The sequence below is a fragment of the Streptomyces sp. NPDC051578 genome (assembly GCF_044454045.1).
GTDB lineage: Bacteria > Actinomycetota > Actinomycetes > Streptomycetales > Streptomycetaceae > Streptomyces.
Genome location: NZ_JBITDH010000001.1, coordinates 1,535,841 through 1,592,589, shown reverse-complemented (window position 1 = coordinate 1,592,589; position 56,749 = coordinate 1,535,841). Strand labels below are relative to the sequence as shown.

At 72.2% G+C, this 56,749-nt stretch carries 48 protein-coding genes, 1 pseudogene and 1 riboswitch (2 of these 50 only partly in view); of the genes and pseudogenes, 27 read left to right on the top strand and 22 right to left on the bottom strand.

Annotated elements, in window-relative coordinates:
* The 8 genes from ACIA6C_RS07065 to ACIA6C_RS07030 form a co-directional block, all read right to left on the bottom strand.
* Window positions 1–356, bottom strand: the 5' portion of a protein-coding gene (locus tag ACIA6C_RS07065) for a DUF3703 domain-containing protein (protein ID WP_399273461.1). It extends 73 nt beyond the left edge of the window; the window shows 356 of its 429 coding nt (coding positions 1–356); the start codon lies at window positions 354–356; the stop codon falls past the left edge of the window.
* A gap of 67 nt (window positions 357–423) precedes the next feature.
* Window positions 424–1,140, bottom strand: coding sequence for a helix-turn-helix domain-containing protein (locus tag ACIA6C_RS07060; RefSeq protein ID WP_399273459.1), 717 nt, complete (start codon window positions 1,138–1,140; stop codon window positions 424–426).
* Window positions 1,141–1,246: 106 nt separating this feature from the next.
* A complete protein-coding gene (locus tag ACIA6C_RS07055) occupies window positions 1,247–2,278 on the bottom strand; it encodes a ribonucleotide-diphosphate reductase subunit beta (protein WP_361128868.1) in 1,032 nt (343 codons plus the stop codon).
* Entirely contained in the window at window positions 2,278–4,677 is a 2,400-nt protein-coding gene (locus ACIA6C_RS07050) for a ribonucleoside-diphosphate reductase subunit alpha (protein ID WP_399273457.1), read from the bottom strand. Before ACIA6C_RS07050 ends, ACIA6C_RS07055 begins: the two co-directional genes overlap by 1 nt.
* A 151-nt stretch (window positions 4,678–4,828) precedes the next feature.
* Window positions 4,829–4,969: riboswitch (cobalamin riboswitch) on the bottom strand.
* A gap of 36 nt (window positions 4,970–5,005) precedes the next feature.
* Window positions 5,006–5,506 (bottom strand): GNAT family N-acetyltransferase, encoded by a 501-nt coding sequence (locus ACIA6C_RS07045; protein ID WP_399273455.1) that lies wholly within the window; start codon window positions 5,504–5,506, stop codon window positions 5,006–5,008.
* A gap of 75 nt (window positions 5,507–5,581) precedes the next feature.
* Entirely contained in the window at window positions 5,582–5,779 is a 198-nt protein-coding gene (locus tag ACIA6C_RS07040) for a YbdD/YjiX family protein (RefSeq protein WP_399273453.1), read from the bottom strand.
* Window positions 5,776–7,989, bottom strand: coding sequence for a carbon starvation CstA family protein (locus ACIA6C_RS07035; RefSeq protein WP_399273451.1), 2,214 nt, complete (start codon window positions 7,987–7,989; stop codon window positions 5,776–5,778). Before ACIA6C_RS07035 ends, ACIA6C_RS07040 begins: the two co-directional genes overlap by 4 nt.
* Before the next feature lie 128 nt (window positions 7,990–8,117).
* Window positions 8,118–8,882, bottom strand: coding sequence for a GntR family transcriptional regulator (locus ACIA6C_RS07030; protein ID WP_399274513.1), 765 nt, complete (start codon window positions 8,880–8,882; stop codon window positions 8,118–8,120).
* Window positions 8,883–9,173: 291 nt separating this feature from the next.
* Between ACIA6C_RS07030 and ACIA6C_RS07025 the strand changes: the two genes are divergently transcribed.
* The 4 genes from ACIA6C_RS07025 (at window position 9,174) to ACIA6C_RS07010 (ending at window position 13,903) form a co-directional block, all read left to right on the top strand.
* The gene (locus ACIA6C_RS07025; RefSeq protein ID WP_399273449.1) at window positions 9,174–10,463 is read left to right on the top strand and encodes an extracellular solute-binding protein; all 1,290 of its coding nucleotides are present in this window, start codon (window positions 9,174–9,176) and stop codon (window positions 10,461–10,463) included.
* Between the two features lie 72 nt (window positions 10,464–10,535).
* Window positions 10,536–11,531 carry a carbohydrate ABC transporter permease gene (locus ACIA6C_RS07020; protein WP_399273447.1) on the top strand — a complete coding sequence of 332 codons (996 nt, stop codon included), beginning with the start codon at window positions 10,536–10,538 and terminating at the stop codon, window positions 11,529–11,531.
* A gap of 95 nt (window positions 11,532–11,626) precedes the next feature.
* Entirely contained in the window at window positions 11,627–12,409 is a 783-nt protein-coding gene (locus ACIA6C_RS07015; RefSeq protein ID WP_399274511.1) for a carbohydrate ABC transporter permease, read from the top strand.
* Window positions 12,410–12,415: 6 nt separating this feature from the next.
* Window positions 12,416–13,903, top strand: a complete 1,488-nt coding sequence (locus tag ACIA6C_RS07010; RefSeq protein ID WP_399273445.1) for a glycoside hydrolase family 3 protein — start codon at window positions 12,416–12,418, stop codon at window positions 13,901–13,903.
* 83 nt (window positions 13,904–13,986) lie between these two features.
* On the opposite strand, the gene nagB is transcribed toward ACIA6C_RS07010, so the two are convergent.
* Window positions 13,987–14,772, bottom strand: a complete 786-nt coding sequence (nagB, locus tag ACIA6C_RS07005) for a glucosamine-6-phosphate deaminase (protein ID WP_399273443.1) — start codon at window positions 14,770–14,772, stop codon at window positions 13,987–13,989.
* Window positions 14,773–15,397: 625 nt separating this feature from the next.
* On the opposite strand from nagB, the gene ACIA6C_RS07000 reads away from it, so the two are divergent.
* On the top strand, window positions 15,398–16,867 hold the full coding sequence (locus ACIA6C_RS07000; protein ID WP_366080720.1) for a PAS domain-containing sensor histidine kinase: 1,470 nt from the start codon (window positions 15,398–15,400) through the stop codon (window positions 16,865–16,867).
* 170 nt (window positions 16,868–17,037) lie between these two features.
* Here the strand turns inward: ACIA6C_RS07000 and ACIA6C_RS06995 are convergent, their stop codons facing one another.
* Window positions 17,038–17,295: a WhiB family transcriptional regulator gene (locus tag ACIA6C_RS06995; protein WP_003953983.1), complete on the bottom strand. Its 258-nt coding sequence runs from the start codon at window positions 17,293–17,295 to the stop codon at window positions 17,038–17,040.
* A gap of 322 nt (window positions 17,296–17,617) precedes the next feature.
* Window positions 17,618–18,583, bottom strand: a complete 966-nt coding sequence (locus ACIA6C_RS06990) for a diacylglycerol/lipid kinase family protein (protein ID WP_399273441.1) — start codon at window positions 18,581–18,583, stop codon at window positions 17,618–17,620.
* A 97-nt stretch (window positions 18,584–18,680) separates the two neighbouring features.
* Between ACIA6C_RS06990 and ACIA6C_RS06985 the strand changes: the two genes are divergently transcribed.
* Window positions 18,681–19,118 carry a hypothetical protein gene (locus ACIA6C_RS06985; protein WP_399273439.1) on the top strand — a complete coding sequence of 146 codons (438 nt, stop codon included), beginning with the start codon at window positions 18,681–18,683 and terminating at the stop codon, window positions 19,116–19,118.
* 19 nt (window positions 19,119–19,137) lie between these two features.
* Here the strand turns inward: ACIA6C_RS06985 and ACIA6C_RS06980 are convergent, their stop codons facing one another.
* From ACIA6C_RS06980 to ACIA6C_RS06970, 3 genes are all read right to left on the bottom strand, one after another.
* On the bottom strand, window positions 19,138–20,118 hold the full coding sequence (locus tag ACIA6C_RS06980; protein WP_399274509.1) for an RNA polymerase sigma factor SigF: 981 nt from the start codon (window positions 20,116–20,118) through the stop codon (window positions 19,138–19,140).
* An 11-nt stretch (window positions 20,119–20,129) separates the two neighbouring features.
* Complete coding sequence (locus tag ACIA6C_RS06975) at window positions 20,130–20,543, bottom strand: anti-sigma regulatory factor (protein ID WP_329198175.1); 414 nt, start codon at window positions 20,541–20,543, stop codon at window positions 20,130–20,132.
* Window positions 20,544–20,759: 216 nt separating this feature from the next.
* Window positions 20,760–21,020, bottom strand: coding sequence for a UBP-type zinc finger domain-containing protein (locus ACIA6C_RS06970; RefSeq protein ID WP_399273437.1), 261 nt, complete (start codon window positions 21,018–21,020; stop codon window positions 20,760–20,762).
* A 63-nt stretch (window positions 21,021–21,083) separates the two neighbouring features.
* Between ACIA6C_RS06970 and ACIA6C_RS06965 the strand changes: the two genes are divergently transcribed.
* The gene (locus ACIA6C_RS06965) at window positions 21,084–22,664 is read left to right on the top strand and encodes a Na+/H+ antiporter (protein WP_366080708.1); all 1,581 of its coding nucleotides are present in this window, start codon (window positions 21,084–21,086) and stop codon (window positions 22,662–22,664) included.
* A 111-nt stretch (window positions 22,665–22,775) separates the two neighbouring features.
* Here the strand turns inward: ACIA6C_RS06965 and ACIA6C_RS06960 are convergent, their stop codons facing one another.
* Complete coding sequence (locus tag ACIA6C_RS06960) at window positions 22,776–23,735, bottom strand: 1-aminocyclopropane-1-carboxylate deaminase/D-cysteine desulfhydrase (RefSeq protein WP_399273435.1); 960 nt, start codon at window positions 23,733–23,735, stop codon at window positions 22,776–22,778.
* A 192-nt stretch (window positions 23,736–23,927) separates the two neighbouring features.
* On the opposite strand from ACIA6C_RS06960, the pseudogene ACIA6C_RS06955 reads away from it, so the two are divergent.
* Window positions 23,928–24,345, top strand: a pseudogene (locus ACIA6C_RS06955) (NUDIX hydrolase).
* Between the two features lie 142 nt (window positions 24,346–24,487).
* On the opposite strand, the gene ACIA6C_RS06950 reads toward ACIA6C_RS06955, so the two are convergent.
* Window positions 24,488–25,078, bottom strand: a complete 591-nt coding sequence (locus ACIA6C_RS06950) for an N-acetylmuramoyl-L-alanine amidase (protein WP_399273433.1) — start codon at window positions 25,076–25,078, stop codon at window positions 24,488–24,490.
* A gap of 302 nt (window positions 25,079–25,380) precedes the next feature.
* Here ACIA6C_RS06950 and ACIA6C_RS06945 point away from each other — a divergent pair, with 302 nt between their 5' ends.
* The 4 genes from ACIA6C_RS06945 (at window position 25,381) to ACIA6C_RS06930 (ending at window position 28,910) form a co-directional block, all read left to right on the top strand.
* Window positions 25,381–26,793, top strand: coding sequence for a family 2B encapsulin nanocompartment shell protein (locus tag ACIA6C_RS06945; RefSeq protein ID WP_399273431.1), 1,413 nt, complete (start codon window positions 25,381–25,383; stop codon window positions 26,791–26,793).
* A 32-nt stretch (window positions 26,794–26,825) separates the two neighbouring features.
* A complete protein-coding gene (locus ACIA6C_RS06940) occupies window positions 26,826–27,875 on the top strand; it encodes a family 2 encapsulin nanocompartment cargo protein polyprenyl transferase (RefSeq protein ID WP_399273429.1) in 1,050 nt (349 codons plus the stop codon).
* A 164-nt stretch (window positions 27,876–28,039) separates the two neighbouring features.
* Window positions 28,040–28,639, top strand: a complete 600-nt coding sequence (locus ACIA6C_RS06935) for a GNAT family N-acetyltransferase (protein WP_399273426.1) — start codon at window positions 28,040–28,042, stop codon at window positions 28,637–28,639.
* A gap of 67 nt (window positions 28,640–28,706) precedes the next feature.
* Entirely contained in the window at window positions 28,707–28,910 is a 204-nt protein-coding gene (locus ACIA6C_RS06930) for a hypothetical protein (protein ID WP_366080701.1), read from the top strand.
* 74 nt (window positions 28,911–28,984) lie between these two features.
* Here ACIA6C_RS06930 and snpA read toward each other — a convergent pair whose 3' ends face one another.
* Window positions 28,985–29,644 (bottom strand): snapalysin, encoded by a 660-nt coding sequence (gene snpA / locus ACIA6C_RS06925; protein WP_399273424.1) that lies wholly within the window; start codon window positions 29,642–29,644, stop codon window positions 28,985–28,987.
* A gap of 208 nt (window positions 29,645–29,852) precedes the next feature.
* On the opposite strand from snpA, the gene ACIA6C_RS06920 reads away from it, so the two are divergent.
* The 3 genes from ACIA6C_RS06920 to ACIA6C_RS06910 all read left to right on the top strand — a co-directional run bounded on the left by ACIA6C_RS06920 (window position 29,853) and on the right by ACIA6C_RS06910 (window position 32,900).
* Window positions 29,853–30,785 (top strand): LysR family transcriptional regulator, encoded by a 933-nt coding sequence (locus ACIA6C_RS06920; protein ID WP_361128799.1) that lies wholly within the window; start codon window positions 29,853–29,855, stop codon window positions 30,783–30,785.
* Window positions 30,786–31,057: 272 nt separating this feature from the next.
* A complete protein-coding gene (locus ACIA6C_RS06915) occupies window positions 31,058–31,984 on the top strand; it encodes a DUF4097 family beta strand repeat-containing protein (protein ID WP_361128796.1) in 927 nt (308 codons plus the stop codon).
* 1 nt (window position 31,985) lies between these two features.
* Window positions 31,986–32,900 (top strand): helix-turn-helix transcriptional regulator, encoded by a 915-nt coding sequence (locus ACIA6C_RS06910; RefSeq protein ID WP_399273421.1) that lies wholly within the window; start codon window positions 31,986–31,988, stop codon window positions 32,898–32,900.
* A gap of 464 nt (window positions 32,901–33,364) precedes the next feature.
* Here ACIA6C_RS06910 and ACIA6C_RS06905 read toward each other — a convergent pair whose 3' ends face one another.
* The gene (locus ACIA6C_RS06905; RefSeq protein WP_399273419.1) at window positions 33,365–34,327 is read right to left on the bottom strand and encodes a zinc-binding dehydrogenase; all 963 of its coding nucleotides are present in this window, start codon (window positions 34,325–34,327) and stop codon (window positions 33,365–33,367) included.
* 523 nt (window positions 34,328–34,850) lie between these two features.
* Window positions 34,851–36,053: an NADP-dependent malic enzyme gene (locus tag ACIA6C_RS06900; RefSeq protein WP_399273417.1), complete on the bottom strand. Its 1,203-nt coding sequence runs from the start codon at window positions 36,051–36,053 to the stop codon at window positions 34,851–34,853.
* A 526-nt stretch (window positions 36,054–36,579) separates the two neighbouring features.
* Here ACIA6C_RS06900 and ACIA6C_RS06895 point away from each other — a divergent pair.
* The 4 genes from ACIA6C_RS06895 to ACIA6C_RS06880 all read left to right on the top strand — a co-directional run bounded on the left by ACIA6C_RS06895 (window position 36,580) and on the right by ACIA6C_RS06880 (window position 40,095).
* Entirely contained in the window at window positions 36,580–37,536 is a 957-nt protein-coding gene (locus ACIA6C_RS06895; protein ID WP_361128787.1) for an ABC transporter substrate-binding protein, read from the top strand.
* A 36-nt stretch (window positions 37,537–37,572) separates the two neighbouring features.
* On the top strand, window positions 37,573–38,523 hold the full coding sequence (locus tag ACIA6C_RS06890) for an amino acid ABC transporter permease (protein WP_361128784.1): 951 nt from the start codon (window positions 37,573–37,575) through the stop codon (window positions 38,521–38,523).
* Window positions 38,520–39,287: an amino acid ABC transporter ATP-binding protein gene (locus tag ACIA6C_RS06885; protein ID WP_136215062.1), complete on the top strand. Its 768-nt coding sequence runs from the start codon at window positions 38,520–38,522 to the stop codon at window positions 39,285–39,287. Before ACIA6C_RS06890 ends, ACIA6C_RS06885 begins: the two co-directional genes overlap by 4 nt.
* A 178-nt stretch (window positions 39,288–39,465) precedes the next feature.
* The gene (locus ACIA6C_RS06880) at window positions 39,466–40,095 is read left to right on the top strand and encodes a CGNR zinc finger domain-containing protein (RefSeq protein WP_399273414.1); all 630 of its coding nucleotides are present in this window, start codon (window positions 39,466–39,468) and stop codon (window positions 40,093–40,095) included.
* On the opposite strand, the gene sodX is transcribed toward ACIA6C_RS06880, so the two are convergent.
* Window positions 39,999–40,418, bottom strand: a complete 420-nt coding sequence (gene sodX / locus ACIA6C_RS06875) for a nickel-type superoxide dismutase maturation protease (RefSeq protein ID WP_399273412.1) — start codon at window positions 40,416–40,418, stop codon at window positions 39,999–40,001. The genes ACIA6C_RS06880 and sodX overlap by 97 nt on opposite strands.
* A 171-nt stretch (window positions 40,419–40,589) precedes the next feature.
* Here sodX and sodN point away from each other — a divergent pair, with 171 nt between their 5' ends.
* Window positions 40,590–40,985, top strand: a complete 396-nt coding sequence (gene sodN / locus ACIA6C_RS06870; protein ID WP_190183382.1) for a superoxide dismutase, Ni — start codon at window positions 40,590–40,592, stop codon at window positions 40,983–40,985.
* A gap of 85 nt (window positions 40,986–41,070) precedes the next feature.
* Here the strand turns inward: sodN and ACIA6C_RS06865 are convergent, their stop codons facing one another.
* Window positions 41,071–41,253, bottom strand: a complete 183-nt coding sequence (locus ACIA6C_RS06865; RefSeq protein WP_136215066.1) for a DUF6104 family protein — start codon at window positions 41,251–41,253, stop codon at window positions 41,071–41,073.
* A 122-nt stretch (window positions 41,254–41,375) separates the two neighbouring features.
* Between ACIA6C_RS06865 and ACIA6C_RS06860 the strand changes: the two genes are divergently transcribed.
* The 7 genes from ACIA6C_RS06860 (at window position 41,376) to fxsT (ending at window position 53,989) form a co-directional block, all read left to right on the top strand.
* On the top strand, window positions 41,376–43,478 hold the full coding sequence (locus tag ACIA6C_RS06860; RefSeq protein WP_399273410.1) for a trypsin-like peptidase domain-containing protein: 2,103 nt from the start codon (window positions 41,376–41,378) through the stop codon (window positions 43,476–43,478).
* Window positions 43,479–43,674: 196 nt separating this feature from the next.
* Window positions 43,675–44,688, top strand: a complete 1,014-nt coding sequence (locus tag ACIA6C_RS06855; protein WP_399273408.1) for an AAA family ATPase — start codon at window positions 43,675–43,677, stop codon at window positions 44,686–44,688.
* Window positions 44,689–44,693: 5 nt separating this feature from the next.
* The gene (locus ACIA6C_RS06850) at window positions 44,694–47,867 is read left to right on the top strand and encodes an SAV_2336 N-terminal domain-related protein (protein WP_399273406.1); all 3,174 of its coding nucleotides are present in this window, start codon (window positions 44,694–44,696) and stop codon (window positions 47,865–47,867) included.
* A gap of 95 nt (window positions 47,868–47,962) precedes the next feature.
* Window positions 47,963–48,157, top strand: a complete 195-nt coding sequence (gene fxsA, locus ACIA6C_RS06845; protein WP_366082671.1) for an FxSxx-COOH cyclophane-containing RiPP peptide — start codon at window positions 47,963–47,965, stop codon at window positions 48,155–48,157.
* A 111-nt stretch (window positions 48,158–48,268) separates the two neighbouring features.
* On the top strand, window positions 48,269–49,663 hold the full coding sequence (locus tag ACIA6C_RS06840) for an FxsB family cyclophane-forming radical SAM/SPASM peptide maturase (protein WP_399273403.1): 1,395 nt from the start codon (window positions 48,269–48,271) through the stop codon (window positions 49,661–49,663).
* Window positions 49,660–50,913: an aKG-HExxH-type peptide beta-hydroxylase gene (locus ACIA6C_RS06835; protein WP_399273401.1), complete on the top strand. Its 1,254-nt coding sequence runs from the start codon at window positions 49,660–49,662 to the stop codon at window positions 50,911–50,913. The genes ACIA6C_RS06840 and ACIA6C_RS06835 overlap by 4 nt, the downstream gene beginning before the upstream one ends.
* A 73-nt stretch (window positions 50,914–50,986) precedes the next feature.
* Window positions 50,987–53,989, top strand: coding sequence for an FxSxx-COOH system tetratricopeptide repeat protein (fxsT, locus tag ACIA6C_RS06830; RefSeq protein ID WP_399273399.1), 3,003 nt, complete (start codon window positions 50,987–50,989; stop codon window positions 53,987–53,989).
* Between the two features lie 83 nt (window positions 53,990–54,072).
* On the opposite strand, the gene ACIA6C_RS06825 is transcribed toward fxsT, so the two are convergent.
* Window positions 54,073–56,749: the 3' portion of a multifunctional oxoglutarate decarboxylase/oxoglutarate dehydrogenase thiamine pyrophosphate-binding subunit/dihydrolipoyllysine-residue succinyltransferase subunit gene (locus ACIA6C_RS06825; RefSeq protein ID WP_399273397.1), read on the bottom strand. The gene runs 1,223 nt beyond the window's last position; only the last 2,677 of its 3,900 coding nucleotides appear in the window; the start codon falls outside the window, past its right edge; its stop codon occupies window positions 54,073–54,075.

Below are 56,749 nucleotides of genomic sequence, written 5' to 3'. Positions count from 1 at the left end.
TCCGGCAGGGGCATCGGCGTGAGCAGTCCCGCCGCCGTACGCCCCGTGTTGCCGTACGGCACGCGCCCGGTCACCGACCCCGCCCCCGCCACCAGGATCCGCACCACCTGCCCCACCGTCTCCGCCCGGTCCCGGCAGCGCACCGCGAGCCGGAACATGTGCCAGTGGGCACGGGTGTGGGGCCAGGCCCAGGCCTGGGAGATGATGTGCGCCCGCTCCAGGGCGTCCCACATGGCGTCGGTGTCGGGCGCGGCGTCGCGGGCGTGGCGCAGCTCGGCCTCGAAGGCCGCGCGCACGGCGGCCGGCATGGACGTGGGCGTGCACGCGGCGACGCAGGTCCTCAGCAAGTTCGTCATGCGTCAACGGTGCGGCCACAAGGCCCGCCGGCGCTTGAACGAACCTGCTACATCCGGAACGAACCTGCTACATCCACTGGATGGTGCGGGTGAAGTCCGACGGCGGGATCCCGAACATGCGCCGCCACACCCGGCTGAGGTGGGCCCCGTCGGCGAAGCCCGCGCCGTGCGCCGCGTCCGTCAGGGAGTGCCCCCGGGAGGCGAGTTCGGCGGCCCGCATCAGCCGCAGCCACAGGACGTACGGGCGGAACGGCAGCCCCAGTTCGGCCCGGAACAGGTGCGCGAGGCGGCTCTCCGACAGGCAGGCCACCTCGGCCGCCTGGGACAGCCGTACGCGGTCCCGCCCGGGCAACCACGCCAGCACCCGCGCCAGCCCCGGATGCGCGGCGGCGTCCGCCGCCGGGCCGCCGGGGAGTACGCGGTCCAGCGCGCACGCCGCCTCGAAGGGATCGGCGGGCAGGTCCGCGGCGGCCGGTACGAGGCCCGCCGCGTCCCCGGCCAGGGCCGTGAGCGCGCGACCGGCCGAGGAGAGCGGGTCGTAGTGCAGCACCACCCCGCGCGGGGTGCCGGCCAGCACGCGATGACGCACCCCGGCCGCAATCACGTACGCCCGGCACCGGAAGGGCTCCCCGCCGGGACCGGCCATCAGCAGCCCGTCCCCGTCCAGCGCGGCGATGACCTGCACGGAGTGGTGCGCGTGCGCGGTCGCGGCCCCGACGGCGCCCCCGTACAGCAGGCCGCCGGGCCGCAGCCGGACCCGCCCCGCCCACCCGGAGGCGCTCATGCCGCCGGACCCGGGCACGACGAAGCGCCCCCGCCCGGGAACCCGGTCACCCGAGTCGTCGTTCTCCCCATGGGCGGGGACGCTATCAAGCCGCTGGGGCAGGGACTCAGAAGTCCTCGTCCAGGTCGACCGTGCCCTCGACCGCGACCTGGTAGGCCGACGGGCGGCGCTCGAAGAAGTTCGTCAGCTCCTGGACGCCCTGGAGCTCCATGAACGAGAACGGGTTCTGCGAGCCGTACACCGGCGGGAAGCCGAGACGGACCAGGCGCTGGTCCGCGACGCACTCCAGGTACTCGCGCATCGACTCCGTGTTCATGCCCGGCAGGCCGTCACCGCACAGGTCGCGGCCGAACTGCAGCTCCGCCTCCACGGCCTCCTTGAGCATGTCGGTGACCTGCTGCTGGAGCGCGTCGTCGAAGAGCTCCGGCTCTTCCTTGCGGACCGTGTCCACGACCTCGAACGCGAAGTTCATGTGCATGGTCTCGTCGCGGAACACCCAGTTGGTGCCGGTCGCCAGACCGTGCAGCAGGCCGCGCGAACGGAACCAGTACACGTACGCGAACGCGCCGTAGAAGAACAGGCCCTCGATGCACGCCGCGAAGCAGATCAGGTTCAGCAGGAAGCGGCGCCGGTCGGCCTGCGTCTCCAGCCGCTCGATCTTCTCGACCGAGTCCATCCACTTGAAGCAGAACTGCGCCTTCTCGCGGATCGACGGGATCTCCTCGACCGCGTCGAAGGCGGCCGCACGGTCGTCCGGGTCGGGCAGGTAGGTGTCGAGCAGCGTCAGGTAGAACTGGACGTGCACGGCCTCCTCGAACAGCTGGCGCGACAGGTACAGGCGCGCCTCCGGGGAGTTGATGTGCTTGTACAGGGTCAGCACGAGGTTGTTCGAGACGATCGAGTCACCCGTCGCGAAGAACGCGACCAGACGGCCGATCATGTGCTGCTCGCCCGGCGTCAGCTTGGCGAGGTCGGCGACGTCCGAGTGGAGGTCGACCTCCTCGACCGTCCAGGTGTTCTTGATCGCGTCCCGGTAGCGCTCGTAGAAGTCCGGGTAGCGCATGGGGCGCAGGGTCAGCTCGAAGCCCGGGTCGAGCAGGTTCTTCTTCGGTGCGGACGTCGCGTCGGTGGAGCTCATCACTGGCAGGCCTCGCAGGACTCGGGGTTCTCAAGGGAGCAGGCCAGGGCATCGGCGTCGACGGCCTGCGGGAGGGGGGTGGCGGCCGGCACGGCGCTGGCGGAGGCCGCGCGCGCGATCCTCGTCGCCGGGCGCGAGCGCAGGTAGTACGTGGTCTTGAGGCCCTGCTTCCAGGCGTACGCGTACATCGAGGACAGCTTCCCGATGGTCGGCGTCTCCAGGAACAGGTTCAGCGACTGCGACTGGTCCAGGAACGGCGTACGGGCCGCCGCCATGTCGATCAGGCCGCGCTGCGGGATCTCCCACGCCGTGCGGTACAGCTCGCGCACCTCGGCGGGGATCCAGCCGAAGCCCTGCACGGAGCCGCTGGCCTCGCGCAGCGCCTCGCGGGTCTGCGCGTCCCACACGCCGAGCTTCTTGAGCTCGTCCACCAGGTAGGCGTTGACCTGGAGGAACTCCCCGCTCAGCGTCTCGCGCTTGAAGAGGTTCGACACCTGCGGCTCGATGCACTCGTACACGCCCGCGATCGAGGCGATCGTCGCCGTCGGGGCAATGGCCAGCAGCAGCGAGTTGCGCATGCCGGTCTCGGCGACGCGGGCGCGCAGCGCGGTCCAGCGCTCCGGCCAGTTCAGCTCGACGTCGTAGTGGTCGGGGTGCAGGACGCCGCGGGCGGTACGGGTCTGCTCCCAGGCGGGGAGCGGGCCGCTCCGCTCGGCGAGGTCGCAGGAGGCCTCGTACGCGGCCAGCATGATCCGCTCGGAGAGCTTCGTGGACAGGGCCTTCGCCTCGGGGGAGTCGAAGGGAAGCTTCAACTGGAAGAAGACGTCCTGGAGGCCCATCGCGCCCAGACCGACCGGGCGCCAGCGGGCGTTGGAGCGGCCGGCCTGCTCGGTCGGGTAGAAGTTGATGTCCACGACGCGGTCGAGGAAGGTGACGGCGGTGCGGACGGTCTCGTCCAGCCGCTCCCAGTCGATCTCACCCGACTCGGCGAGGACGAAGGCGCCCAGGTTGACCGAGCCCAGGTTGCAGACGGCCGTCTCGCCGTCGTTGGTGACCTCGATGATCTCGGTGCAGAGGTTCGAGGAGTGGACGACCGTGCCGGGCTCGGCGGTCTGGTTCGCCGTCCGGTTGGAGGCGTCCTTGAAGGTCATCCAGCCCTGGCCGGTCTGCGCGAGGGTGCGCATCATCCGGCCGTACAGGTCGCGGGCGGGCATGGTCTTGCGGGCCAGGCCGGCCGCCTCGGCCTTGCGGTACGCGGCGTCGAAGTCGTCGCCCCACAGGTCGACCAGCTCGGGCACGTCGGCCGGGGAGAACAGCGACCAGTCGGCGTCGGCGTTGACGCGGCGCATGAACTCGTCCGGCACCCAGTGCGCCAGGTTCAGGTTGTGCGTACGGCGCTGGTCCTCACCGGTGTTGTCGCGCAGCTCCAGGAACTCCTCGATGTCCGCGTGCCAGGTCTCCAGGTAGACGGCGGCCGCACCCTTGCGGCGGCCGCCCTGGTTGACCGCGGCGACGGAGGCGTCGAGCGTCTTGAGGAACGGGACGATGCCGTTGGAGTGGCCGTTGGTGCCGCGGATCAGCGAACCGCGGGCGCGGATGCGGGAGTACGACAGGCCGATGCCGCCGGCGTGCTTGGAGAGGCGGGCGACCTGGTGGTAGCGGTCGTAGATCGAGTCGAGCTCGTCCAGCGGGGAGTCCAGCAGGTAGCAGGAGGACATCTGCGGGTGCCGGGTGCCGGAGTTGAAGAGGGTGGGGGAGGACGGCAGGTAGTCCAGGCGGCTCATCAGCCGGTACAGCGAGGCCACTTCCTCGACCGCCGTCACGCTCTCGTCCGCGGCCAGACCGCAGGCCACGCGCAGCATGAAGTACTGCGGGGTCTCGATCACCTGACGGGTGATGGGGTGGCGCAGCAGGTAGCGGCTGTGCAGGGTGCGCAGGCCGAAGAAGCCGAAGCGGTCGTCGGCGCCCTCGGCGAGCGCGTGCTCGACCAGCGCGTCGAGGCGGTTCGCGTGGGCGGCCACGAACTCGGCCGTGCGGTCGGCGATCAGGCCCTCGCGGTGGCCGACCGCGACGGACGCGGCGAAGGAGGTGGAGCCCTGGCCCGCGGCCTCGTCGCGCACGGCCAGCGTGAGCAGGCGCGCGGCCAGCCGGGAGTACGCCGGGTCCTCGGAGATCAGCCCGGCGGCGGCCTCGGTGGCCAGCGAGCGCAGTTCGGCCTCGTCCGCGGTGGCGCTGCGGCCGCGCAGGGCGGCGGCGGCGACCCGGCCGGGGTCGGTGTCGGGGAGATCGGCCGTCAGCTCGGTGAGGGTACGCAGCAGCGCGGCCCCATGGCCCCCGCCGGTGGTTCCGCTGTCGGACGGGTCGGACTCGGCGCGCGGTGCGGCGGGCGCGATGGTCACGGGGGGAGCTCTCCCTCACTCGGCTCCGGGGCACCTTCGGTGCGGGGCGCGAGTGGGCGCGCACGGGCCGTCCCCCAACAGGGCACGCTTGCGCCGCGCGGCGTCCACCGGCCCAACCGCGAGGCCCGGACGTGGCTGTACCCGGTTCGGTCGAGCCGGGCGCGCTGTCGGCAGGTCCTCGGACTTCGGACGCACCTATGGGTGCCTTTCATACCGTTGCGGGACAGTTCCGGATTCACACCGGATTCCCCTGCGGCGACAGCGAGCACGAGCATACATGTGGGGGCCCCCTCCTGGGGGACCCCCTAGATGTTGTGTCGCGCGGCGACTACAGCGCGAGACCGTACGTGAGCAAACCGAGTTCGGGGACGGGCTCCCAGTCCCGTTCCGGCGACCGTACGAAGCCCAGGCGCTCGTAGATCCGGTGCGCGGCCGGCATGTCCGGGGTGGTCGACAGCACGAGCCGCCGCACGCCCTCCAGGGCCCGGGCGCGGTCCACGCAGGCCCGTACGAGCGCCTCTCCCGCGCCCCGGCCACGCCCCTCGCGGGCGACCGCCAGCATCCGGAACTCGGCTTCGTCCGCCCGGGCGATGTCACAGAGCGCGCTGCCCGGCGCGGCGAAGGTCACACCTCCGACCACGCGCCCGTCGCCGAGCACGGCGACGAGCACCTCGGCCGCCGCGGCGCGGCCGGCCACGTCCCGGAGCCTGGCGAGGTACGGGTCGTCCTCCCCGTACGTGAGCAGTCCGTCGTCGAGGTAGGCGCGGGCGGTGATGTCCCCGAGCGTCTCGTACTCGGCCGGCAGGGCCCGCCTGATGCTGATGTCCATGGCACCGAGTGTGCCCCCGGGGCGCGCGAAGGGCCGCCGCGTTTCCCGGGGGAGACGCGGCGGCCCTTCACCGGTTCAGCAGCAGCGGAAGCCCTCGCGCGGGTCGGCTTCGCGGGCGTCCGTGCGGGCGCGTTCGAAGGCGCGCCGGGTGAGGACCTCGGCGTCCGGGTCGTGGGAGCGGGTGTGGGCCACGTAACGGTCGTAGGCGGCCTCGCCGGAGAACTCCCGTACGTAGTGGCGGGCCTTGGCCAGCGCCTGCCGGACGCCGCTCACGCCACCGGCTCCTTGGCCTTGCCGCCGCCCGAGTCGAGGCCGGCGGCGGCAAGCTCCGCCCGTTCCTCGGCAGTCGCGATCAGGCCCGCCGGGGCGACGATCTTCGACTCGGTCCAGGGGACTTCGGTGAGGGTGACGGTCTGGGGCGCGCGGACCGCCTTGACGCAGGTCCGGGCTGCGTCGATCAGCACGATGACGATCAGCAGGGCGAACAGCACGGACAGCACGCCGTCCACCGTGGCGTTGGTGACCACGGTGTACATCTGGTCCAGGTCCTTGGCCGGCTTGATGACCTTCCCGGCGTCGATGCCGTTCTGGTACAGGTCGCGCTGCGCGAAGAAGCCGATCTTCGGGTTGTCGGAGAAGACCTTCTGGTAGCTGGCGGTGAGGGTCACCGCCACGTCCCAGGCCAGCGGGACGCCCGTCACCCACGCCCACTTGAGCCGGCCGGACTTGACCAGGAGCGTGGTGCAGACCGCCAGGGCGACCGCCGCGAGCAGCTGGTTCGCGATCCCGAACAGCGGGAAGAGCTGGTTGATGCCGCCCAGCGGGTCCTCCACGCCCACCCACAGGAAGTAGCCCCAGCCGCCGACGACGACCGCGCTCGCGATCCACACGCCCGGCTTCCAGCTGACGTCCTTGAAGGACTTGTGCACGTTCCCGAGGGTGTCCTGGAGCATGAAGCGGCCGACGCGGGTGCCCGCGTCGACGGTGGTGAGGATGAACAGGGCCTCGAACATGATGGCGAAGTGGTACCAGAACGCCTTCATCCCGGCGCCGCCGATGACGGAGGAGAAGATCTGCGACATTCCGAGTGCGAAGGTCGGCGCACCGCCCGTACGGGACAGCAGGGTGGTCTCCTCGACGTCCTTCGCGGCTTGGGCGAGGGCGTCGGGGGAGATGGCGAACCCGAAGTGCGTGACCGCCTGCGAGGCGCTCTCCACGGTGGCGCCGACGACCCCGGCGGGGGAGTTCACCGCGAAGAACAGGCCCGGCTCGATGATGCAGGCCGCGATCACGGCCATGACGGCGACGAACGACTCGGTGAGCATCGCGCCGTAGCCGATGACCCGGACCTGGGTCTCCTTCTGGATCATCTTCGGGGTGGTCCCCGAGGAGACCAGCGCGTGGAACCCGGACAGCGCGCCGCACGCGATGGTGATGAAGACGAACGGGAACATCGAGCCGGAGAAGACGGGCCCGTCGCCGCGCGAGGCGAAGTCGGTGACGGAGGGCATCTTGAGCACGGGCATCGCGATGACCACGCCGACCGCCAGCAGGGCGATGGTGCCGACCTTCATGAAGGTGGAGAGGTAGTCGCGCGGGGCGAGCAGCATCCACACGGGCAGCACGGAGGCCACGAAGCCGTAGGCGACCATCCAGATGACCAGGGTCTGCTTGTCCAGGGTGAAGACGCCGGCGAGGGAGGAGTCGGCGACCCAGCCGCCCGCGACGATGGCGAGCAGCAGCAGGGCGACGCCGATCAGGGAGACCTCGGTGATCCGGCCCGGGCGCAGCACGCGCAGGTAGAAACCCATGAAGAGGGCGATGGGGATGGTCATGCCGATGGAGAAGACGCCCCAGGGGGAGTCGGCCAGCGCGTTGACGATGACCAGGGCCAGCACCGCCAGCAGGATGATCATGATGACGAAGACGGCGACCAGTGCGGCCGCTCCGCCGACGGGGCCGATCTCGTCACGCGCCATCTGGCCGAGCGAACGGCCGTTGCGGCGGGTGGAGAAGAACAGCGTCACCATGTCCTGGACGGCGCCGGCGAAGATCACGCCCGCCACGATCCAGATGGTCCCCGGCAGGTAGCCCATCTGCGAGGCGAGCACGGGACCGACCAGCGGGCCCGCGCCGGCGACGGCGGCGAAGTGGTGGCCGAAGAGCACGCGGCGGTCGGTGGGGTGGAAGTCGACACCGTTGTCGAGGCGTTCGGCGGGGGTGGCCCGGGTCTTGTCGACCCTCAGGACGCGTTCGGCGATGAAGCGCGCGTAGAAGCGGTAGCCGATGGCGTACGAGCCCAGGGCGGCGGCGAGCAGCCAGGCCGCCGAGATCTCCTCACCGCGCGAGAGCGCGAGCACGCCCCAGCCGATGGCCCCGATGAGGGCGACGAGCACCCACACGGCGATCGACTTGGGCGAGAGCCCCCCTGACGAGGCTCCCGCCGTGTCCCGTGTCGTGCCTGTTGCTTCCGGTTCCGGCATGATCCTCGTCCCCTCGTTGATCACTGCTGAGCGCAGGGAATCTACGGGGGCCCGACCGGTGGACGTAAGCCCCCGTCCGTATAGCGGTACGAGCGTCCACCGAGGGTCGATCAAGAGTCAATGAGGTGTCACAGGGCAGGTCGCTTGAGGCGGGCAACGAACTTGTAACGGTCGCCGCGATACACCGAACGTACCCATTCGACCGGCTCGCCGTCGGCGTCCAGCGAGTGCCGGGAGAGCATCAGCATCGGCAGGCCGACGTCCGTGCCGAGCAGTCCGGCCTCGCGCGGGGTGGCCAGCGAGGTCTCGATGGTCTCCTCGGCCTCGGCGAGGCGCACGTCGTACACCTCGGCGAGGGCGGTGTAGAGGGAGGTGTACTTGGCCAGCGAACGGCGCAGCGCGGGGAAGCGCTTGGCCGACAGGTGGGTGGTCTCGATGGCCATCGGCTCGCCGCTGGCCAGGCGCAGCCGTTCGATGCGCAGGACGCGCCCGCCGGCGGAGATCTTGAGGAGGCCGGCGAGGGTGTCGTCGGCCGTCACGTAGCCGATGTCCAGGAGCTGGGAGGCCGGTTCCAGGCCCTGGGCGCGCATGTCCTCCGTGTAGGAGGACAGTTGCAGCGGCTGGGAGACCTTGGGCTTGGCGACGAAGGTCCCCTTGCCCTGGATGCGTTCGAGCCGGCCCTCCACGACCAGCTCTTGCAGGGCCTGGCGGACGGTGGTCCGCGAGGTGTCGAACTCGGCCGCGAGCGTGCGCTCCGGCGGTACCGGCGTGCCGGGCGGCATGGTCTCGGTCATGTCGAGCAAGTGCCGCTTGAGTCGGTAGTACTTGGGAACCCGCGCCGTGCGAGTGGCCGGCCCGCCTTCCGGCTCCGTGGTCGCCCCTTCGGTGGCCATCGCCGCCCGCCTTCCCGACTCCAGTTTCGCTGCCGTCACCGGCTCCTCCGATATGTGCGGTCACATCGTGACACGGGTGGGAGGACAGGCCTCCTCCCTCCCCCAGGTGTCGGTCCGGTAACGGACCGATCACCCGCTCATTAGACCCTTGACACCCCTAAAGGTCTAGGCCAAGCTCCGGTTACTGGTCTACACCAATATGGATCGGATCCCGGCCCCACGCTCAGTACTTCGCGTATGTCACCGCGGCGGGCAAGGGAAGTGCAGGAAGGCATCCCTGAGGAGGGTGGCGTGAAGCGCAAGCTCATCGCGGCGGTTGGAGTCGCGGGCATGGTGATCGGCCTGGCGGCGTGCGGTGGCTCGGACAGCAAGGGCGGCGACACGGCCGACAAGGCGTCCGGCGCCAAGGAGCTGACCGTCTGGCTGACGGTCGACGCCCAGAACAACTGGCCGGAGCTCGTCAAGGCGGCCGACGACGCGATAGTCGCCAAGCACCCCGGGCTGACGGTCAAGCACGAGTACTACGGCTGGCCGGACAAGAACGCCAAGCTCGACGCCGTCCTCGCCACGGACAAGGCCCCCGACGTGGTCGAGATGGGCAACTCCGAGATGATCGGCTACATGTCGACCGGTGCCTTCTCCGAGATCGACCCGTCGAAGTTCGACAACTCCGCCGCCTGGCTCGACGCCTTGAAGCAGTCCGTCACCTACGACGGCAAGACCTACGGCGTCCCGTACTACGCCGGCGGCCGCGTCGGCACCTGGCGCAAGGACCTGGCCGCCGAGGTCGGCGTCACCGCCGCTCCCAAGAGCTGGGCCGAGCTGACCTCCGCCCTCGACAAGATCCAGGCCGCGAAGGGCGACAAGTTCAGCGCCCTCTACCAGCCCTCGCCGGACTGGTACGGCGCGATGTCCTTCGTCTACGACAACGGCGGCGCCATCGCCAAGAAGGACGGCGGCTCCTGGAAGGGCTCCCTGTCCTCCCCCGAGTCGGTCAAGGGGCTCAAGCAGTACAAGGAACTCCTCGACAAGTACATGCACGCGGACAAGACCAAGGACGAGGCCGACCGCCCGGTCGTCTTCGGCCAGGGCAACTCCGCCGCGATCTTCGCCGCCGCCTGGGAGGGCTCCACCGCGGCCGACCCGAAGAGCGACAAGGTCGGCGGGCTCAAGGACAAGCTCGAAAACTTCGTGATGCCCGGCCCGAACGGCAAGAACCTCCCCGTCTTCCTCGGCGGTTCGGACCTCGCGGTCCCCTCGAAGTCCAAGGCGAAGGACATCGCCTCCGAGTGGATCAACGCCTTCACCGGCTCCCAGGGCCAGAAGGGGCTGATCGCCAAGGGCAACCTGCCCAACAACAAGACGGACCTCGGCCCGCTCAAGGCCGACCCCAAGACCCAGGTCCCGGCCACCGCCGCCGAGTCCTCCTGGTTCGTCCCGACCGCGCCCGGATGGGGTCAGGTCGAGAAGGGCAAGGTCCTCCAGACGATGCTCCAGGACATCGCCACCGGCAAGAAGTCGGTCGAGGACGCGGCCAAGGCCGCCGACGCCGAGATCGACAAGGTCATCAACACCAAGTGACCTGAGTGAGGGGCCCCGCCGGACCGGCGGGGCCCGCTTCCCGTCAAGAGAGGGACCTCCGAGGAGCACGCGATGAGTGCCGCACAGACAACCACCGCCGATCTGCCGCCGGCACGGCAGCGGACTTCCCCCGGCCCCGGGACGGGCAAGACCTCCACGCCGGGGCGGCGCGGCCGCAAGGGCCCCGGCGCGACCCCCTGGCTGCTGCTGGCCCCCTGCCTGCTGATCATCGTCCTCGTCATGGGCTACCCGCTGTTCAGGCTGGTGTCCCTCTCCTTCCAGAGCTTCGGCAAGTCCGAGCTCTGGGGCTTCAAGGACGCGCAGTTCGTCGGTCTCGACAACTTCACCAAGGTCCTCGGCGACGGCGTGTTCTGGTCCGTCGTGCTGCGCACCATCGTCTTCGCGGCCGGCGCGGTCACCCTGACCATGGTCATCGGGATGCTCGTCGCCCTGCTGCTCCAGAAGGTCTCCGGCTGGGTCAAGGCACTCATCAGCATCGCGCTGGTCGCGAGCTGGGGCATGCCCATCATCGTGGCCACCGCCATCTTCAAGTGGATCTTCGACGCCGACTACGGCGTCCTCAACTACCTGATGAGCAGGCTCCCCGGCGTCGACATGATCGGCCACAACTGGTTCGCCAGCGGCCCCCAGGGCCTCGCCGTGATCATGCTGCTCGTGGTCTGGGGCGCGGTGCCCTTCGTCGTCATCACCCTCAGCGCCGGCCTGACCCAGGTGCCCCAGGAGCTGGAAGAGGCCGCGCGCCTCGACGGCGCGGGCGCCTGGGGCGTGTTCCGCCACGTCACCCTCCCCATCCTCAAGCCGGTCATCGTCATGCTGACGACCCTGTCGGTCATCTGGGACATGGGTGTCTTCCCGCAGGTGTTCGTGATGCGCAACGGCAACCCCGAGGCCGAGTTCCAGCTGCTGACCACCTACTCGTACAAGCAGGCGTTCGTCGTCAACGACTACTCGGGCGGCTCCGCGATCGCCCTCGTGACCGTCCTGCTGCTGCTCGGCGTGGTCGCCGTCTACATGCGCCAGATGCTCAAGATCGGAGAGGTGGAGTGACCTCGACCACCGCGGCCGCCCCGGCCACCGCGTCCCCCAGAGCCCCCCGCTCCAAGCAGAGGAGGAAGTCCCGGCTCGGCTGGAACCTCCTCGGCCTGCTGGTCTTCGTGACCGCCGGGTTCCCGGTCTACTGGATGCTGAACACAGCCCTCAAGCCGGCCAAGGACGCGATCGACCCGCACCCGCACTTCTTCCCGACCACCTTCACGCTGGACAACTTCCGGCGCGCGCTGCAGATCTCCGACTTCTGGGGACCGGTCGGCCGCAGCCTGATCGTCTCGCTCAGCGTGGTCGTCATCGGCATCGCCGTCGGCATGCTGGCCGCCCTGGCCATTTCCCGGTTCGCCTTCCGCGGCCGCAAGATCGTGATCGTCGGCATCCTCGCCGTCCAAATGATCCCGCTCGTCGCGATGATCATCCCGGTCTTCCTGCTGCTCAACGACCTCGGCCAGTACGACAAGCTCAGCGGCCTGATCATCACCTACCTGACCTTCATCCTGCCCTTCACCGTCTGGACGCTGCGCGGCTTCATCGTCAACATCCCCAAGGAGCTGGAGGAAGCGGCCATGGTCGACGGCTGCACGCCCACCGGCGCCTTCCTGCGCGTGGTCTTCCCGCTGCTGGCACCGGGCATGGTCGCCACGTCCGTCTACGGATTCATCCAGGCGTGGAACGAGTACCTCTACGCCCTGATGCTGATGAGCCAGCAGAACCAGACGGCCACCGTCTGGCTCGGCAACTTCACCACCAAGAACGGCACCGAGTTCGCCCCGATGATGGCCGGCTCCACCATGATGGCGCTGCCCATCGTCGTCCTCTTCCTCATCGTCCAGCGCAAGATGGCCGCGGGCCTCACGGCCGGCGCCGTGAAGGGATAACGGCCCATGACTGTCCTTGCGCACCACACGGACACCCTCACCCGCGACGCCCTCGCGGTCCTCCAGCCCGGCTTCGAGGGCACCACCGCCCCCGCCTGGCTGCTGCGCAGGCTCGGCGAAGGCCTGCACTCCGTGGGCCTGTTCGGCCGCAACATCACCTCCCCCGGACAACTCGCCCGGCTCACCGCCCAACTGCGCGCCGAGCGCGACGACGTCCTGGTCGCCATCGACGAGGAGGGTGGCGACGTCACCCGCCTGGAGGTCCGCGAAGGCTCCTCCTTCCCCGGCAACCTGGCCCTGGGCACCGTCGACGACACCGGCCTGACCCGGGACGTCGCCCGCGAACTGGGCCGGCGCCTCGCCGCCTGCGGGGTCAACCTCAACTGGGCGCCCTCCGCGGACGTGAACTCCAACCCCGACAACCCGGTCATCGGCGTACGGTCCTTCGGGGCCGACACCCGCCTCGCCGCCCGGCACACCGCCGCCTACGTCGAGGGCCTGCAAGCCGCCGGGGTCGCCGCCTGCACCAAGCACTTCCCCGGACACGGCGACACCAACGTCGACTCGCACCTCGCCCTGCCGCGCATCGACGCCGATCCGGACACCCTGGCGGCCCGGGAACTCGTACCGTTCAAGGCGGCCGTGGCGGCCGGGACCAAGGCCGTGATGAGCGCGCACATCCTGGTGCCCGCCCTCGACGCCACCCGCCCGGCCACGCTCAGCCCGCGGATCCTCACCGGGCTGCTGCGGGAGGAACTCGGCTACGAGGGCCTGATCGTCACCGACGGCATGGAGATGAACGCCATCGCGGGGACGTACGGGATCGAGCGCGGCTCCGTCCTCGCCATCGCCGCCGGCGCCGACGCGATCTGCGTGGGCGGCGGCCTCGCCGACGAGGCCACCGTCCTGCGGCTGCGGGACGCGCTGGTCGCGGCCGTACGCGAGGGCGCGCTGCCCGAGGAACGGCTCGCGGACGCAGCCGCCCGGGTCCGTGACCTCGCCGAATGGACCCGCGGGAAGCGGGCCGCCGCGGTGCCGGGCGCGCCGGAGGGGAGCGCGCCCGGCATCGGCCTGACGGCGGCCCGCCGGGCCCTGGTCCTGACCGGCCGGGCGAGCGCGGTCGAAGCCCCGTACGTGGCCACGCTCGCGCCCGTCGCGAACATCGCGGTCGGGGACGAGACCCCGTGGGGCGTGGCCGCCGAACTCGCGGCGCTGCTCCCCCAGACCGCGGCCGGCGTCTACCGGGAGGGGGCCGGCGCGGGGGAGATCCTGGCCGCCGCGGGGGACCGCACGGTCGTCGCGGTGGTCCGGGACGCGCACCGGCACCGCTGGATGACGCGGGCGCTGGACGCGCTGGTCGCGGCCCGGCCGGACACCGTGGTGGTCGAGATGGGCCTGCCCCGTGCGGAGCCGCGCGGCGCCCTGCACATCGCCACGCACGGCGCGTCCCGGGTGTGCGGGCGTGCGGCGGCGGAGGTCATCGCAGGGGCGTAGCGCGGGGCGGGCGCCGGGAAACGGCGAGGGGCCGGGCACCGGATCGGGTGCCCGGCCCCTCGGGGTGCGTGGGGTGGTGCCGCCTAGAGCCCCTGCCAGGCCGGCTTGTCGGCGTAGGTCTGCCGGAAGTAGTCGGCCAGCTTGAGCTTCGACGCCGCGGCCTCGTCCACGACCACCGTGGCGTGCCGGTGCAGCTGCAGCGCGGAGGCCGGGACCAGCGCGGACAGCGGTCCCTCGACGGTCTGCGCGACCGCCTCCGCCTTGCCTTCGCCGGTGGCGAGCAGCACCAGGTGGCGGGCGTCGAGGATGGTGCCGATGCCCTGGGTGATGACGTGGTGCGGGACCTGGTCTATGTCGTCGTCGAAGAAGCGGGCGTTGTCGACGCGCGTCTGGTGCGTCAGCGTCTTGATCCGCGTGCGCGAGGCGAGCGAGGAGCAGGGCTCGTTGAACCCGATGTGACCGTCCGTGCCGATGCCGAGCAGCTGGAGGTCGACGCCGCCCGCTTCGGCGAGGGCGCGGTCGTACGCGTCGCAGGCCGCCACGAGGTCGTCCGCCGAACCGTCGGGGCCCATGAAGGACGCCTCGGACAGCCCGAGCGGCTCGACGACCTCCCGCAGCACGACGGCGCGGTAGGACTCCGGGTGCCCGGCCGGCAGGCCGACGTACTCGTCGAGCTGGCAGATGCGGGCCCTGGAGACGTCGGCTTCCCCCGCCTTGACCTTGGCGGCGAGGGCCTCGTAGACGGGCAGCGGGGTGGAACCGGTCGCCACCCCGAGCAGGGCGTCGGCCTTGCGGCGAACCAGGGCGGCCATGGCCTCCGCGATGAGCTCGCCGCCTGCCTTGGCGTTGGGGACGATGACAACTTCCACGCGGGGCCTGCCGATCTGGAGAGGTGGTGTGGTATAGACCAATCTAGCAGAACCGGCCCGTCGGCGGCGGGCCTTGCGCCCCTCTTCCATGGTGGTCCGATCGCCGCTCCGCGGCCTCTCGGCCGGTGCCGGAGCGGCGCGGGCAGGGAGCCGTCCGAGGCGTCCAGGGGAGGGGAGTGCCCGCTGAGGCGGCGACGTGGCCTGGGAGGCGATGGGCAACCCGTACGTATCCCGTAGGGGCGCTTCCCCGGACTCTTCACGGGGAGATGTTTCGACCGGCTGTTTCCTCTGGGCCACGGTGCAGGACGGGACCCTCAGCCCGTCCGGCACCGTAGCCCGGAGTACTTACGGCCGGCGGGTGTGCGGTTCCCGGCGGCCGGTGGGAGGGGCCTGCGCGGTCAGGGCAGAGCGCGCGGCTTACCTCGATCCGTCCTCCTGTGCGGGGAGGGCGGAAGCTTAAACCATTGTGGACTAGACCAATCTGTCCTGTCCATCCAAGGACAGGGGTTGCAATCCCGTCACTTCCTCCAACAGTACGCGGAGCAGGGGCCTCCTGGATACTCCCTGGTATCCGCCGTGGGGAAAGTCATGGCCGTACCCGGGGTACGCTCGGCCCGTGCCCTCCATGAACGACCTCGTACGCCAGCACACCGCTCTCGGTGAAACCGACCTGGAGTGGCTGCACCTGCTGGTCTCGGAGTGGCAACTGCTCTCCGACCTGTCCTTCGCGGACCTCGTGCTCTGGGTCCCCACCCTCGACGGCACCCGGTACGTGTCGGTCGCGCAGATGCGCCCGAACACCGGCCCCACCTCGTACCAGGACGACATGGTGGGCCACCTGGTACCGCGCGGCCGCCGCCCGCTCCTGGACGCCGCCCTCGACGAGGGCCGGATCGTCCGCGAGGGCGACCCGGAGTGGCGCGAGGAGGTCCCGGTGCGCGTCGAGTCGATTCCCGTCCGGCGCGAAGGCCGGGTACTCGGAGTGATCGCGCGCAACACCAACCTGCTCACCGTGCGTACACCGAGCCGGCTGGAGCTGACCTATCTCCAGTCCGCCTCCGACCTGGCCCAGATGATCGCGGCGGGCTCCTTCCCCTTCCCCGGCCAGCAGGTCGACATGGACGCCTCCCCGCGCGTCGGGGACGGGCTGATCCGGCTCGACGCCGAGGGCGTGGTGACGTACGCGTCCCCGAACGCGCTCTCCGCCTACCACCGCCTCGGGCTCGCCTCCGACCTGGTCGGGCAGCACCTCGGCACCACCACCGCCGAACTGGCGCCCTCGCGCGGCCCGGTCGACGAGGCCCTGGTGAAGCTGGCCAGCGGCTGGGCCCCGCGCGAGACGGAGATCGAGGGCAACGGCGGGGTGATCCAGCTGCGCGCGATCCCGCTCAAGCCCAAGGGCACCCGCATCGGCTCCCTGGTGCTGTGCCGCGACGTCACCGAACTGCGCCGTCGCGAACGTGAACTGATCACCAAGGACGCGACCATCCGGGAGATCCACCACCGGGTGAAGAACAACCTCCAGACGGTGGCCGCGCTCCTGCGCCTCCAGGCCCGCCGGATGGATTCCCCGCAGGGGCGCGAGGCGCTGAACGAGGCGGTGCGGCGCGTCGGTTCGATCGCGATCGTGCACGAGACGCTCTCTCAGAACCTGGACGAGCGCGTGGAGTTCGACGAGATCGCCGACCGGGTCATCGCGATGGTCGCCGAGATCTCGCCGGGCAAGGTGGCCTGCCGGCGTACCGGCCGGTTCGGGATCCTGGACGCGGAGGTCGCCACCCCGCTGTCGATGGTGCTGACCGAGATCCTGCAGAACGCCCTGGAGCACGCCTTCACCCAGGGGGAGGGCGGCACGGTCGAGGTGTCCGCCGCCCGCTCCGGCACCGGCCGCGCCGACGCGCGGCTGCTGATCAAGGTGCTGGACGACGGCTGCGGTCTGCCCGAGGGCTTCGACCCGCAGCGGGCCGGCAACCTCGGGCTCCAGATCGTCCGCACCCTGGTCGAGGGAGAGCTCGGCGGTACGTTCGACATGGTCCGGGTCGAGCCGCACGGCACCCGGGTCGTCCTCGACATCCCGGCCAGTCCGCAGAAGTAGGCGACCGGCGGTGACACAGCGCAGCGACCGGTCCTTCACGCAGGGTCACGGAACCTGCCCCGCGCAGCACTGAGCCCCGGACCGATGGTTCCCGGTCCGGGGCTCAAGAGCACGTTGCTGAGCGCTTCTCAGGGTTCTACGCGCTGCGGCTCGAGGCTCGAAAGTCGATGTCAGGCGCTGGCGTTGCGCGCCCGGTTGCGAGCGGCGCGGCGCTTCATGGCGCGGCGCTCGTCCTCGCTGAGACCGCCCCAGACGCCGGAGTCCTGACCGGACTCGAGCGCCCACTGCAGGCACTGCTCCATGACGGGGCAGCGGCGGCAGACGGCCTTGGCTTCCTCGATCTGCAGCAGCGCAGGACCGGTGTTGCCGATGGGGAAGAAGAGCTCCGGGTCTTCCTCGCGGCAAACGGCGTTGTGACGCCAGTCCATGGCTGCTCCATCTCCTTGTATTGCGAACAGGTTGCTTGTGAATGTGAACGCTTTCACGAATCCCCCCGTGAGGGAAGGGCTGGCCCCCGGATGGCGACTGGGGGGTCCGAAGATTCGTGGTGGGGTTCTGGCGGTCTGTGTGGGTGCCGGGTCCTGCGGGCTGTCCCGATCGCCATGTAGAGATTCGCAAACCTCGGACGGGGATACAACCCCTTCCGGAAAGTTTTTTTGGATTCGTCGGTGTCGACTAGGTCACAGCCCTAGTTCCTGGGGGTGTACCGGCGTGTAAACGTTCGAGTGAAAGGATTTTTAGCTCTTCTACTCACACAATCACACGCAGTGCACGGCGAACGCCTGTGAACCGAACGCTGGTGCGCAATCCCAGGTGGTCCCCGTCCATCTGGAAGGGGAGCGGAACCTTCGAATGCAAGGTGAAGTCGGTCAGATCGTGCAGACTCACCGCGTGCTTGCCCTGTGGACCGCGCTCAGGAGTCGAGGTCAGGAGCTGTGTGGCGTACTTGGCGACCGCCGGAGTTGACAAACGGTCCAGCGCCAATACGTCAAGTGCGGTATCGAACGACGCGTCGGGGGAGGCGTACAGGGGACGGTTGCCGAGGTAGGTCCAGGGGGAGGTGTTGCAGACTATCGACAGCACCAGGTCCCTCACGGGATCCGCGCCGGGCCGCTCCAGGGTGACCGTCCCGTGCCGGCGGTTGGGCTCGTCGAGGAACTGGCGCACGAGCTGTCGTACGTACAGGGCATGCGTCGAACGCTTGCCGCGCTCGCGCTGCTGCTCGACCCGGCCCACCACCCCCGCGTCGAAACCGAAGCCCGCGCAGAAGGTGAACCAGCGCGCCGGGACCGACTCGTCCTCCGTGCCGGGGGTCCCGGCCGCGAGCCCCAGGCCCACCGTCCGCTCGCGCCGCTGCCGCAGGGCGTCCAGCAGGGCGCCGGTCGCCTCGACCGCGTCGTTGGGCAGGCCGAGCGCGCGGGCGAACACGTTCGTCGAACCGCCCGGGACCACCGCGAGCCCCGGCAGCCGGTCCGGGTCGGGGCCGTCGTGCAGGAGGCCGTTGACCACCTCGTTGACCGTGCCGTCCCCGCCGAGGGCCACCACCAGGTCCAGGCCCTCGTGGGCCGCCTTGCGTCCCAGGTCACGGGCGTGCCCCCGGTACTCGGTGGTCACCGCCTCCAGCTTCATCTCACTGGCGAGGGCGTGGGTCAGGACGTCACGCGTACGCGCACTGGTGGTCGTCGCTGCTGGATTGGCCACGAGAAGTGCACGCATGAGCGCCAGCCTACCCACCCGCTCGGAAGCGGCCCATACTGCCCGCCTCCGGGCACCGTCCGCCCCGGCGCGTGCGGTACGCGGCTACCCTGCTGGAGTGAGTGAGAAGCCGACCCCGAACGCCCCGACCTCCGATGCGCCCTCCGCCGCACTGCCCGGCCGGCTGACCGCCGCCGCCGTTCTCTGCGCGCTCCAGGGCCTGGCCCTGGCCGGCCTCGGCGGCTACCTGCTCTTCGCCGGGGTCGCCGGGCACGTCGACTCCGCGCAGCAGTCCGAGACCGGTGGCCTGACCGTGCTCGCGCTCGCCGCGCTGCCGCTGATCGCGGCGCGCGGGCTGCGCCTGGCGCGCCGGTGGAGCCGGGGCCCGGCGTTGATCACCCAGCTGATGGCAGTGCCGGTGGCGTGGACGCTGTGGACCGCCGGCGGGGCGCTGACCGCCGCCGCGGTGGCCCTGGCGGCGGCCGCGCTGGCGGTCGTGGTGCTGCTGGTGAACCCGACGGCGACCGAGGCGCTGGGCATCGGGCCCGCCGCCTGACTCCCCCCGGGTTCCCCGCTCATTCCTCCACGAGGAGCTTGTCGCGCAGCTGGGCCAGGGTGCGGGCCAGCAGGCGGGAGACGTGCATCTGGGAGATGCCGACCTCCTGGGCGATCTGCGACTGCGTCATGTTGCCGAAGAACCGGAGCAACAGAATCCGCTTCTCCCTGGGTGGCAGTCCCTCCAGCAGCGGCTTGAGGGACTCGCGGTACTCGACCCCCTCCAGTGCCTCGTCCTCCGAGCCCAGTGTGTCCGCGACCGCCGGCGACTCGTCGTCCGTGTCCGGGACGTCCAGCGAGAGCGTGCTGTAGGCATTGGCCGATTCCAGCCCCTCCAGCACCTCCTCCTCGGAGATCCCGAGCCGTTCCGCCAGTTCGTGGACGGTGGGGGAGCGGCCGTGCTGCTGCGAAAGTTCCGCCGTGGCCGTGGTCAGCGAGAGCCGCAGCTCCTGCAGGCGCCGGGGTACGCGTACCGCCCAGCCCTTGTCGCGGAAGTGCCGCTTGATCTCGCCGACGACCGTGGGCGTGGCGTACGTGGAGAACTCCACCCCCCGGTCCGGGTCGAACCGGTCCACCGACTTGATCAGGCCGATCGTCGCCACCTGGGTCAGGTCGTCGAGCGGCTCGCCGCGGTTGCGGAACCGCCGGGCCAGGTGCTCGACCAGCGGCAGGTGCATCCGCACCAGCCGGTTGCGCAGCTCCGCCCGCTCCGGGGACCCGTCGGGCAGCTCCCGCAGTTCGAAGAACAGGGCCCGCGCGCCACTGCGGTCGCGCGGATCCGGCAGCGCCGGAGCCGCCTGGGCCAGGGCCGCGGGTGGCTGTGAGGATTGTGGTTCGTCGTGCTGGTTCTCGCTCATAGGGCCCGCCCGTCGCTCCGCCGAGTCCAAAAAGCCGCTTTCCGCATCCGCGTCAGCCGGGTGCGGCCGGGCGTGCTGCTGCTCCGGGATGCCGCCGTCGACCTCATGCCGTACCCGGGGCCGATCCCCGCCCCGCACCGGGATCTCCCCGCCGCTCACGCCGGGCCTGGTCCCGCGCCGCGCTGTTTGTAAAGGCTGATGCACACCGTGCGGTTCTCCTCGACCGTCGCCTCGACCTTGCCGGCCAGGGCGGACAGCACCGTCCACGCGAACGTGTCGCGCTCGGGAGCGCGGCCGTCCGTGGTCGGCGCCGAAACGGTGACTTCCAGCGAATCGTCGATCAGCCGGAACACACAGCTGAGGACGGAGCCGGGCACGGCCTGCTGGAGCAGGATCGCGCACGCCTCGTCCACCGCGATGCGGAGGTCCTCGATCTCGTCGAGGGTGAAGTCCAACCGTGCCGCGAGACCGGCTGTCGCCGTGCGCAGCACCGACAGGTAGGCACCCGCAGCCGGCAGCCGGACTTCGACGAAGTCCTGGGTCGCGGGCTCGCCTGCGATCTGGGACACCCTCACCTCCAAGGTGGTACGAGCTCTGTTCGCCGGTGACGCTATCGCGATCCGGGTGATCGTGTCGCGGCACCCCTCACGGCACCCGCTGGGAGTGCCCGGGACACCCGCCGTTCCCGCGGCCGGTGACCGATGGTAAGCCCACGGGTACACACAGTGGCTAGGGGTCTGCGGGCCCAATTCGGGGGAACCGGCGGAGGGTTGACCTACCCCGCCTCAGACGATCGAACCGTCGACAAAACACCACCGCCAACCCTCGCCCGGTTCGAAGCTGCGCATCACCGGATGGCCGGTCTCGTGGTGGTGCGCCGTGGCGTGCCGGTAGGGCGAGGAATCGCAGCAGGCCACGTATCCGCACCCCAGACACATCCGCAGTTGCACCGGATGACTGCCGAGTGCCAGACATTCCGGGCAGGTCGGTGCAAGCGGGACCGGCTCGGGGCGCGGCAGTTCGGCAACGTGGGTGCACTCGCTCATGATGGCCAGCGTACTGACGTGCGGGCCCGCTGGACGGTAGATACCGAGGAGGATGGATCTTCGATGGAGGTATTGCCGCTGGTGGCCCTGGTGGCGGGCAGCGCGGTCGTCGCCGGGGCGGCCCGCCGGACGCCCGTGCCCGCGCCGCTGCTCCTCGTCGCCGTCGGCCTGATCGCCTCGTACGTCCCGGGCGTGCCCTCGTACGCCCTCGACCCCCACATCGTGCTGCCCCTGCTGCTGCCGCCGCTGCTGTACACGGCCGCCGTGGAGAGCTCGTACCTGGACCTGCGGGCCAACGTACGGCCCGTCGCGCTGCTCTCCGTGGGGTACGTGCTCTTCGCGACGCTCGCCGTGGGGTACGCGGCCTACCTGGTGGTGCCGGGGCTGTCGCTGCCCGTGGCGCTGGTGCTGGGCGCGGTGATCGCACCGCCCGACGCGGTCGCGGCGACGGCGATCGCCCGCCGGCTCGGACTGCCGAGCCGGATCACGACCATCCTGCAGGGCGAGTCGCTGGTCAACGACGCCACCGCGATCACGGCCTACAAGGTGGCGCTGGCCGCCGCCGTAGGCCTCAGCTCGGGCTGGGCCGGCGGGATCGCGGAATTCCTGCTCGCGTCCGTGGGCGGCGTCGGGGTCGGGCTGGTGCTGATGGTGCCGATCCACCTGCTGCGCAAGCGGCTGCGTGAGCCGCTGCTGCAGAACACCCTGTCGCTGCTGATCCCGTTCGTGGCGTACGCGGCGGCCGAGCGGGTGCACGCCTCGGGCGTGCTCGCCGTCGTGGTGGTCGCGCTGTACCTCGGGCACCGCAGCTGGCAGGTCGACTTCGCGACGAGGCTCCAGGAAGCCGCGGTGTGGAAGATGGTCTCCTTCGTGCTGGAGTCGGTGGTCTTCGCGCTGATCGGCCTCCAGCTGCCGGTGGTCCTCAAGGGGCTGGCCGAGTACGAGGGTGTGCGCGCGGCCTGGTACGCACTGGCGGTGTTCCTGGCCGTGGTCGTGGCGCGGTACGTCTGGGTGTTCCCGGCGACGTTCCTGCCCAGGGCGCTGTCCGAGCGGATCCGCAGGCGGGAGCCCGAGACGAACTGGAAGGCGCCCGTCATCGTGGGCTGGGCGGGGATGCGCGGGGTGGTCTCGCTGGCCATCGCCTTCTCCGTGCCGATGAGCGTGCCGCACCGGAACCTGATCCTGTTCCTGACCTTCACGACCGTCATCGCGACGCTGGTGGTGCAGGGACTGACCCTGCCGCCGCTGATCCGGTTGCTGCGGCTGCCGCCGCGCGACGTCCAGGCGGAGACGCTGGCGGAGGCCCAGGCCCAGAGCGAGGCCTCGCGGGCGGCGGAGGACCGGCTGGACGAACTGCTGGCCGAGCCGCGCAACGCTCTGCCGGGGCCGCTGGCGGACCGGCTGCGGACGGTGCTGGAGCGGCGGCGCAACGCGGTGTGGGAGCGGCTCGGTGAGGTCAACCCCGTGACGGGGGAATCCGCGGACGACATCTACCGGCGGCTGGCCGGGGAGATGATCGAGGCCGAGCGGGAGGTGTTCGTGACGCTGCGCGACCGGCGGCAGATCGACGACGAGATGCTGCGGGTGCTGCTGCGCCGGCTGGACCTGGAGGAGGCCGCGGCCTACCGGGAGGAGTCGGGCTGAGCCGTGCGGGAGGGGCCGGGGGCGGGCTCCGGGGCGGACGGCGCGGGCGCCGCAGGCGCCGTCGGCCCGGGTGGTGACGGCAGCGGGGCTGACGGCTTGGGCGGTGACGGCTCAGGCCCTGGGTTCCGGGGCCGTCGGCTCCGGGGCTGTCGGCTCCGGGGCTCCGGTGACGACCGCGGCGAGGGTGGCGCCGCGGGGGAAGGCGCCCGACCCGGTCAGCGCGGTCAGGGCCCAGAGCAGCTTCGCGACGTAGACCCGCTCGACGGGGATGCCGTGCCGGGCCTCGAACCCGGCGGCGAAGGCCTCCAGCTCGGCGGGGATCCGGGCGTAGCCGCCGTGGTGGAAGCCCTCGGCCAGCGTCCAGTCGCCCGCCGGGCCGCCGAAGGCCCGTCGCTGGAGGGAACGTATCTCCGCGTCCAGGAAGCCGCCCGCCAGCACCGGGACGCCGATGGCCCGCCTGCCGGGCCCGAGCCCCGCCGCCAGGCCGGCCAGGGTGCCGCCGGTACCGCAGGCGACGGCGACGACGTCGGCCGCCCCGCGCAGCTCCCGGCCGAGCTCCGCGCAGCCGTGCAGGGCGAGGGCGTTGCTGCCGCCCTCCGGGATCAGGTACGCGCCGTCCGCGCCGGCCTCCGTGAGCAACCCGGCCAGCACCTCGGGCTCGGCCTTGCGGCGGTACTCGGCGCGGGAGACGAAGTGCAGCCGCATTCCGTCGGCGGCGCAGCGGGCCAGCGAAGCGTTGAGCGGCCGCGCGGCCAGCTCGTCCCCGCGCACCACCCCGACGGTCGCCATCCCCAGCAACCGCCCGGCCGCGGCGGTGGCCCGCAGGTGGTTGGAGTACGCCCCGCCGAAAGTGACCAGCCCGGAGTACCCGCCCTCCACGGCGGCCCGCAGGTTGGGCGCCAGCTTGCGCCACTTGTTCCCGGGCAGCTCCGGATGCACCAGGTCGTCCCGCTTGACCACCAGGCGCACCCCGTACCGCTCGAACCGCTCGTCGCGGACCTCCTGCACCGGAGACGGCGGCCGCGGCCGCAACAGCGCATGGGGATCCTCGGAGCGGTTCACACCTCCCATTGTGACGTCCCCCGCCCACCCGCCCCGCGCCGTATGAGCGGCGCCCAAGCCGACCCGCTGGACCGCCTTTCCCGCCGTCGCCCGGCAGCCTGTATATCGACGCGGTGTGGGAGACGGCCCGTCCCGTGGAGGAGTGACCCGATGGCCCGGACCGAGTAGTACGACGATCCTCATGCGCCCGAGCCGAACAGCATGGTCGTGGCCGCATCGGCGGTGGTCTGCGACAGCGAGGGCTGCATCCTGCTGCAACGGCGACGGGACAACGACCTGGGGGCGCTGCCCGGCGGAGGGATGGACCTGGGCGATTCGCTGCCCGGCACGGCCGTCCGCGAGGTCAGGGAGGAGACCGGCCTCGACGTGGAGATCACGGGGCTGGTCGGCACGTACAGGGACCCCCGGCACATCATCGAGTACAGCGACGGCGAGGTCAGGCGACAGTTCAACGTCTGCTTCACGGCCCGCGTCACGGGCGGGGAACTGTCCCTCTCCGACGAGAGCACGGAACTGCGGTTCGTGGCGCCGGCCGATCTCGACGCGCTGCCCATGCACCACACCCAACGCCTGCGCCTCCGAGACTTCTTGGAGCGCCGTCCCGCCGTACCTCGGCTGACCGTGCCCCGACAGCTGCTCGCCAGGGTTCAGGGACCCTGCTGCGCTTCCGCGTGTGGGGTGCCCCGCCCATGCCGTGAGTCACACGACCAGGGGCCGGCGCCGCGTGGCCGCTCCGGTGACGGGACGGCCCTTGGGGGCGCCTACGTGAGCCGGTCCGCCACGCGGGCGCGGAACCAGTTCATCGTGAAGCCCTTCGGGTCGATCTTGCCGGGTTGCCATTCGAGGTGGCCGATCACCGAGCCCTCGTGCCAGCCGTGCACCCGGCACACCGCGGCCGCCGCCTTGACCATCGCGTCCAGCTGGACCTGCGGCCACGGGTCGTCGCCGCTGCCGAGGTTCTCGCACTCGAAGCCGTAGAAGTAGCGGTTGCCGTCGGTGTCGGCCTGGTGGTCCGGCGGGAGGCGCTTCTCCGCGATCACCGCCGCCAGGACGTCGGAGTCGCCCGCGCCCGCGTGGTTGGCGCGGCCGTAGCCGACCAGGTGGACGCGGCCGTCCTTGGTGATCACGCCGTGGCACAGGGGGCCGGGAAGCTCCTCGTCGCCGTCGCGGCAGAGCGAGACGGTGTACGCGGTGCCGTGCGTGACGGTGTGGTGGATCATCACGCCGTGCACCGGGCCCCAGGGCCCCTTGTGGTTGCGGTTGTGGGTGCGCCAGGCTCCGACCTCCACCACGGTCAGGCCCTCGTCCCGCAATGCTTCGATGAACCGGTCCGCGGACATGGGTGCGGACATGGCCGCCTCCTTCGCAGTACGCGCGGTGCGGTCACCTTGCGTGCGCGCACCGTCACTTACCGGTGTAATGGAAGCGTTCCTTCCGGGCTAGGGGCTTCGTACGGCGAGCGAGCGGATCCGGCCAACCGTCCCGACCGCCGCGGTACGGCGGTGCGGGCGCGCGGCGGTGCGTGCGCCGGAACGGCCCATGACAGTGCCCATCCCGCGGACGGAGTAGTCCCACCCTTTTGTGTAATGGTCCCACTACGTCCTGTGCTGAAAGCTGGACCCGCAGATCCATGGAGTGATCGAAAGGGAAACACATGTCGGTCCAGGCAGGTTCCGAGTCCGAGGTCCAGGCGCAGAGCCCCCAGCGGAGCCTCGGCACCTCGGCCGCGCGGAACTTGGCAACCACGACCAAGTCCGCGCCGCAGATGCAGGAGATCACCTCACGGTGGCTGCTGAAGATGCTCCCGTGGGTGTCGGTACAGGGCGGCACGTACCGCGTCAACCGCCGCCTCAGCTACTCCGTCGGCAACGGCATCGTGGAGTTCATCAAGACCGGCACCCAGGTCCAGGTGATCCCGGCCGAGCTCGGCGAACTGCCGCTCCTGCGCGACTACGAGGACCTCGACGTCCTGACCGAACTCGCCGCCCGCTGCCAGCAGGTCGACTTCGCGCCCGGCCAGGAGCTGACCTCCTTCGGCAGCCCCTCCGACAAGGTCTTCCTCCTCGCCCACGGCCGCATCGAACAGGTCGGCCCCGGCCCCTACGGCGAGGACGCGGTGCTGCGCACCGTCGCCGACGGCGCCTTCTTCGGCGAGGACGCCCTCGTCGACGAGGAGGCGATCTGGGAGTACACCGCCCGAGCGGTCACCTCCGGTACCGCGCTCGTCCTGACCCGCCAGGACTTCCAGCTCCTCGCCGACCGCGTCGACTCGCTGCGCGCGCACGTGGACACGCAGCGCTCGCTGCCGCCCCAGCGCACCAACACGCACGGTGAAGCCGCCATCGAGCTCTCCTCCGGACACCAGGGCGAAGCCGTCCTCCCCGGCACCTTCGTGGACTACGAGGCGCGCCCGCGCGAGTACGAACTCTCCATCGCACAAACGGTTCTCCGGGTCCACACGCGCGTCGCCGACCTGTACAACCAGCCGATGAACCAGACCGAGCAGCAGTTGCGGCTCACGGTCGAGGCGCTGCGCGAGCGCCAGGAACACGAGATGGTCAACAACCCGGACTTCGGCCTGCTCCACAACGCCGACTACGACCAGCGCATCCAGCCGCACGACGGCGCGCCCAGCCCGGACGACATGGATCAGCTGCTCAGCATGCGGCGCGACTCCAACCTCTTCCTGGCCCACCCCAAGGCCATCGCGGCCTTCGGGCGCGAGTGCAACAAGCGCGGCCTCTACCCCGAGGCGGTCGACATCGGCGGCCACCGCGTGCCGTCCTGGCGCGGAGTACCGATCTTCCCGTGCAGCAAGATCCCGGTCAGTGACGCCCGCACGACCTCGATCCTGTGCATGCGTACCGGCGAGGACGCCTCCGGCGTGATCGGCCTCCACCAGCCGGGCATCCCGGACGAGATCGAGCCGAGCATGTCGGTGCGGTTCATGGGGATCAACGAGCAGGCGATCATCTCCTACCTCGTGACCGCGTACTTCTCCGCCGCGGTCCTGGTGCCGGACGCGCTCGGCATCCTCGAGAACGTCGAGATCGGCCGCTGGCGCTGAGCCGGCCGGCTCGGGGTACGGCGGGACACACCATGGCGACGACCAGTGCGGTCACCACGGGCGAGGGCCAGGAAGCGGCGGCCCTGCTGGAACGGACGAGGGAGACGGTCAACCCGCGACTGCGCCGGACGGTCGAGCTCCTGCCCGGCTCCATGCGGCGCGTGGCGATGTACCACTTCGGCTGGGAGCACGCGGACGGCACCCCCGCCGTGGGCAACCCGGGCAAGGCCATCCGCCCCGCCCTGGTCCTCGCGGCGATGCGGGCCCTGCGCGGGCCGGGCGGCGAGGAGGAGGACGTCGTCCGCGCGGCGGTGGCCGTGGAACTCGCGCACAACTTCACGCTCCTGCACGACGACATCATCGACAAGGACGCCAGGCGGCGCGGCCGGCCCACGGCCTGGACCGTGTTCGGCATACCGGACGCGCTCATCACGGGCGACGCCATGATGGCGCTCGCGCTGAAACAGCTCGCGGAGGACCCGCACCCGGCCTCGGCGGCGGCGGCCGCCCGCCTCGCGGCCTGCGTCATCGAGCTGTGCGCGGGGCAGCAGGCGGACTGCGCCTTCGAACAGCGAGCGGACGTCTCCCTCGACGAGTGCCTGACGATGGCCACCGCCAAGACCGGGGCCCTGCTGGGCTGCGCCTGCGCGCTGGGCGCCCTGTACGCGGGGGCGGGGCCGGACGAGGCCGACGCGATGGACGGCTTCGGCAGGGAGGCCGGGCTGGCCTTCCAGCTGATCGACGACCTGATCGGCATCTGGGGCGACCCCGGGCACACCGGCAAGCCCGCCGGGGCCGACCTGATGGCCCGCAAGAAGTCGCTGCCCGTCGTGGCCGCCCTCACCTCGGGCACCGCGGCCGGGGCGGAGCTCGCCGATCTGTACGCCGGCCCCATGACCGGGGACGACGTACGCAGGGCCGCCGACGCGGTGGAGCGGGCGGGCGGCCGCGACTGGGCGCAGGCCCACGCGGCCGACCGGATGGGCCGGGCGGTGCAGCAGCTGTCGCGGGCCGTACCGGACCTCGGGGCGGCGGGCGGCCTGCTGGCACTGGCGGAGTTCGTCACGCGCCGCACCAGGTGACCCGGCGGCACCAGGTGACTCCGTCCCCCCAGGTGGCTTCGTAGGACCCGCAGGGGGACAGGCCTGTTCCGGCACCGCATGGTGCCGGAACAGCCCTGTCCGCGTTCGGGGCCCAACTCTAGGATCACTCACTGTTGTTGAAACGTGAGCGAGGGGTGGGTTCCGTGGTGCTGGAGATACGCAGGGCGGGTCAGTCGGACCGGGACGCGGTGGCCCGGCTGCTGGACGAGGCGTTCCGCGACGACCCGGTGAGCAGCTGGGTCTTCCCGGACCCGGCGCACCGGGCGGCGGTGCACGGGAAGTTCCTCGGCGTGTTCGTGGACGTCGCGCTGGCCGAGGGCCGGATCGACTACGCGGCCGACGGCTCGGCGGCGGCGCTGTGGCTGCGGGTCCCGGCCGGGGACCACGAGGGGGACGCCGAGGACGACGTCCCGGCGATGATGCGCGCGGTGGCCGACCCGGACAACGAGCGCTGCGAGCTGGTCGGCCGGCTGACGGGCGAGGTGCACCCCACCTCCGAGGAGCACGAGTACCTGCTGATGATCGCGGTGGCGCCGGGGCGGCAGGGCGAGGGGCTCGGTACGGAACTGATGCGGCCGGTGCTGGAGCGGTGCGACCGCGAGGGCGTACCGGCGTACCTGGAAGCCAGCAGCGAGCGCAGCAAGGCGCTGTACGAGCGGCTCGGGTGGCGGTTCACGGGCACGGCGGTACGGCTGCCGGACGGGCCGCTGATGTGGCCGATGTGGCGCAAGCCGCAGCCGTGAGGAGCCCCGCGCCGCCCCCGTCGGCGCCCGCCCCGACGGATGCGCCGAACCGGCCTACCGTGGAGGTATGGCCGGTGAAGAACGACAGCGTGCGGGTGCGGCGGACGCCGCGCAGGCCGGGCACGAGCAGGAGTCGTGCCCGGTCTGCGGGCGCCCCGTCGAGCGGGTGATCGTCGGGCGGCGCAAGTCCCTCGGGATCTTCGTACCGGACTGGGGGCCGGGGCCGTGCGCGGACCCCGACTGCCCCCGGTACCAGGGCTCGGCGGGTTAGCCCGGCGGGTCAGCCCGAGGGGTTCGCCCGGCGGGTCGGTCCAGCGGGTCGCGTCGGCGGGTCGGCCCGGCGGGTCAGCTCTTGGTGCCCAGGCCCGAGGCGACGAGGCCGTTCGCCCAGAGCTGGTTCACGCGGGAGCGCTCGGTGCTGTTCGGGTACGGGTTGGTGCACGAGGTGCCCGGCCCGCCGCCCGACATCAGCTCGCTGCACGGGCCCGAGTAGTGGTCCGGCAGCCCCAGCACGTGCCCGGTCTCGTGGGCCGTCACGCGGGTGGAGTCGTACTGCTGGTTCTGCGCGTAGTCGAGGAAGATGTAGCCCCGGCCGTGGCCGTCGGTGCTCGCGTACGAACCCCGGGAGTCGTTGCCCTCGTAGTACGAGAAGTTCCCGCCCGAGGACACCTCCTGGAGCTTGACGTTGGACACGGAGCCGTTCCAGATCTGGGTGGAACGGGCTATGACGGTGCGGAAGCTCGGCGCGTTGCGGGTGTTGTAGGTGACGGTCACGGACATGAGGCCGGGGTTCGCGGCACGCTGCTCGGCCACCGAGCGCTGCACGGCCTCGAAGAAGGCCCGGTTGGCGGCCTGGTTCTCGGGCGACCGCTCGTACGCGGCGTAGCTCGCGGTGTTGCCGGACGGGGCGGGGGCGGCGCTGGCGGTGGGGGCGATACCGGCCAGGGCGGCGGCCAGCACGAGACCTGCGGCGGCGGCCGGAACGGCCGTACGGGAGTGGCGCATGTGGGGGAGCTCCTACTCATCCGGTGTGGGGGGTGGGTCGTTCGGTACCGGAGTCTGCGGGAGCGTCACCGCTCGGCGGATGATGTCAGCCACCGATAACACCGGGCTATCGGTAGGTTTTCGGTAGGCCAACTTCCGCGAAATTGGCGGGATTCGGGGGGATACCGGTGGCTGGTGCGGCCGACCGGGGCCGCCCTACCCTCTGGTCATGGAGCTTGAGGTCAGGCATCTGCGCGCACTGTGCGCCATCGCCGACGCCGGCAGCCTGCACAAGGCCGCGCGGGAGCTCGGCGTGAGTCAGCCCTCCCTGACCACCCAGCTCCGCCGGATCGAACGGGCCCTGGAGGGGGAGCTGTTCCTCCGCGAACGGACCGGCTGCCGGCCCACGCCGTTCGGGCGCACCGTACTGGGGCGGGCGCGCCCGCTGCTGGCCGAGATGGCCGCCCTGGTGGCCGACGCCCGCGCGGTGGCCCGCGGGCCGCGCCTGCGGATCGGCTCCACGGCCAGCCGGGCCCTGCCCGGGTGGCTGCGCCGACTGCACCGGCGCTCGCCCGAGACGGAGACGTCGCTGGTGGTCGACGTGTCGGCCAACGCCCTGCTGCGGATGGTGGACGCGGGGCAGCTGGACGTGGCGTTCGTGCACGAGGTCGAGGGGTGTCCGCTGCGGGTGCCGCCAGGGCTGGAACTGCGCGTGCTGATGGAGCGGGAGCCGCAGTTCGTGTCCATGTCCCGGGACCATCCCGCCGCGCGGCGGCCGGTGGTGGAGTTACGGGAGCTCGCCGCCGACCGCTGGACGGTCGACCCGTCCGTGGACGGCGAGTGGGACGGGCTGCGGAGGGTCTTCGCCGGCGCCGGGGTGGACCCGCCGGTGCTGCACGCCGACTACCACACCGCCACCTCGCTGATCATCTCCGGTGAGGCCGTAGCCCCCTGCCAGCCGACCTCCGGCCCCCGCGACGACATGGCGATCCGGCCACTGTCCGGCGACCCGCTCGCCGTGCGGCTGCTGCTGGCGAGCCGGCCGGGCGCCCATGCCGAGGTGTACGAGGACCTTCGCGCCGCCTATCGCGAAGCCGCCCTGCGGACCCCGCCCTACCGGGCGTGGCTGCACCACCACGCGAGCCCGCTGCTGGCCGCGTAGGCCCGTTCCTTCCCGCATCCCGCACTCCCCGCACTCCCCTCCCGCTTCCCCGGACTCCGTCCGGCCCTCGGGCTGCCCGTGCGCGTGTCGGCGTACCGGCGTGCGGGCGTACCGGCGTGCGGGCGTATTGGCGTGCACCCGTGCCCGGGTAGCGGCGGATCCGCGTGTCGGCTGCTTGACTTCCCCGATCCGCGATATATCGTGTTCTTAGAAGACGCGATATGTTGCGAGCGTCGAGCCCCGTTGGTGCGCCCCCGAGGAGGATCAGAACCATGGCAGAGCAGATGACGTGGTCCGTCGCCGAACCGCAGAAGCTCACCTTCGAGCAGCCGGTGACCGAACTCCGCGTCCGCGTCGTCGGCGGCACCGTGAACGTTGTCGCCGCGGCGGACGACGGCCCGGCCCGCCTCGAAGTGGCGGAGGTCGAGGGGCCGCCCCTGCACGTCGTACAGGACGGCGGCACCCTCACCCTCTCCTACGAAGACCTGCCCTGGAACGGTTCCCAGGGCTTCAAGAAGTGGTTCGAGGGCAAGCCCTGGAAGGCCTGGACCGGCTCCGCCGACGGCCGCAAGGCCTGGGAGCGCAGCGCCACCGTCACCCTGACCGTGCCCGCCGCCACCGTCGTCCAGCTGGCCACCGTCAGCGCGGCCGTCTTCGTCTCCGGTATCAGCGGCGCCACCGACGTCAACGGCGTCAGCGGCGACACGACGCTGGTCGGGCTCTCCGGCAAGGTCAAGGCCAACACCGTGTCCGGCAGCGTCGAGGCGCAGTCCGTGCACGGCGAGCTCGGCTTCCACTCCGTCTCCGGCGGCCTGACCGTCGTCGACGGCGCGGGCGGCAGCGTACGGGCCGACTCGGTCAGCGGTGACATGCTCATCGACCTCGTGCTCGACCCCGCCGACACGCGGCCCGTCGACATCACCTTGAACTCCGTCTCCGGACAGGTGGCGATCCGCCTCCCGCACCCCGCCGACGCCCGCGTGGAGGCCAACACCGCCACCGGCGGCGTCTCCAACGCCTTCGAGGACCTGCGGGTCACCGGCCAGTGGGCCGCCAAGCGGATCACCGGCACGCTCGGCGCCGGCACCGGGACGCTGCGCGCCACCACCGTCTCCGGTGCCATCGCCCTGCTGCGCCGCCCGGCGGCCGACGGCCCCGAGGCCCCCACCCCGCTCGCGCTCGACAAGAAGGTGCTCTGACATGCCGCCCGTCTTCGCTCACGGACGCCTGCGCCTGTACCTCCTCAAGCTGCTGGACGAGGCCCCGCGCCACGGGTACGAGGTGATCCGGCTGCTGGAGGAACGCTTCCAGGGGCTGTACGCGCCCTCCGCGGGCACCGTGTACCCGCGACTCGCCAAGCTGGAGGCGGAGGGACTGGTCACGCACGCTACCGAAGGCGGGCGAAAGGTGTACTCCATCACCGATGCGGGCCGCGCCGAACTCGCCGACCGGGGCGGCGAACTCGCCGACCTGGAACTGGAGATCCGCGACTCCGTCTCCGAACTGGCCGCGGAGATCCGGGACGACGTCCGGGGCGCGGCGGGGGATCTGCGGCGCGAGATGCGGGCCGCGGCGGCCTCGGCGACGGCCACGCACGGCGAGGACGAGGGCTGGAAGGCGGCCAAGGAGGAACTCCGCAAGGCCAAGGCGGAGTGGAAGGAGCAGGCGCGGCGGGCGAAGGACGAGAGCCGCCGGGCGCGCGAGGAGGCGCAGCAGGCGCGCCGCCAGGCGAAGGAGGCGCAGGAGCGGGCGCGCGAGGAGGTCCAGCGCATCGCGAGCCAGCTCCAGGAGCAGTTCGCCAAGTCGGGCGGCGTGCTGGGAAGTCTCGCGGGGGCGTGGCTGGGCGGCGCGGGTGGCGCCGGTGGCCACGGAGGTGCGGGTGCGCAGGCCGGGCGGCCGAGCGCTCCGTCGGCGGAGGCGGGGTGGGCCGATGACCTGGCCCCGACGGCCGATCCGGTGCGGGACCTGGACCGGCTGCTGGACCGCTTCCGCGACGACGTCCGCGACGCGGCGCGGGACCACGGGGTGTCGCCGGCGCAGCTGGCCGAGGCCCGCGCCCACCTGGCCGCGGCGGCGGCCCGCGTCACGGCGGCGCTCCGCCCCGACCGGGCGTAGCCGCCGACCGGTAGCCCCCGACCGGGCGTAGCCGCCGACCGGGCGTCCCCCCGGTCCGGGCCGGCCCGTGCGGACCCCACCGGCCCGGCCCGCGCCGTCCGGTGCCGCGACGAGAGGGTCCCGCGTACCCCTGCCGACGGTGGAGGCACCTCCCGCGGCTGCGGGGTAGAGCCCCGGCTCCGGCCGCCCCGGCTCGGGCAAGCCCCGGCTCCGGCCGCCCCGGCTCGGGCAAGCCCCGGCGGGTGCCCCATCGCCGCCCTCGCGGCTTCCTGGACCCACTCCCGCCCGGACTCCGTCCGGGGCCCCCACGGGGCTCCAGTCGGCCGGGGTCCGGCGGGCGGTCCGCCAGGGGTCCGGCGCCTCGACCGCCCGGCGGGGCCGGGTTGGCGCGGAGCCGGTAGCGGCGGCTCCGCCCCGGCCGTGAGCCGGTGGCGGTCGGCGGGGCCGCTCCGGCAGCGGGGGCGTCAGACCGTGAGGACGATCTTGCCGAAGAGGTCGCCCGAGGCGAGTTTTCCGAAGCCTTCGCGGGCGCGGTCCAGGGGGAGGACCTCGTCGATGACGGGCCGTACACCGGTGGCCGCGCAGAACGCCAGCAGGTCCTCCAGCTCGTCCTTCGAGCCCATCGTCGAGCCGACCACCCGCAGTTCCAGGAAGAAGATCCGCGTCAGTTCGGCGTGCGCCGGCCGGTCCCCGCTCGTCGCGCCCGAGATGACCAGCGTGCCGCCGGGGCGCAGGGACTTGACCGAGTGCGACCAGGTGGCCGCGCCCACCGTCTCGATGACGGCGTCCACCCGCTGCGGCAGCCGCGCACCCGGCTCGTACGCCTCCACCGCGCCCAGTTCCACCGCGCGCTTGCGCTTCGCCTCGTCCCGGCTCGTGGCGAAGACCCGCAGGCCGGCCGCCTTGCCGAGGACGATCGCGGCGGTGGCGACACCGCCGCCCGCGCCCTGGACGAGGACCGAGTCCCCCGGCCGCACGCCCGCGTTGGTGAACAGCATCCGGTAGGCCGTCAGCCACGCCGTCGGCAGGCAGGCGGCCTCCTCGAAGGACAGCTCGGCGGGCTTGCGCAGCACGTTCCAGGCGGGGACGGTCACCTGCTCCGCGAAGGTCCCCTGGTAGCGCTCGGTCAGGATCGACCGCGGCTCGTCCGGGCCGACCCCGTGGCCGCTCTGGCCGATGACGGAGTGCAGGACGACCTCGTTGCCGTCCTGGTCGGTCCCGGCGGCGTCGCAGCCGAGGATCATGGGGAGTTTGTCCTCGCCGAGGCCCACCCCGCGCAGTGACCACAGGTCGTGGTGGTTGAGGGAGGCGGCCTTGACGTTGACGGTCACCCAGCCGGGGCGGGCCCCGGGAGCCGGGCGTTCGCCCAGTTCAAGGCCGTTCAGCGGCTGGTCGCGGTCGATTCGGGCGGCATAGGCAGCGAACATGCCGCGACGCTACCGCCCGGTAGCGCGAGGGGCCACCCCCGTCGGGGCGCGGCGGGTGAGGCCTTCGTCGCAGTGACCGTGAACACCCCTCGCCACTCGCGGGAACCGAACAGGGGGTTTCACGCGTCTGGAACGGGCCATCCGCCGTATCCAGGCGGAAGGAGTAGTCCATCCCTCAACTTCCACTCGTACCAGTCGGTTTGGGGGTGGCCGGTGGTCAACCGGAATGCCATTCGAGCCCGTCGGCGGGGGTAACATTCTGGCCATGCGGCGCGCTCGCCATGAGCCTGTCATCTGCGGGCTGTCGTCTGCAGCCTGTCATCTGCGCCGCGGTCCTCTTCGTGTGGCCGTACGCCGCTCCGCCGTGCGCCCGGCCACACGACAGGCGCGGCGACCCCTCCCGGTTCGGGGGCCAGGAGGGTGCGTCCGCGACAGGTCCGAGTGCAACGGGAAGGGCCCGGTCGGATGGAAATCATCCGACCGGGCCCTTGCCCGTGGGTCGTGCTTCGCGCCGGAGCGGCGATCAGGCCAGGCGGGCCACGCCGTCCGCCTTCGCCGCCGCGGCGACCGCGGCCGCGACGGCCTCGGCGACGCGCTCGTCGAACGGGGAGGGGATCACGTAGTCGGCGGCGAGCTCGTCACCCACGACGCCCGCGATGGCGTCGGCGGCGGCGATCTTCATGCCCTCGGTGATCCGGGTCGCGCGCACCTTGAGGGCGCCCGCGAAGATGCCCGGGAAGGCCAGCACGTTGTTGATCTGGTTCGGGAAGTCCGACCGGCCGGTGGCCACGACCGCCGCGTACTTGTGCGCGACGTCGGGGTGGACCTCCGGGTTCGGGTTGGCCATGGCGAAGACGAAGCAGTCCTTCGCCATGGTCGCCACCGCCTCCTCGGGGACCGTGCCGCCGGAGACGCCGATGAAGACGTCCGCGCCGGACAGGGCCGCTTCCAGGGGGCCGGACTGACCGGTCTTGTTCGTCAGGCCCGCGATCTCGGCCTTGACGTCCGTCAGGTCCGAGCGGTCCGCCGAGACGACGCCCTTGCGGTCGGTGACGCACACGTCGCCGATGCCCGCGTCCACGAGGATCTTGGCGATGGCGATGCCGGCCGCGCCCGCACCCGAGATCACGGCGCGCAGGTCGCCGAGGGTGCGGCCGGTGAGCTTCGCCGCGTTGCGCAGGGCGGCCAGCGTCACGATGGCCGTGCCGTGCTGGTCGTCGTGGAAGATCGGGATGTCCAGGGCTTCCTGGAGCCGGCGCTCGATCTCGAAGCAGCGGGGCGCGGAGATGTCCTCCAGGTTGACCCCGCCGAAGGACGGCGCGAGACGGATGACCGTCTCGATGATCTCGTCCGTGTCCTTGGTGGCGAGCGCGATCGGGACCGCGTCCACTCCACCGAACTGCTTGAACAGGATGGCCTTGCCCTCCATCACCGGGAGGGAGGCCTCGGGACCGATGTCCCCGAGGCCGAGCACGGCCGTGCCGTCGGTGACGACGGCGACCACGTTGGACTTCCACGTGTACTCGTTGACGAGTTCCGGGTTCTCCGCGATGGCGCTGCAGACCTTCGCCACGCCGGGCGTGTAGGCGAGGGACAAGTCGTCCTTGTCGCGGACCGGCACGGTGGCCTGCACGGCCATCTTGCCGCCCCGGTGCAGTGCGAACACCGCGTCGGGGTTGTTGTCCGTCACGCTGTCGCTGCGAGGATTGACGATCTCCGCTGCCACTTGTTTGACCCCTTAAGTCTTTAATCGTTGAGGGTGGCCACTCCTGGTTAAGGGGTGGGCGGGCACCGCGTCCGTCTCCGCATCGACGGGTTCGTCCCGCCTCCGCGAAGGGGAGGTTTCGTACGCGCGGGCGCGCCGCACACGCGCCCTGAGCCCCGGATGAGGGGTGTAAGGATCTGTTCTACCTGAAAAACGGGCCCCCGGACGAGTCGATTGCCTCACGTTCGCAGGTCTCTTGCCCCGGTTTCACCGAAAAGTCCGGACGTTACTGTCCGATAGACGAGACCCACCGTAAAAACTGCGGCCAAACACCCGGTCCGCAGTGCATAGTGCGGCCGCACGGCCCCGCAGCCGCAGTCCTGATCGGAACCCCGGGTGGCCCGTTATCCGATTTTGACCTGACGACCACCCTGAATGTCGCAGTCCGAATGGCAAGATGCCGTAATCACACAGGTCGCTGCACTCGATGGTGCGTGCCCCGACCGTTCTCGGATGCTTTTTTCCCCACTGCCGGAGGAACCAGCTCATGACCGCAAGCACCACCCGTCGTACGACCGCCGCACGGTCCCGGATCGCCGCGGTCGGCGCGATCGCGGTCGCCGGCGCCCTGATCCTCACCGGCTGTGGCGACCAGACCAAGAGCGGCTCCGGGAACTCCGCCTCCTCGGGCACCAAGTCCAGCAGCGCCCCGCTCTTCTCGGCCCTGCCGAAGAAGATCCAGGACGCCGGTGTCCTCAAGATCGGCACCGACTCCGCGTACGCCCCGATGGAGTTCGTCGAAAACGGCAAGATCGTCGGTGTCGACCCCGATATCGCGGACGCGCTCGCCAAGCAGCTCGGTGTGAAGGTCCAGTTCACCGCCGGCACCTTCGACGGCCTGATCACCTCGATCTACACGGGCCGCGAGGACGCGATCATGTCCTCCATCACGGACAACAAGGTGCGCCAGGAGGGCCTGGACGACAAGGGCCAGAAGATCGGCAAGGGGATCGACTTTGTCGACTACTTCTCCTCCGGTCTCTCGCTCCTCGTCAAGAAGGGCAACCCCGAGGGCATCAAGACCCTCGACGACCTGTGCGGCAAGACCGTCGCCGTCCAGCGCGGAACGACGTACGAGGACGAGTTCAAGAAGCAGGCCGAGAAGTGCGGTGACAAGAAGCTCACCATCCAGGCCTTCGACACCGACGCCGAGGCGCAGACCCGCGTCAAGGCCGGCGGCGCCGTCGCCGACCTGAACGACTACCCGGTCGCCGCGTACACCGTGAAGACCTCGGGCGGCGGCAACGACTTCGAGATCGCCGGCCAGCAGACCGGCGTCGGCCTCTTCGGCATCGGCGTGAGCAAGGACAACACGCAGCTGCGCGACGCCCTCAAGCAGGCCCTCGACGCCACCATCAAGGACGGCTCCTACGCCAAGGCCCTGGAGAAGTGGAACGTGCAGGACAGTGCCGTGAAGTCCGCCACGGTCAACGCCGGTCAGTAAGTCCCGCGCTCCACGCTCCACTGAAGGGCAGTCATTGTGACTGACAAGATCGACAAGGGTCCGGCCGCAACCCCGCCGGCCGGACCCGGCGCCTCGGGAACCCCGTACGAGGCGATCAAGGCAATTCCCGTACGGCACTACGGCCGCTGGGTCAGCGGTGTCATCGTCGTCGCGCTCCTGGCGTGGCTCGTCTACGCCTTCTCCCAGGGCAACGTCATCTGGGGGACGGTCGGGGACAAGCTGTTCGACCCGGCCATCCTCGGCGGCCTGTGGAACACCATCCTCATCAGCGTCGCCGCCATGGCGCTGGGCCTGGTGCTCGGCATCGTGTTCGCGGTGATGCGCCTCTCGAAGAACCCGGTGACCAGTGCCGTCTCCTGGCTCTACATCTGGTTCTTCCGCGGCACCCCGGTGTACGTCCAGCTGCTGGTGTGGTTCAACCTGTCGCTGATCTTCGAGTACATCAACCTCGGGCCGATCTACAAGAACTACACCGTCGCCGTCATGACCCCGTTCATGGTCGCCCTGCTGGGCCTGGGCCTGAACGAGGGTGCCTACATGGCGGAGATCGTCCGGGCCGGCATCCAGTCCGTCGACGAGGGCCAGACCGAGGCCGCGCACGCGCTCGGCATGCCCCAGACGAAGACGATGCGCCGTGTCGTGCTGCCGCAGGCGATGCGGGTGATCATCCCGCCGACCGGCAACGAGTTCATCAACATGCTGAAAACCTCCTCACTGGTCTCGGCGGTGCAGTACACGGAACTCCTGCGGGCCTCGTCCAACATCGGCAACACGGCCGGTGCCATCATGGAGATGCTGTTCGTGGCATCCGTCTGGTACCTGGCCCTGACCAGCGTGTTCAGCGTCGGCCAGTACTACCTGGAGCGCCGCTTCGCCCGAGGTTCCACGCGGAGCCTGCCGCCGACGCCGTTCCAGCGCCTGCGTGCCAACCTCAACATGTTCCGCCGTACGGAGGTCGCGCGATGACCGCCCAGCCGATGGTCAAGGCAGAAGGCGTCCACAAGTCGTACGGCGCCGCCCACATCCTCCGGGGCATCGACCTCGAAGTCGCCCCGCGCGAGGTCTTCTGCCTGGTCGGTCCGTCCGGCTCCGGCAAGTCGACCTTCCTGCGGTGCATCAACCACCTGGAGCGCATCAACTCCGGGCGCCTGTCGGTGGACGGGCAGCTGGTGGGCTACCGCCAGAAGGGCGACAAGCTCTACGAGCTCAAGGACAGCGAGGTCGCAGCGCAGCGCCGCGAGATCGGCATGGTCTTCCAGCGCTTCAACCTGTTCCCGCACATGACGGCCATAGAGAACGTCATGGAGGCGCCCGTCCAGGTCAAGGGCGAGAGCAAGGCGGTGGCGCGCGAGCGCGCCGTCAAGCTGCTCGACCGCGTCGGCCTCGGCGACAAGGGCGGGAACTACCCCTCCCAGCTGTCCGGCGGCCAGCAGCAGCGCGTGGCGATCGCCCGCGCGCTGGCCATGGAGCCCAAGCTGATGCTCTTCGACGAGCCCACCTCGGCGCTCGACCCGGAGCTCGTCGGCGACGTCCTGGACGTCATGCGGGACCTGGCCGAATCGGGCATGACGATGATCGTCGTGACCCACGAGATGGGCTTCGCCCGCGAGGTCGGCGACAACCTCGTCTTCATGGACGGCGGTGTGGTGGTCGAATCCGGCCACCCGCGCGAGGTCCTCGGCAACCCGCAGCACGACCGGACGAAGGCGTTCCTGTCCAAGGTGCTGTAACTGCGCCGGGCGCTTCGGCGGCCGCCGGATCACCGAGCGCTTTACGAGCGCTGTGCGAGGGGCGGTACGGATTCCCGTACCGCCCCTCCGCGCTGCCCGGCGCACCCCCGCGACCGTAATACCCTTGTAGCTGTCTCAGCCGTTACCGGGACCTCATCCGCAGCCGTAAGGACTCGACGTGGAACTGGCCCATTACTCGGACTACGCCGTGCGCCTGGTCAACACCGAGGAGCCGGCCCGCAACAAGGACTCCCTCACCTCGGTGGACGCCGTACGCGCCCTCTTCGGCGCCGGGGTGCAGGCCGCACGCCGCGTCACGGACGCTGACGTCACCCGCTTCCGCAACGTCCGGGGCCGGCTGCGCTCGGTCTTCGAGGCCGCCGACGGCGGCGACCACGTACTCGCCGTCGACCTGCTGAACTCCCTGCTGATGGAGTTCCCCGTCAGCCCCCAGGTGACCGGCCACGACTCGCTCGGCGAGGACGGCCGCCCCCACTGGCACATCCACCTCGCGGACCACCCCTCGAACGCCTCCGCGGGATACGCCGCCCTCGCCTCCTTCGGGCTGGCCTTCCACCTCACCGAGCACGGCCCCGACCGCCTGGGCCTGTGCCGGGCGGCGCCCTGCCGCAACGCCTACCTCGACACCTCCACCAACCGGTCCCGGCGCTACTGCTCCGACCGCTGCGCCACCCGGGCGAACGTGGCGGCCTACCGGGCCCGCAAGCGCCTGGAGGCCGAGGAGTCCGCGCGCAGCGGCCGCAGCGCCGAAACCGCCCAGGACAGCCGCGCCCTCAGCGAACGCTGACCTGCGGGGAGCGGCCGCAGCCGCAGCACGGCCGTCGCCAGCACCAGCTCCTCGGGCACCGTCCCGTAGTCGGTGCTGTCACCGGTCTCGTTGTACGGGTTGTCGCCGAGCACCCACCAGCCGCCCGGCCGCCGCTCCACCGCCCGCTTGACCACCAGCAGGTCCTGCTGGAAGGGGTGGCGCAGCACCACGACGGCTCCCGGTCGCACGGGCGCCCCGTAGCGGACCAGCAACCGGTCCCCGTGCAGCAGGGTGGGGACCATCGAGGGCCCCGACACCTCGGCCAGCCCGAACTGCCCGCCCCGGCGCGCCCTGTCCACCATGTACGACCTCCTCGTTCCTCCCGCATGCTGCCGCACACCGCCGTAGGTTCGCTCACCGCCGCCGGTACGACGCTGGACTTTTGTCCGAAGCCCACGGGGCCGCCCGCGAATTCCGCATGCCGAGCGAGTAATCTCGCCCTTGAGAAGACGATCACGAGGAGGACCAACTCCATGCTTACCCGCCTCTTCGCCCCCAAGGCGAAGGTCTCCGCCCACTGTGACCTGCCGTGCGGCGTGTACGACCCGGCCCAGGCCCGCATCGAGGCCGAGTCGGTCAAGGCCGTTCAGGAGAAGTACCAGGCCAACGAGGACGCCGACTTCCGCGCGCGCGCCATCACCATCAAGGAGCAGCGCGCCGAGCTCGCCAAGCACCACGTCTCGGTGCTGTGGAGCGACTACTTCAAGCCGCCGCACTTCGAGAAGTACCCCCAGCTGCACACCCTGGTCAACGACACCCTCAAGGCCCTCTCGGCCGCGAAGGCGTCCAACGACCCGGCGACCGGCCAGAAGGCCCTCGAACTCATCGCCGAGATCGACCGCATCTTCTGGGAGACCAAGGCCGCCTGATCCGGGCCCCGGCCCGATGGAGCAGCCCGATGCAGAAGGGGCCCGACCGCTGACGGTCGGGCCCCTTCGGCGTACGCGGGGGTGGCTACTCGTCGTCCTCGGCGTCGTCGAGGCGGGCCAGCCAGGTCGCCAGGCGCTCCACCGGGACCTCGAAGTCCGGGTTGAGGTCGACGAAGGTGCGGAGCTGTTCGGCGAGCCACTCGAAGGTGACCTCCTCCTCGCCGCGCCGCTTCTCCAGCTCCTCGATGCCGCGATCGGTGAAGTACAAGTCCGGCTCCGTAAGACGTGATGGGGTGTTTCCCGCCAGGATAATCCGCGTATCACAGACACCTCCCGTCCTCCCTGCACCCGGCGCTAGCCTTGACCGACTCGACCTGAGGGGGGCAGCGGATGCCGGACGGGCGCACGGGCGGCTCCGCGCGCGCCTTCGAGCTTCTGGAACCCCTCGTCAAGGCCGCCACCGTACGCGTCCACGCGCCCGCGGACGGGTATGGAACCCCTGGGACCGGTCCGACCTGGGGCAGCGGCTTCTTCATCGCCCCCGGGTGGGTCCTCACGTGCGCGCACGTGATCGGCGAAGGGGGTGCTGCGGTGCGTCTGGCGGGCCGGGAGGTCGGCATCACCTTCTCCGTCGCCGGCTCCCCCGGGGCGGCGGGAGCCACGGGCACGGTCGCCGGCCGCGTGGAATGCGTACTGCCGGAACGGCTGGAGGAACGCCGGCCCGCGCCGCGCGCCCTGTGGGACCTGCCGGACCTGGCCCTGGTACGGGTGCTCGCGCCGATTTCGCACGCCTGCGTCTGGCTGACCGACCGGGCCAGGCCCCGCCTGGACGAAGCCGCGTACTTCGGCGTCACCGAAGACCTCGGGGTACGGGAGATCACCGGCCGCACCACCCGGCTGCGCGGCACCGCCGCGAACGGCGCGGCGATCCGCCTCGGCGACGACGACGAGATCGAACCCGGCATGTCCGGCGGACCTCTGGTGGACCTGGCGCGCGGCGAGGTCATCGGGATCGTCAAGGCCCGCCGGCAGGCGGGCGGCGGGGGCATCGCCGTGTCGGTCGCGCAGCTGCGGACCCTGCCCATGGGAGCGGCCGGACAGGTCGGCCTGTACCGGAGGGTGATGCAGGGCCACGACCTGTACCACTACGACCAGCACGTCAGCGACCTGGACAGCCGCCGGACCTGGACCGACGTCCACGACGAGCTGCCCTCGGAGGACGAGGACACCAACGGCGGACCGGAGCGCCCCACCCGCCTCGGCCGTCTCACCCGCCTCACCCCGGGTGAGCGCACCACCCTGTGCGGGCTGCTCGCCGAACTGCCGCCGCCCGGCTCCTCCGAGGCCGTCCGCGCCCTCGCCGAAGCCGCCCGCGGCGAGGAACCCGACACGGGCTTACCCGCCCCGCTGACCTGGCGCGACGGCCTCGGCCTGCTCCACGACCCGCCGGGCACCGGCGGCGAGGCCGCGGCGATGCTCCGCTACGCCACCGACGTCAGCGTCGCCGACCACCGCGAACCGCCCGCGCCCGGCGCCGACGAGGAACTGTGGGACTGGGTACGGGCGACCGCGGCGCGGCTGTGGCGGCCGCTGCGCCGCGAACTGGGCGAGCGCCACGAGCGCGGCCTCGCGGAACGCGAACGGCGCCGGCGGACCTCCGCCGGGCAGATGGTGCACGGCCCCTTCCGGCCGGCGGTGGGAGCGCCGCCCCCGGGGCCGTCGGTCCTGCTGGAGGCCTGGGCCCAGGTGTGGGAGGACGTCTACGACTGGCGGGTCTCGGTCCTGGCCGGCCCGGACCGCCCCGGGGAGGCGACCCCCCTGGCCTCCGGAACCCGGGTCACCCTGGCGGCCCTGCCCGAGGCCGTACGGGCGCCGCTCGCCGAGGGGTTCCGGCGGTGCGACACCCACGAGGCGGCCGCGCTGCTGGAGGTGGTCGTGGCACAGGAGCTGTTCCGGCTCCCGGTGGACGAGTGGACGGTGTCGGGCGGGGTCCCGGTCGGCGTGCAGCGGCCCGTGGTGCTGCGCCACCCGGGCGGCGACCCGCCTGCGGAAGCCGCCGAGCGGTGGGCGAGGGTGCAGGCGGGCCCGCTGCTGGGCCGGCGCGCCGACTGCTCACGGGGCCGCAAGTGGCGCCCGGCGCCGGGGTGGCTGGCCGCCCTGGTGGACCACACGGTGCCGGTGCTGTGCCGGGACGCGGGCGAGGACCCGACGCTCGCGATGCTGCACGACGCCCGGGAGGCCGGGTACGGGGTGGTGGTGTGCCGGCGGCCCCCGGCCGACCCCAGGGCGTCCTGCGAGCCGTTCCACCGCGGCCTGCGCGAGGAACTGGCCGACGCCGGGCGCGGGGCGGTGCTCCCGGCCCGGCTCCAGACGCTGCGGGGACGGGCGTACGGGGCGGACCCGGACGCCTACTGGGCGGTGGGGACGGCGCTGCTGTGGCAGGACCCCCGGCGACCGCTCCCCGAGGACGAACCGCTCCAGGGGGACCTGTGAGGGCGTGTCCGGCGGCACTCCGCCGCACCGGCCATGGGCATGACCGAGCGGGGGCGCACGACCGGGGGCCCGGCCGCAGGACCGCGCAGGGGAACGGCCACGGTTGCGGCGCGCACGGGAACGGCCGAGGCCCCGGCCACACGACCGGGCACGGGAACGACCGACGGCACGCGCACACGACCGAGGGGGCGGGCACATGACCGAGGAGTGGCTCATCTACCGGGGCGTCGGGGACCCCCACGACGGGATCGACGCCCTGCCGGACCCGCCGCCCTGGCGGGACTTCGACGGCGGCCCCGCCGCGGACGGCCCCGGAGCCGCGGGCGCCCCCGACGAGAACGTGGCCCGCCGCCTCGGCGCGCACCGGCAGGCCGCCGAGCTGCACCGCCCCGAACCGGAGGAGCTGGAGGCCATCAACGCCGCGCTGTACCTGCGGCGGCCGCTGCTCGTGACCGGCTATCCCGGGACGGGCAAGTCCACCCTCGCCCACGCCGTCGCCCACGAACTGAAACTGGGCCGCGTCCTGCGCTGGCCCGTCGTCTCGCGCACCGTCCTCCAGGAGGGGCTCTACCGCTACGACGCCATAGCGCGCCTCCAGGACGTACAGATCGCCGCCAGTGGCGGAACGCCCGCCGCCGCGGCGCCCGGCATCGGCAAGTACATCCGGCTCGGACCGCTGGGAACGGCGCTGCTGCCCACCACGCGCCCCCGGGTGCTCCTCATCGACGAACTCGACAAGAGCGACATAGACCTTCCCAACGACCTCCTCAACGTGCTGGAGGAAGGGGAGTTCACCCTCCCCGAGCTGGAACGGGTGGCGGACACCGAACCCGAGGTGCGCGTCCTCACCGACGACGGCACCAAAGTGACCGTCCGGGACGGCCGCATCCGCTGCCGGGCCTTCCCCTTCATCATCTTGACCAGCAACGGCGAGCGGGACTTCCCCGCCGCGCTGCTCAGGCGGTGCATCCAGCTCAAGCTCGGCCAGCCCGGCGAGAAACGGCTCGCCACCATGGTGCGGGCGCACCTGGGGGAGGAGGCCGCCCAGCTGGGCGCCGAGCTGATCCGGGAGTTCCTCAGCCGCTCGCAGTCCGAGCTGGTCGCCGCCGACCAGCTGCTCAACGCCATCTACCTGACCCACTACGCCGCCCCGCCCACCCGGGAGGACCTCGCCGACCTGCTCATCCAGCGCCTCGACCGGCCGAGGTGACCCCCGTGGTCCCCGCACCCGTGCCCCCCTCCGAGCCCATACGCGACCTCGCCGCGCTGCTGCGGGGAGCGGGGCTCGACCCGTCCGCCGAGGAGCTCGCCGACGCGCTGTGGCTCGCCGGCCGGACCAGGGGGCCGGCCGGGGCGCCGAACGGGACGGACGGGCCGGCCCGGGAGCCGGAACCGCGGCCCGGGCCGCAGGCGGGCCCGCAGGAGGAGGCCCCGCGCGCGGAGGACCCCGTACGGGAAGAGCCCGAGCCGCGCGACGCGGTCCGGCTGTACGCCCCGCGCGGCGGCGGTACGGCGGACGCCGACGCCGAACTCCCGGCCGCGGGCGGGGTACCCGTGCGGGTGCCCGGCGCGGCGGCGCTGCCCCGGATCCTGGAGATCCAGCGGGCCCTGCGCGCCCTCCAGCGGCACCGGCCGCCCGGACCGCCCACCCGGACCGTCCTCGACGAGGCCGCCACCGCCGAGGCCAGCGCACGGGCCCTCGGGCTGGTCGTCCCCGTGTTCCGGCCGGAGAGCCGGCGCGAGGCGACCGTACGCCTCGTCATGGACGCCTCGCCGTCGATGGCGGTGTGGCACGACATGTTCGAGGAACTGCGGTCCGTGTGCGAACGGCTGGGGGCCTTCCGCGACGTCCAGGTCTACTACCTGCACCGGTTGGCGGACGGCACCGCCGCCGTCGGCCGGGGCCCGCACCCCGCCGCCGGGCTCCGCTCCGGCGACCAGGTGCGCGACCCCACCGGCCGGGCGCTGACCATGGTCGTCTCCGACTGCGCCGGGCCCGTGTGGCGCGAGGGCCGGGCGCAGCGCCTGCTGTACCGGTGGGCCCAGTGCACCCCCTGCGCGGTGGTGCAGCCGCTGCCGCAGCGCCTGTGGAACCGCAGCCGGCTGCCGACCGAGCGCGGGGTGCTGACCCGTACGGAAGGAGGCCCGCGCAAGCTGGAGTTCCGCCCGGACCGGCCGCCCCGGCCCGGGCGGCCCACCGGCGGGCTGACCGTGCCCGTGCTCCCGCCGAACGCCGCCGCGCTCGGCGCCTGGGCCCGCCTCGTCGCCGGGCTCGGGACCGGGCCCGTACCGGCCGAGGTCGGGCGGGTACTGCCGCGACACCCCGCGGGGGCCGAACCCCCGCCCCGGGCCGCACGGCCGCCGCGGGAGCTGGTGCGCCGCTTCCGCTCCTCGGCCGCGCCCGGCGCGGTGCGACTCGCCCTGTACCTCGCGGCGGCCCCCCTGACGCTGCCCGTGATGCGGCTCGTACAGCGCACGATGCTGCCCGACTCGGAACCCTCCGACCTCGCCGAGGTGCTGCTGAGCGGGCTGCTGCGGCGGGCGCCGGAGGCCGGGTGGTACGAGTTCACCCCCGGCGTGCAGGACGTGCTGCTGGGGCCGCTCGGCCGGGACGAGGCCGCGCTGGTGCTCAAGCACTGCTCCGAATACGTACGGGCCCACTTCGGGCGGGGCGTGCGCAACTTCCCCGCCCTCGCCGTCTCGCAGCTGACCGGCGCCCCCCTGGAGGCCGACGGCGAACGGGTGCCCGCCGGGCGGCTCCCGCAGGCCTTCGCCCAGGTCTCGGCGAAGGTGGTGCGCCGCTACCTGCCCGGGCCGCCGCCCGAGGCGGACACCGAACCGCCGCCGGCCGCGCCCGCCCGGGAGTGGGCCGTACGCACGGCCCGGGCCCGGATCGCCGAGGGCGGCCGGCGCGGCCTGTACGAGGCCGTCACCCTGCTGCGCCGGGCCGTGTCGGCGCCGCCCGGCCCCGCCGACGCGGCGGAGGAGGCCGAGCTCGAACTCGCGGGGGCGCTGCTGCGGCTGTGGGCGCTCCAGCGGGACCCGGAGCTCCTCGCGGAGGCCGAGCGGGCCCTGACCGGGCTGGGCGGCCCGGCGGCCCGGGCGGCGCGGGGCAAGGTGCTGTACGAGCGGGCCCTGGCCGGGGACGTACCGGACGCGGAGCTCCTGGCCGCGGCCGAGCGGGAGTTCGCGGCGGTCGCGGCCGCTCCCGGCCCGGACCGGGAGTTCCGGCTCGACTGCGTGGTACGGCGGACCCGGGCCCTGGTCCGCCTCGGCGAGCTGCGCGGCGACCCGGGGCCGCTGCGGGAGGCCAGGGCCGCGCTGGAGGCCGCCGGGGAGGCCGAGCCCGGCGTCGGCCCGGCCCTCGGGCGGGTCCTGCTCGCCCTGCTGCCGCACACCACCGACCCGGCGGAACGCTCCGCCCTGGCGGAACTGGCCGCGGGCCGGCTGCTCGTGGACCCATACGCCGGCCCGCGGGAACGGGCCCGGGCCAGGGTGGAGCAGGCCACGGCGCTGCGGTACCTGCCCGCGCGGCTGGAGGAGGCGGCCGGGCAGCTGGCCCTGGCCCTGGAGGAGGACGAGGAGGACGAGGAGGCCGAGGAGACGGGAGAGGGCTCCGGGCCCGAGGAGAGCGGGGAGCCGCAGCTGCGGCTGGCGGCGCTGGTGTGCCTGGCGCGGGTGCACCGGGCGCGGTACGCGCGGGACGGGGACCCGGCGGCCCTGGACGACGCGGCCGCGGCGTACGCGCGGGCCCGCAGGCTGATCCCCAGGGACGGGGACGTCTACGGGGAGCTGCTGCCCGAGTGGGGCGACGTACTCCTGGACCGGGCGGCGGCCGCCGGCGCCGACGGGCGGCGGTACACGTCCACCGCCGTACGGGTGCTGCGCGAGAGCCGGGCCGCGGTGCCCCAGTCGGACCCCCGCTCGGCGCGGAGGCTGCTGCGGCTGGCGGCGGGGCTGCGGCTGCGCCACTCCTACGAGGGCGACCTGGTGGACCTGCGGGAGGCCGAGCACCTGCTGGAGCTGGCCGCACGGCAGAGCCGCGACCCCCTGGAGCAGGCCCGGGCGTGGCGGGAGCACGGGGACGTCCAGCAGGAGATCCACGCCCACACGCGGGGCGTGGACCGGCTCGACCGGGCGGCCGACTCCTACCGCAGGGCGTGGCGCGCGGCCCTGGCCGCGGGCGGTGACGACCTGGAGCAGGTGGCCGTGGAACTGGCCGCGCGGGTGCAGGAGCTGCGCGGCGAGGTGCTGGAACGGCTGGAGCGGCCCAGGGGCGCGCTGGAGGCCTACCGGGCGGCGCTGGAGCTGTGGCTGCGGGCAGGCGCGCCGGCAGCCCGCGTGACATGGGTGGGCGAACGCATCCGCGCCCTGGAGCCGGGCCCGTGACCGGCCGGGGGCCGGGTACCGCCGCGGCCGTTTCCGGCGGCCACGGGAAGGGAAGGGGCAGTGGACCATACGGCCAAGAGGGGGACGGGCGAGCCATGGTGACTCAGGATCAGGAAGTTCCGACGGCCCGGCGGGAGTGCGGCGGGCGGTTGCCGGACCTGTCCGGACTGGATCTGGCCGGGCTGCGCGGGATCGGGCACCCGGTGCTCGCCGAGGTGATCGAAGGCCTGGTGGAGCGGGTCACGCACCCCGCCGAGATACTCAACGCCTTCGACTCGGGGGTGGTGTGAGCGGGGGGAGTTGACCACTTTTGGCCGTTAGTCCGGCTCGTCCGCAGGGCAGGGATGCACCGTCCGCCGGGGTACCTCCGGGGAGGCGGCGGGGGAGGGAGGCGCAGGCCGATGACGCAAGCGATCACGAGCGACGCCGTGCTGCCCGCCCACCGGCCGCCACCGGCGGCGGCGGACCCCGGCGCCCCGCACGTGCTGCCTGCGCACCGGCCGTTACCGGCGGCGGCGGCGGACCCCGGCGCCCCGCACGCGCTGCCCGCCCACCGGCCGTTACCGGCGGCGGCGACGGCGGACCCCGGTGACCCGCACGTGCGTCACGCCCCCTGGCCCTACGCCCGGCTCGACGTGGCCGCCCTGCGCGCCGCCGGTCACCTCGCCTCGCCCGTCCGGCAGTTCGTGCTGAAGACGCACAGCCGCTGCAACCTCGCCTGCACCTACTGCTACGTGTACGAAATGGCCGACCAGTCCTGGCGCGACCGCCCCGCCGTGATGTCCGCCGCCACCGTCCGCCGCGCCGCCGAGCGGATCGCCGAACACGCCGCCGCCCACCGGCTGACCCGGGTCGACCTCGTCCTGCACGGCGGCGAGCCCCTGCTCACCGGCCCCGCTGCGCTCGCCGCGCCCGTCGAGGCGGTACGGGCCGCCGTCGGGCCCGGCACCCGGGTCACCGCCACCGTCCAGACCAACGCCACCCTCCTCACCCGCGGCCGGCTCGACGCGCTCACCGCCGCCGGCATCCGCGTCGGCGTCAGCCTCGACGGCGGCCTGCCCGCGCACAACGCCCGCCGCGCCGACCACGCCGGACGCCCCGGATTCGCGGCCGCGGCGCGCGGGCTGCGGCTGCTCGCCCGGAACCCCGCCGGATACGCGGGCGTGCTCTGCGTCATCGACCTCGCCCAGGACCCCGTCGAGGTGTACGAGTCGCTGCTCGACTTCGCCCCGCCCGCCCTCGGCCTGCTCCTGCCCCTGGCCAACTGGAGCGACCCGCCGCCCGCCCACCGCCCGCACGCGACCCCGTACGCCGACTGGCTGATCGCCGTCTTCGAACGCTGGTGGCACGACGGGGAGCGCCGCACCCGCGTACGCATCTTCGAGGAGATCATCGCCCTGCTGCTCGGACTGCCCACCGCCACCGAGACCCTCGGCCTGGCCCCCGCCGCGACCGCCGTCATCGAGACGGACGGCAGCATCGAGCAGGCCGATTCGCTGAAATCCGCCTACGAGGGCGCGGCCGCGACCGGCCTCCACATCGACACCGACGGCTTCGACCGGCTCCTGGAACACCCCGGGTTCGCCGCCCGCCAGCTCGGACGGGACGCCCTGGCCGCCGAATGCCGCGCCTGCGAGCTCGTCGAAGTGTGCGGCGGCGGCCACTACCCGCACCGCTACCGCGCCGGCGAGGGGTTCCGCCGGCCCTCCGTGTACTGCGCCGACCTCCAGGCCCTCATCCGGCACGTCGCGCGCGCCCTGCACGCGGCCGCCGCCACCGGGCGGGCCGCCTCATGAGCGAAGCACCGGCCGCCCTCGCCCCCTTCGCCGTCACCTCCCCGACCCTGAGCGCCCTCGCCTCCACCGAACCCTCGCCGGAAGGCACCCGGCTCGTGCGCGACGTACGCCGCTCCAAGCGGCTGCTCCTGCTGCGCGCCGTGCTCGACCGGGCCCCCGGCGCCGAGACCGCCGAGCACTGGGCGCTGCTGGAGGAGGCGGAACGGCACGACCCCGGCGCGGTACGGGACGTACTGCACTACCCCGCCACCGGGGTGTGGGCCGAGGAGACCCTGCGCCGGCTGCACGAGCCGGACGGTCCCCCCGCCGACCTCGGGCACCTGGGGGCGCTGGCCGCCGCCGCCGCGCTGCGCGCCGGGATCACCTTCAAGGTCACCCTGCGCCCCGCGGGAGGCCGGCTCGTCCTGCCCACCCTCGGACTGCTGCGGCCCGACCGGCCCGGCCTCCTCGCCGTGACCGAGCGGTCCTGGGCCACCGCCCCCGATCCGCTCCCGCTGCACGCCCTGCCCGACGGCCGTACCGCCCTCGACGACCTCGACCCCTACCGAGCGCCCGCCCGCGACGAGCCCGCCCACGTGCGCCCCGCCCGGCGGCTCACCCCCAAGGGGCACAAGCGCTGGGACACCCAGTGGTCCGGCGCCCTCACCCTGCTGCGGCGCTACGACTCCGCCCGCGCGGACGAGATCGGCCGCCTGCTGCGCTCCGTCGTCCCGCTGGCCGGCGGAGCGCGCTCCAGCGGAGCGACCCTGCCCGCAGCCGCCGGATCCGTCCTGGCCCGGGCGCAGGCCCCGCCCGCCCTGGCGGCGACCCTCGTCCACGAGGTCCAGCACGGGAAGCTCACCGCCCTCGCCGACGTCCTGACCCTGCACACCGCCGACCGCACGCCGCGCCACTGGGCGCCCTGGCGCAGCGACCCCCGGCCGCTCGACGGGCTGCTGCACGGCGCGTACGCCCACCTGGCCCTCGCCGGCTACTGGCAGCGCGCCGCCCTCTACGGGGCGCGCGGCGCCTGGGCCCGGCACGCACGGCTGCGCGCCCAGGTGGCGGCCGTACTGCCCGCCATCCGCGCCCACCCGCAACTGACCGGCACGGGGCGTGAGTTCACCGACGCCATGGCGGCGGCGGAGCGGGCCATGGACGAACTGCCACCGCCCGGCGACCAGCACGCCACCGCCCGCCGCGCCCTGGAACGCGAACGCCGCGCCTGGTGCGAGAAGCATCCCGAACTCGCCGAGTTCGCCGGTTCCTGAGGGGCCCTGACGGACCGTCCGTTGCGGTACCTTTTCAACCCCGTCCACCGCCCGGTTCCAGGGAGACGGCCGCATGACCACCGCCATTCGGCAGGACCGCGACGGAGCGGCGCAGCCGCCGCAGCGCTTCGTCATCAGCTTCGCGGGATTCAACCGCCCCTGGGCCGTCTGGATCGCCCACCGCCTGGAGGAACACGGCCACCGCGTGGCCCTCCAGCGATGGGACCCGCAGAGCAGCCCCGGAGTCACCGAAGCCCTCGACGACCTGGCCCGGGCCGGGGGCAAGGTCCTCGTCGTCCTCAGCGAACGGTACTTCTCCGCCGGCACCCACACCGAGGAGGAGTGGAACACGGCCCTGCGCACCGTCACCGAGCACCACCCCGACCGGTTCGCCGCCGTGTGCCTCACCGATGCCCCGCTCCCGAGCGCCGTGGCCGCCCTGGAGAAGACCGACCTGTGGGGCCTGGACGCCTACGAGGCCGAGTACCGGGTGCTGCGCCGGCTGGAACTGCCCACCGACCGGATCGGCATCGAGAGCGGCCGCCGCGGCCCCCGCTTCCCCAACGACCCGCCCGAGATCTGGGGCCGGGTACCGCGCCGCAACCCGCGCTTCACCGGCCGCAACGACGTCATCGGCCGTCTGCGCGCCGCCCTCACCGAAGCCCCGCCCGGGGCGTCCACGGTCACCCTGCTCGGCCTGTCCGGGGTGGGCAAGACACAGGTCGCCACCGAGTACGCCTACCGCTTCGCCTCCGAGTACGACGTGGTGTGGTGGGTCCCGGCCGAGGACCGGCCCACCCTGCGCGAGCGGCTCGCGGACCTGGCGCCCGCGCTCGGGCTGCCCGAAGGCGCCGGCAGCTACGGCGAGCAGATCCGGGCCGTGCTGGAAGCGCTGCGGCGCGGCAACCCGTACTACCGCTGGCTGCTGGTCTTCGACGGCTGCGACAACCCCGACGACCTCACCGACCTGCTGCCCTCCGGCGCCGGCGACGTCATCATCACCTCCCGCAACCGGGAGTGGGCGGCCCGCCACACCAGCCTCGTCGAAGTCCCGCTGTACGCGCGCCCCGAGTCGGTGACCTTCATCCGCCGCCGGGCCGGACGGCTCACCGCCGCCGAGGCCGACCAGCTCGCCGAGGCGCTGGAGGACTACCCGCTCGCCCTCGACCAGACCGCCGGCTGGCTCGCCGACTCACCGATCGGCGTCGGCGAGTACCTGCACCTGCTGCAGAGCCGGCTCGACTCGCACGAGGCCGTCACCCTCTCCGACGACTACCCGCTGCCCTTCCCCACCGCCCTGGCGATACTCCTCAACAACGTGCGGGAGAACTTCCCGGACGCCCTCGCCCTGCTGCGGCTGTTCGTCTTCTTCGCCCCCGGCCGGGTCCCGCTGCGGCTGCTGAGCGAGTTCCCCGCGGACGACGTGCCCGAGCAGCTCGCCGGGCTGATCAACGACCAGATCCGGTGGAACGCCGCCCTCAACAAACTCGTGCAGTTCTCCGTCGTCCGGCTGGAGTACTCCGACCTCGCCGTCGAGGAGGGCGGCGGCCTGGAGACCGTCCAACTGCACCGCATGGTCCACAACATCGTCCGCGGAGACCTCGGCGACGACGAGGCCGAGGAACTGTCCCGCGTCGTACGCCAGGTCCTCGCCGCCGCCGACCCCGGCCGCCCCTCCGACTCCCGCCTGTGGCCCCGCTACGCCGAACTCGTCCCGCACCTGGAACCCGCCGGGGTCCTGCGCAGCTCCAACCCGCGCATCCAGAACTTCCTGCTGCACTGCCTGCGCTACCTGCTGCGCGCCGGCGAGTACCGCACATGCCTGCGGCTGGCCGAACAGACCGACGGGATCTGGCGGGCCATGCTCGGCGAGGACCACGACCAGGTCCGCGAGCTCAGCTACCACTACGGCGGCGCGCTGCGGATGCTCGGCCACTTCCGCCAGGCCGAGAGCCTCGCCAAGTCCCGGGCCGAGCGATTGGTGGCCGAACGCGGCCCGCGCGACCTCGAATCGCTGCGCGCCACCAGCTCGTACGCCGGGGTCCTGCTCAACACCGCCAAGTTCGAGCGGGCCCGCGAACTGCTGGAACACGCCTTCACCAGCTACCGTGAGCTGCTCGGCGAGGACGACGCCACCACCTTGGCCGCGCAGAACAACGTCGCCGTCGTCCTGCGCCTCCTCGGGCGCTACCAGGAGGCCTACGACACCGACCTCGACACCCTGCGCCGCCGCGAACGCGTCCTGCGGGTACGGCACATCGCCACCCTGTCGTCCGGCATCGGCTGCGCGATGGGCCTGCGCCTGATGGGCCGCTACCGGGAGGCCCTGGCCCGCCAGGAGCAAGGCCTCAAGGTCAACGCCCAGGTACTGGGCACCAACCACCCGCAGACCCTGCGCGCCGAACACAACCTCGGCATGTGCCTGCGCCGCTCCGGGGACATCCCCGGCGCCGGGGCCCGGCTGCGCAGCGTGCTGGAACGCTCGACGCGGGTGTTCGGCGCGGAATTCCCCTGGACGCTGATGGTGGCCTCCGACTACGCCACCTACCTGCGCGAGTACGGCGACGTGGACGAGGCCCGGCGGATCTCGGAGGACGTCGTGCGGGGCTACCAGTCGCAGCTGGGCCTGGCCCACCCGTACAGCATCGGCACGGTCGGCAACCTCGGGCTGGTGCTGAGGGCGCAGGGCGAGCGGGTGGAGGCGCTGAGCCTCGCGGAGCAGGCGCTGGTCGGCATGCGGGGCGCGCTGGGCGACCGGCACCCCTGGACGCTGGGCTGCGCCCTCAACGCCAGCGGCCACCGGAACATCACCGGGCGGCTGGAGGACGCGGTGGAGCTGAGCCGGGAGACGCTGCGGGGTGCGGAACAGGTGCTGGGCCCGGACCACCCGATGACGCTGAGCGCGCAGATCGCCCTGGCCGCGGACCTGAGGGCGGTGCGGGAGGACGCGGAGGCGGCCAAGCACGAGGACGCGGGCCTCAAGGCCCTGACCCGCACCCTGGGCGCCCAGCACGTCCACACGGTCTCGGCCCGCCAGCAAACCCGCCCCTACTGGGACTTCGAACCCCAGCCGTAACACCCGCCCCGCCCCCGGACAGCCGGAAGGCCCGGCCCCTTTCGGGGCCGGGCCTTCCGGTCGTGGTCGGGCCGCCGGAGCGACTACGCCTCGAAGACCTCGTTCAGCAGCAGCTGCTGCTCCGCCTGGTGGCGCTTCGCGGAGCCCACCGCCGGGGAGGAGCCGTGCGGGCGCGAGATGCGCCGCAGGCGCTCGCCCGCCGGGATGTCCGCGCCGACCGCCAGGTCGAGGTGGTCGATCAGGTTCAGCGCGATGAACGGCCACGCACCCTGGTTCGCCGGCTCCTCCTGCGCCCAGATGTACTTCGCCGCGTTCGGGAACTTGGCGATCTCCGCCTGGAGCTCCGCGCCCGGCAGCGGGTACAGCCGCTCGATGCGGATGATCGCCGTGTCCGTGATGCCGCGCTTCTCCCGCTCGGCCTCCAGGTCGTAGTAGACCTTGCCCGCGCAGAAGACGACCTTGCGGACCGCGTTCGGGTCCACCGTGCTGTCGCCGATGACCGGACGGAACGAACCGGTCGTGAACTCCTCCGCCTTCGACGCCGCCGCCTTGAGACGCAGCATCGACTTCGGCGTGAAGACGATCAGCGGCTTGTGGTGCGGGTTGTGGACCTGCCAGCGCAGCAGGTGGAAGTAGTTCGACGGCAGGGTCGGCATCGCGACCGTCATGTTGTCCTGCGCGCACATCTGCAGGAAGCGCTCCGGGCGGGCGGACGAGTGGTCCGGGCCCTGGCCCTCGTAGCCGTGCGGCAGGAGCAGCGTGACGCCGGAGGTCTGGCCCCACTTCTGCTCGGCCGAGGAGATGAACTCGTCGACGACGGTCTGCGCGCCGTTGACGAAGTCACCGAACTGGGCCTCCCAGAGGACCAGCGCGTCCGGACGGGCCAGCGAGTAGCCGTACTCGAAGCCCATGGCCGCGTACTCGGAGAGCAGCGAGTCGTAGACGTTGTAACGGGCCTGGTCGTCCGACAGGTACTGCAGCGGGGTGTAGTCCTCGCCCGTCTCCCGGTCGATCAGGACCGCGTGGCGCTGGCCGAACGTGCCGCGGCGGGAGTCCTGGCCCGACAGGCGGACCGGGGTGCCCTCCATCAGCAGCGAGCCGAAGGCGAGGGTCTCGCCCATGCCCCAGTCGATGGTGCCCTCGTCGATCATCGCCGCCCGGCGCTGGAGCTGCGGCAGCAGACGCGGGTGGACGGTGACGTTCTCCGGGATGTTGACCTGCGCCTCGGCGATCCGCTTGACGACCTCCTGGGAGACCGCGGTGTTCACCGGGACGGGGAACTGCTGCTGCGCGACCGGGGCCGGCGTGCCGATGGCGGGCTGCGTGGCGGCTTCGCGGACCTCCGCGAAGACCTTCTCCAGCTGGCCCTGGAAGTCCTGGAGCGCCTGCTCGGCCTCTTCCAGGGTGATGTCGCCGCGACCGATGAGGGACTCGGTGTACAGCTTGCGCACCGAGCGCTTCTTGTCGATCAGGTCGTACATCAGCGGCTGCGTGAACGCCGGGTTGTCGGACTCGTTGTGGCCGCGACGGCGGTAGCAGATGAGGTCGATGACCACGTCCTTGTTGAACGCCTGGCGGAACTCGAAGGCGAGCCGCGCGACGCGGACCACGGCCTCCGGGTCGTCACCGTTCACGTGGAAGATCGGGGCCTCGATCATGCGGGCCACGTCGGTCGCGTACATGGACGAACGCGAGGACTCGGGGGCGGCGGTGAAGCCGACCTGGTTGTTGATGACGACGTGGACGGTACCGCCGGTGCGGTAGCCGCGCAGCTGCGACATGTTCAGCGTCTCGGCGACGACGCCCTGGCCGGCGAAGGCCGCGTCGCCGTGCAGGGCCAGGGGCAGGACCGTGAAGTCCGTGCCGCCCTTGTTGATGACGTCCTGCTTGGCGCGGGCGACACCCTCCAGGACCGGGTCGACGGCCTCCAGGTGCGAGGGGTTCGCGACGAGCGAGACCTTGATCTGCTCCCCGTCCAGGCCCGTGAAGGTGCCCTCGGCGCCCAGGTGGTACTTGACGTCGCCGGAGCCGTGCATCGACTTCGGGTCGAGGTTGCCCTCGAACTCGCGGAAGATCTGCGCGTAGGACTTGCCGACGATGTTCGCGAGGACGTTCAGGCGGCCGCGGTGGGCCATGCCGATGACGACCTCTTCGAGGCGGGCCTCGGCGGCCGAGTCGATGACGGCGTCCAGCAGCGGGATGACGGACTCGCCGCCCTCGAGGGAGAAGCGCTTCTGGCCGACGTACTTCGTCTGCAGGAAGGTCTCGAAGGCCTCCGCCGCGTTCAGGCGGCGCAGGATGCGCAGCTGCTCCTCGCGCTCCGGCTTGGAGTGCGGGCGCTCGATGCGGTCCTGGATCCACTTGCGCTGCTTGGGGTCCTGGATGTGCATGAACTCGACGCCGGTGGTGCGGCAGTACGAGTCGCGCAGCACGCCGAGGATGTCGCGCAGCTTCATCATCGACTTGCCGGAGAAGCCGCCGACCGCGAACTCGCGCTCCAGGTCCCACAGGGTGAGGCCGTGCTCGGTGATGTCGAGGTCGGGGTGCTTGCGCTGCTTGTACTCCAGCGGGTCGGTGTCGGCCATGACGTGGCCGCGGACCCGGTAGGAGTGGATCAGCTCGAAGACGCGGGCGGCCTTGGTGACGTCGTCGTCGTGGGAGGCGTCGATGTCCCTGAGCCAGCGGACCGGCTCGTAGGGGATGCGCAGCGCCTCGAAGACGTCGTCGTAGAAGCCGTTCTCGCCGAGCAGCAGGTTCGCG

Excerpts from the sequence above, each read along its gene's own strand:
- ACIA6C_RS06965 (WP_366080708.1), top strand. The coding sequence starts at position 21,084 with ATGGAGGTATTGCCGCTGGTGGCCCTGGTGGCGGGCAGCGCGGTCGTC.
- ACIA6C_RS06930 (WP_366080701.1), top strand. The coding sequence starts at position 28,707 with ATGGCCGGTGAAGAACGACAGCGTGCGGGTGCGGCGGACGCCGCGCAG.
- ACIA6C_RS06905 (WP_399273419.1), bottom strand. The coding sequence starts at position 34,327 with ATGTTCGCTGCCTATGCCGCCCGAATCGACCGCGACCAGCCGCTGAAC.
- ACIA6C_RS06860 (WP_399273410.1), top strand. The coding sequence starts at position 41,376 with ATGCCGGACGGGCGCACGGGCGGCTCCGCGCGCGCCTTCGAGCTTCTG.
- ACIA6C_RS06960 (WP_399273435.1), bottom strand. The coding sequence starts at position 23,735 with ATGGGAGGTGTGAACCGCTCCGAGGATCCCCATGCGCTGTTGCGGCCG.
- ACIA6C_RS06950 (WP_399273433.1), bottom strand. The coding sequence starts at position 25,078 with ATGTCCGCACCCATGTCCGCGGACCGGTTCATCGAAGCATTGCGGGAC.
- ACIA6C_RS06910 (WP_399273421.1), top strand. The coding sequence starts at position 31,986 with ATGCCGCCCGTCTTCGCTCACGGACGCCTGCGCCTGTACCTCCTCAAG.
- ACIA6C_RS07000 (WP_366080720.1), top strand. The coding sequence starts at position 15,398 with ATGAACGACCTCGTACGCCAGCACACCGCTCTCGGTGAAACCGACCTG.
- ACIA6C_RS06895 (WP_361128787.1), top strand. The coding sequence starts at position 36,580 with ATGACCGCAAGCACCACCCGTCGTACGACCGCCGCACGGTCCCGGATC.
- ACIA6C_RS06885 (WP_136215062.1), top strand. The coding sequence starts at position 38,520 with ATGACCGCCCAGCCGATGGTCAAGGCAGAAGGCGTCCACAAGTCGTAC.
- ACIA6C_RS07010 (WP_399273445.1), top strand. The coding sequence starts at position 12,416 with ATGACTGTCCTTGCGCACCACACGGACACCCTCACCCGCGACGCCCTC.
- ACIA6C_RS07020 (WP_399273447.1), top strand. The coding sequence starts at position 10,536 with ATGAGTGCCGCACAGACAACCACCGCCGATCTGCCGCCGGCACGGCAG.
- ACIA6C_RS06835 (WP_399273401.1), top strand. The coding sequence starts at position 49,660 with ATGAGCGAAGCACCGGCCGCCCTCGCCCCCTTCGCCGTCACCTCCCCG.
- ACIA6C_RS07045 (WP_399273455.1), bottom strand. The coding sequence starts at position 5,506 with ATGGACATCAGCATCAGGCGGGCCCTGCCGGCCGAGTACGAGACGCTC.
- ACIA6C_RS06915 (WP_361128796.1), top strand. The coding sequence starts at position 31,058 with ATGGCAGAGCAGATGACGTGGTCCGTCGCCGAACCGCAGAAGCTCACC.
- ACIA6C_RS06990 (WP_399273441.1), bottom strand. The coding sequence starts at position 18,583 with ATGCGTGCACTTCTCGTGGCCAATCCAGCAGCGACGACCACCAGTGCG.
- fxsT (WP_399273399.1), top strand. The coding sequence starts at position 50,987 with ATGACCACCGCCATTCGGCAGGACCGCGACGGAGCGGCGCAGCCGCCG.
- sodX (WP_399273412.1), bottom strand. The coding sequence starts at position 40,418 with ATGGTGGACAGGGCGCGCCGGGGCGGGCAGTTCGGGCTGGCCGAGGTG.
- sodN (WP_190183382.1), top strand. The coding sequence starts at position 40,590 with ATGCTTACCCGCCTCTTCGCCCCCAAGGCGAAGGTCTCCGCCCACTGT.
- ACIA6C_RS06940 (WP_399273429.1), top strand. The coding sequence starts at position 26,826 with ATGGCGACGACCAGTGCGGTCACCACGGGCGAGGGCCAGGAAGCGGCG.
- ACIA6C_RS07035 (WP_399273451.1), bottom strand. The coding sequence starts at position 7,989 with ATGCCGGAACCGGAAGCAACAGGCACGACACGGGACACGGCGGGAGCC.
- ACIA6C_RS06920 (WP_361128799.1), top strand. The coding sequence starts at position 29,853 with ATGGAGCTTGAGGTCAGGCATCTGCGCGCACTGTGCGCCATCGCCGAC.
- ACIA6C_RS07030 (WP_399274513.1), bottom strand. The coding sequence starts at position 8,882 with ATGGCCACCGAAGGGGCGACCACGGAGCCGGAAGGCGGGCCGGCCACT.
- ACIA6C_RS06945 (WP_399273431.1), top strand. The coding sequence starts at position 25,381 with ATGTCGGTCCAGGCAGGTTCCGAGTCCGAGGTCCAGGCGCAGAGCCCC.
- ACIA6C_RS06855 (WP_399273408.1), top strand. The coding sequence starts at position 43,675 with ATGACCGAGGAGTGGCTCATCTACCGGGGCGTCGGGGACCCCCACGAC.
- ACIA6C_RS07055 (WP_361128868.1), bottom strand. The coding sequence starts at position 2,278 with ATGAGCTCCACCGACGCGACGTCCGCACCGAAGAAGAACCTGCTCGAC.
- ACIA6C_RS06995 (WP_003953983.1), bottom strand. The coding sequence starts at position 17,295 with ATGGACTGGCGTCACAACGCCGTTTGCCGCGAGGAAGACCCGGAGCTC.
- ACIA6C_RS07060 (WP_399273459.1), bottom strand. The coding sequence starts at position 1,140 with ATGAGCGCCTCCGGGTGGGCGGGGCGGGTCCGGCTGCGGCCCGGCGGC.
- fxsA (WP_366082671.1), top strand. The coding sequence starts at position 47,963 with ATGGTGACTCAGGATCAGGAAGTTCCGACGGCCCGGCGGGAGTGCGGC.
- snpA (WP_399273424.1), bottom strand. The coding sequence starts at position 29,644 with ATGCGCCACTCCCGTACGGCCGTTCCGGCCGCCGCCGCAGGTCTCGTG.
- ACIA6C_RS06970 (WP_399273437.1), bottom strand. The coding sequence starts at position 21,020 with ATGAGCGAGTGCACCCACGTTGCCGAACTGCCGCGCCCCGAGCCGGTC.
- ACIA6C_RS06840 (WP_399273403.1), top strand. The coding sequence starts at position 48,269 with ATGACGCAAGCGATCACGAGCGACGCCGTGCTGCCCGCCCACCGGCCG.